This is a genomic window from Winogradskyella ludwigii (assembly GCF_013403985.1).
Lineage (GTDB): Bacteria > Bacteroidota > Bacteroidia > Flavobacteriales > Flavobacteriaceae > Winogradskyella > Winogradskyella ludwigii.
Window position 1 is genome coordinate 173,015 of record NZ_JABFDF010000005.1, and the last position, 57,671, is coordinate 230,685.

Below are 57,671 nucleotides of genomic sequence, written 5' to 3' on the forward strand. Positions count from 1 at the left end.
GAGACTGTAACCGTTACAGGTTTTGGATCTACAGCTACTGCTGTTACTCAAGGTACTCAAACTATTGGAGCATCGACTTCAAACTTTAGCTGGACGTATGCAAATACAGCTGGCGGATTAGGTTTTTAATAACATCATTTAAACATACAAACCCATCGTTTACAAGGTAAGCGATGGGTTATTTAAATTTCAATATGAAAAATACACAAAACGTTTTAACTTTTGTTTTCTTTCTAATTACCTATTTCACATTCTCTCAAGGAAAAGTTACTGGAACAGTAATGGATGGTGAGTTTAATGAACCTATGGCTTTCTCTAATGTCGTAGTTAAAGGAACAACAATAGGTGTTAGCGCTGACTTTGATGGAAAATATGAACTAGAATTAGAAGAAGGAACCTATACCTTAGTCTTTTCATTTGTTGGTTATACCACTCAAGAAATCACAGGTGTGGTTGTTAAATCTAATGACATTACTGTTTTAGATATTGTTTTAGCGACTAACTCATTAGACACTGTTGTTATAACAACTTCTACAAAACGTAACACTGAGAATTCTGTTTTAAATCTTCAGAAAAAATCTGTTGTAGTAATGGATGGTTTATCTGCACAGGCTATAAAAAGCTCTGGTGCTAGTAATGTAGCCAGTGCTGTTAAGAGTGTACCAGGTGTTTCTATTCAAGGAGGAAAATACGTTTACGTACGTGGATTAGGTGACAGATATACCAAATCTATATTAAACGGCATTGATATTCCTGGTTTAGATCCTGATAGAAATACGATTCAGATGGATTTATTTCCTACTAATATTTTAGATAATGTTATTGTATTAAAATCGGCTTCTGCTGAGTATCCTGCAGATTTCACAGGTGGAATTGTAAATATTGTAACTAAAGATTTTCCTACTAAAGCAGAATACACCTTATCATTAGGAGTGGGTTACAATCCCGATATGCATTTTAATAATGACTATTTAACATCTGCCGGAAGTGACACAGATTTATTTGGTTTTGATGATGGTACACGTGATTTGCCTATTCATAGATACCAACAAATTCCTGGAACTTTTGATAACAAATTATTATTATCATCACTTACAAGCAGATTCCAAAGTGAGCTTAGAGCAAAAAAGCAAGCCAGCGGAATGAACTATGATTTTGGTTTCACATTAGGAAATCAGTACGATCTTGGCGATGACAAAATTGGTTACCAAGCTTCTTTTTCTTATAAAAATGAAACTACATTTTATGAAAACAGAGAAGATGGTGCTTATGTAAAAAACAGTTCTAATACTGGTGACAATAATTTAAGTTCTGTTTTAGACTCTAAAGGTTCTGAAGGTATAAATAACATTATACTTAACGGAATGTTAGGTCTTACTTATAAAACGGGAATGTCTAAATTTAAGGCTAACCTATTGCATATTCAAAATGGTGAATCTAGTGCAGGTTTTTACAATCAAGTAATATCACAAGATGGTGTTGGTGGAGGTTTAGAGCCTTTAACTAAAAATGCTATTACTTACACAGAACGTTCAGTAACCAACTTATTACTTTCTGGTAAACACCGTTTAAGTAACGATGAAAATGCTATTAATTTAGAATGGAAATTATCTCCTACTTTTTCTAAAGTGATGGATAAAGATCATAGAATTACACCTTTGCAACAAGCAGATAATGGAGATTCATTTATTAGTCCATCGGCTTCAACATTTCCGATTCAATTATGGAGAAACTTAATTGAAGAAAGCTGGTCTGGTAAAGTAGATTTAGATAAAACAGTAAATATCTTTGGAAGTCCTGGTAAACTTAAATTTGGAGGTGCTTACACTTACAAGTTTAGAGATTTTAGTATTGACGATTACACGTTTAATATACAAGGAGATGATGCCTTTATTGCAAGTGGAGATGTAGATCAGTTATTAAACCCTAACAATATCTGGAATCCGGATACTGATAGTGGCTCTTTCTTAATTTTTGGTGATCAATTTAATGCTAACGATGCTTACGAAGGTGAGCAAGGTATTGCAGCGACTTATTTTTCTGCAGAATTTAATATCACTGAAAACTTTAAATCTGTTTTAGGTATAAGAACTGAATATTTTAGCTCTTATTATACAGGTCAAAATAATACAACTGTTTTTGACAGAGAGTCTATTTTAGATGAATTTGATTTATTTCCATCTGCAAATTTAATTTACTCATTAAGTGATCAATCTAATTTAAGATCTTCTTATTCTAGAACAACAGCGAGACCTTCATTTAAAGAAGCTTCTGTTGCACAGATATTTGATCCTATTACCAACCGATTATTTATTGGTAACATTGACTTAGTACCAACCTACGTGAATAACTTTGATTTAAGGTATGAGCACTTTGGAGATAATGGACAGATGTTTGCGGTTAGTGGTTTTTACAAAGACTTTACAGATCCTATAGAACAATCTTTCTTCTTACAAGCACCAACACAGTTAACCGTAGACAACTTAGGTAATGCAACTGTTTATGGTGTAGAGTTTGAATTAAGACAACGTTTAGGATTTATTTCTGAAGGTTTAAACAATCTTAAATTTAATGCGAATGTTTCTATAATTAAATCTGAATTAACAATGTCTGAAGATGAATTTGAAAGTAGAACTCTTGCTGCAAGAGATGGAGAAACGATAGATCGAGAAAGAGATTTACAAGGTCAAGCTCCTTATCTTATTAATGTTGGTTTAGATTACAACAATTCTGATCTAGGATTTCAAACAGGTTTATTTTACAACGTTCAAGGTTCTACTTTAGAAGTTGTTGGTATTGGTTTAGTACCAGATGTATATACACAGCCTTTTAGTAGCTTAAATTTTACACTTAATAAATCTTTTGGAGAGAAGAAAAATTCTTCTATTGATTTAAAAGTTGCTAATTTATTAAGCAGTACAAGACTTAGTGAATATGAATCTTACGGAACAGACAACCAAACCTTCTCTTTAAGAGAACCTGGTACTGAAATATCTTTAGGCTATTCTTTTAAATTTTAAGACTACTAAATTTTATATAAAATAAAAAGGCTTTCCAATTGGAAAGCCTTTTTTTTGTTGTTGTTTATTTGAGTAATCTAAATTATCTGTTTCTAACGGCAACTTTAGTTTTGTTATCCCATTTGTTAACTGTAACAATTCTAGAATCGATGTAATCTACTTCTTTTAAAGAATCACCTTCCCAGAAGAACCATTTCCCCACCTTTTTACCAGCTTCGTAATTACCTTTAGCAACTTTGTTCCCTTCGGTATCAAAGCTCGTCCATTCGCCTTGTAATTTACCTTCAGCATTAAACATTCCTGTTTGTTGTACTGCTCCATTTTCATGGAAATAGGTGGCTACAGTTACATCTCCTTTTTTCTCTAATTTTGGTTGAACTTTATCTTGAGCGTAAGAAAAACCTACACACAACATTACTAATACTAATACTATCTTTTTCATAACTAATTAAATTTTACTGATACTTACAGTGTAAATATAGTTAATATTTTACATTTAAACAACATTCACATAACATTAGCTTAACATTGGAAATGCAAAACACTGTATTAGTGATAATTAAACCCTCTAAAAAGAAGGTGTTATCCTTAATAATTACATAATATTGGCTTTACAATCACATTATATTAAGTGTTCATATTTGTAAAGTGTTAATATCACACGATTAGTATCTCATATTTTTTATTAGTTTTTGTCGACTTAATAATTATGATTTCTAATAAGGCTGCTTTTTTTAAAGCAGCCTTTTTTATGATAAATAATACTAAGGAAACATTCACGTAACATTAAAGTTAGTTATTTGCAGTCGACAAAAACTAATATGATTACGAATGAATACTAGAATCTTTACGATTGTAATTTTTTTATGTGCATTTATTTCAACTACAGCACAAGAAATTAGCGATACATCTTTTGGTAAAGGCTTAATTAATTTTGTAGCTAAAGACAGTTCTTTTAGCATAAAATTTGCACCACGCTTTCAAGTACGTACTAGTTCTATATGGAACCACGATGGCAATCAGTACGGAAATGCAGAATATGACTTTATTGTCCGTAGAGCACGCTTAAAATTTGATGGTTTTGCCTACTCTCCAAAATTAAAATACAAATTAGAACTTGGTTTATCTAACAGAGATATTGCTGGTGCCAATGATTTTAATAGAAACACACCACGTTATATTTTAGATGCTGTAATCATGTGGAATTTTTCAGGCAACTGGGAACTTTGGGCAGGGCAAACAAAATTACCTGGAAATCTAGAGCGTATTGTATCTTCAGGAAATATGCAATTTATTAATCGCTCGTTATTAAATAGTCGTTTTAATCTCGATAGAGATATAGGCATTCAATTGCACCACAAAACAGATTTAGGTTCTAATTTTCTAATGCGCGAAAAATTTTCGATTTCTCAAGGTGAAGGTCGTAATGTTACCGAAGGCAACGAAGGTGGTTTACAATACACAGCACGTTTAGAATTTTTACCGTTTGGTAACTTTCAATCTAAAGGAGAATATGTTCAATCGGATTTAAAACGAGAAGCCACACCAAAATTAATGATTGGTTTTGCCTATAACTATAATCAAGATGCTGTTAGAGAACGCGGTTTTAGTGGTGATTACATGATTAGAACTGATGAAACTATTTACGAAACTGACCAAACTTCTATTTTCGCAGATGCCATGTTTAAATATAAAGGTTTTTCTTTTATGGGAGAATATGCTAAGCGTTCTGCCGGAAACGAAATAGCCACTGAAGCAGATGGCATAACTCCAACAGGAGATATTGTTTTAACAGGAAACGCAATAAACTTACAAGCGGGCTATTTATTTAAAAGTAATTACGAAATTGCAGCACGTTTTACCACTTTAGATTTTGAGGACGTTACTGAAACATTACCAAGAGAACAATATACTTTAGGAGCCTCTAAATACATTGTTGGGCATAAATTAAAAGTTCAAACCGATATTAGTTATTCTACTGAAAACAGTAATGACGATAGCATTATGTTTAGACTTGGATTCGATATACATTTTTAACAAAAAAAAACATAACAATTAGGTAACGTACTACTTTAATTGTATAAAGATATTTGCAAACTTATTTTAATTAGAATTATGGATAATATTTACTTTTTAATGATCATTGCTTTAGCCATTTTAGCTATTGCAGATCTTGTAGTTGGTGTAAGTAATGATGCTGTTAATTTTTTAAATTCAGCGATTGGTTCTAAAGCCATTACTTTTAAAACCGTAGTCATTATTGCGAGTGTAGGTGTTGCTGTTGGAGCCATTTTCTCTAGCGGAATGATGGAAGTTGCCAGAAAAGGGATCTTTAATCCTAGTCAATTTATGTTTAATGAAATCATGATTATTTTCATGGCAGTAATGATAACAGATATTCTACTCTTGGATTTCTTTAATACTATTGGTATGCCAACGTCTACGACAGTATCTATTGTCTTTGAGCTTCTTGGAGCTTCTGTTGCTATGGCATTGATAAAAATTGGTCATGATGGCGGACAATTTGCAGACGTTGTTAATTACATAAATACGTCTAAAGCCACCGAAATTATTTTAGGAATACTGCTCTCCGTGGTCGTCGCATTTTCCATTGGTGCTGTTGTGCAATGGTTTTCTAGACTCTTGCTCTCATACAACTTTGAAAAGAAGGCGGATTGGGTTGGAGCAATTTTTGGCGGATTAGCATTAACTGCAATCACTTATTTTATTTTCATTAAAGGTTTAAAAGGTACCTCTTATGCAAATAATAACTACGATCTTTTAGGAGGAGTTACCATGAAAGACTTCTTAGAAAATAATGTCTTAGGTATTTTAGCCGTTAGTTCAGTATTCTGGTCGTTATTATCTTATACTATAATTACATTTCTTAAAACTAACATCTATAAACTAATCATTATTGTAGGGACCTTTGCTTTAGCATTAGCGTTTGCTGGTAATGATTTAGTGAACTTTATTGGAGTTCCTGTCGCAGCATTTAATGCGTTTGAAGCTTGGGTAGATTCTGGATTAGCAGCAGAGAATTTCCCAATGACTGTCCTTGCAGAGAAAGTACCAACAAACAACTGGTTATTATTTGGTGCTGGTATGATTATGGTATTAACCTTATGGTTTTCTTCAAAAGCAAAAAAAGTAGTTAAAACATCGTTAGACCTTTCTAGTCAAGGAGAAACGGAAGAACGTTTTCAACCTAACTTTTTATCTAGAGGTTTTGTAAGAACTGCAATGGGTATGTCTCAAATGTCTTCTTATATATTACCAGAGTCTTGGCAGAAAAAAATAGACAAACAATTTATACAGCCAGCAACACCTAAACATGTTAAAGCTGCAGATTTACCTGCTTTTGATATGGTTAGAGCAGCGGTAAACTTAATGGTTGCAGCCGTTTTAATTTCTATTGCTACATCTTACAAATTGCCTTTATCTACAACTTACGTAACGTTTATGGTTGCCATGGGAACCTCTTTAGCAGATAGAGCTTGGGGAGCAGAAAGTGCGGTTTACAGAGTTGCAGGTGTTATTAACGTTATTGGAGGCTGGTTTTTTACAGCATTTAGCGCCTTTACAGCAGCAGCATTAGTGGCTTACTTGCTAAACCTTAATTTACGCATAATGTTTCCTATTTTATTACTTACAGCTTTTGGCTTATTAATAAGAAACTATTTATCTCACAAGAAAAAATCTAAAGCAACACCAGAAGAAGGAAGCTTAACAAAATCTGGAAGTAGTTCTGTACAAGGTGTTATTCTAGAAAGTGCACATAACATTGCTAACGTTGTAAAACGTGGAAACAGAATTTACACGAATGCTATCGAAGGTTTAGCAAAACAAGATTTATCATTACTTAAAAAGAATAAGAAACAGGTTACTAAGCTCTCTGATGAAGTTGATAACCTTAGAGATAATATATTCTACTTCATTAAAAACTTAGACGAAACAAGTTTAAGAGCTAGTAGCTTCTATATTAATATATTGGGTTATTTACAAGATATGACGCAGTCTTTAGAATACATATCAAAGACCAGTCATAAGCACATAAATAACAATCATAAGAAGCTTAAATTTAGCCAAATTAAAGAGCTAAAAGAAATTGACTTAGCACTAGAAGACCTTTTTAACAACACTAAAGTCGCTTTTGACTCGCAATCTTTTGAGCAAATTGGGACTATAATAAAAGGTAAGAAACAAGTATTTGATTTGGTAACTGATAAAATTAACAAACAAGTAGATAGAACTAGAACAGAAGAATCTAGCCCAAAGAACACAACGCTCTACTTTAGTTTACTTTTAGAAACCAAAGATTTACTTACAGCGACAATGAACCTGTTAGAGGAATACTATAACGCTCATGATAGCTCAGTAGAACCTGCAACGATTAGTACAGACGACGAGACTCCTAATTAAGGTTAAATCGTAGCATTACACACCAAAGCCTCAACTCTTATTTAGAGTTGAGGCTTTTTTTTATATAATATTGTAAGCGTCAATCATTCAGAATATTACATGAATATTTAGAATGCTTTATGGTTCTTAGATAAGGTTATTTCCCAAAAAAGACAGGCTTTCAACATCCAAAAGCCACCTTTTAGCGTATATATAACTTTAAAACTAAATGAACCCAAAAATTAAACTATGAAGAAGATTTCAATCCTATTAGTAACAACAATTTTATTAACGGCCTGTGTATCTAAGAAAAAATTCTTAGCATTAGAACAGCAACATGGTGAAACTGTAAGTGAGCTTACTAAAACTAAAGTAGAGAAAGAAGACTTAGAGAATAAGTTTGCTGCCATTGAAGCGCGTGTTAGTTCTTACAATACTAAAATACAATCATTAAATAATGATGTGGAAGGCTTAACCATAGAAAACAAAGCAAAATTTGAAGTTTCTAAAGACGGAACTGTAGCGTCTGGAGCAAGCAAAGAAAAAATGCGTGCGACTTTACAAAATGTAAGTGCAGAAAAATTAGCAGGTGCTAAAACGTTAAAGGATTCTATGAATTTAGCGATTCAGTATAACTTAAGTAAAGCTATGAACACAAGCGATCTTAATGAAGATGGCGATATTGTAGTAGACATTAACGAAACAGTTGTAATGATTTCTATTGATGACGATATGTTATTTAGTACTGCAAGTTACAGAGTTGGAAACAAAGCTGATAAAATCTTAAAGAAATTAGCAGACGTTATTAATTCTGAACCAAGCTTAGATGTTATGGTAGAAGGCCATACAGATTCTAGAAGTATTAATACGGATAAAATCTCTGATAACTGGGAATTAAGTGTTTTACGTGCCACTTCAGTAGTTAAAAAATTACAAAACCAATTTAATGTAGCACCCGAGCAATTAATTGCATCTGGACGTAGTAGCTACCAACCTTTAGTAGAAAATGACACATGGTCTAATAGAGCTAAAAACAGAAGAACACGTATTATTTTAATGCCAAATATTGATAAGTTCTTTGCTTTGATGGAAGCAAAATAAATCACAAATCTATCTAAATTTACCAAAAGCATCCTTCCGTATAATTCGGCACAGGATGCTTTTTTTATTTTGTAATTTGTAGCAAAAATAAATCTGTATGAAATCTATTGTAGTCTTCCTTTTTTTATGCCTTTCAGTTATAGCCAACAGCCAAGATATTTCGGCCAACAAATTATTAGACGAAGCCCTAAAATATCATGATCCAAATAACAACTGGAAACAGTTTAATGATACGTTTACAGTTGTAATGACTAGTCCTAAAGCAGCAAAACGTACCAGTGTTATTTCTATTAACTTACCTGCAGAATATTTTAATGCAACGGCAACAAGAGACACAATAACCTCAACCTATACCTTAGATAAAGGAGTCTGTAAAATGAGTTATAATGGTAAAATAGTAGACAGCATCGCGGCTAAAGCAAAAAATATGACTTGCGAGAGAGGTATATTTTATAAAAACTACTATTCTTATTTATACGGTTTACCAATGAAATTGAAAGATGGTGGCACTAATCTCAGTGATAAAGTTGAAAAGAAAACCTTTAAAGGCAATGACTACTTGGTTTTAAAAGTCACTTATGATGACGCTGTAGGAAGCGATGTTTGGTATTTCTATTTTAACCCAAGCACCTATGCTATGGAAATCTATCAGTTCTTTAAAACAGATGAGCATGGTAAAGAGAAATCAGATACAGGAGAATATATACTACTTTCTGAAGAAGCGCTTGTAAATGTTATTAAAATGCCTAAAGCTAGAGCCTGGTATTATAATAAAGATGATAAGTATTTAGGAACTGATACTTTGGTTGAAGATTAAAACATATATTCTGAATTTAATAAAAATAGCATCTCAAAAATGAGATGCTATTTTTGTTTACATTCAAATTACGCTACATTCCATATTGTTTTAACTTCATCACAAATAATTTCAATATCATTTACTGTATCAGAAAAATTATTTGGAACCGAAATAATTGAATCACCAAATACATCTATAGATAAACAGAGAGAATCAAGAACTTCTTCATCATCTTTTGCAATTATTTCTTTCAAATACTTGAAAAGCAAAGTCGATATGTATCTAGATTGTAAATTATCAAATACATTATTCTTTGATATATGAATTTTAACCGCTCCTAAGTATTTTTTTCCATCTAATTCAAGTCTTATTATAACATCAGGAGAAATAATTATTTCAACTCCATTTAAGAATATCGATTTAAATTTAGGTTTCTTTATTACTTCATGTGGAACATTACAAAGTAGATCTGGTAATTTTAAATTAATAAACCTTTTCATTGCCTCTAATGAGACTACTTTATCATTTATCTGTCTTACTTTTTCAGGTTTCCTGCTCAATAAATCATCCATTCCATTAAGAATAGGCTCTAAATCCCCATGTTTTTCTATGGTCTTCTTCATCCTTGCTTTAGCAAGCTGATAATATGCCATCCTAAATTTATTCGGCTCTTTTTGTTGTCTAATAATTGTTCTCTTTTTAGCATCTGTAGCTTTAGAGAAATCAGCAAGCTGATTAATTGAAATTAAATAATTTTTGTTCATGTTGTATATGTATTTCTATAGGCTTATTTTAATTAAAAAACCCAAAAATGTTCATAAGTCCTAAAACGGTTAATAAAAAAAAGCATACTTAAAGCCCTATTATATATGTGTTTTGAACTCAAAAAATCACTATAGAAATATTTAACTTGGTAGGTAGAAACTAATTTTGTTTCTTTGAAGAAGAAAGTAAGAGATTTTCTAAATCTCATTTTATTTTTTTATTACAAAGTAGGCCTAGGAACCAATTATTGTAAAAAAACAAAAACCAAGAGGGATATTTCACGATGTCCCTTTTTCAGTACTTATCTTCAGCTGATATCATCATCTAATCATAATCTATTTTTTTATATTAAATAATTAACAATCAATATGTTAATTAAAAATTTTTACACTCAATTAAGCGCTAAAAAAAGTACCTTGAGTTGACTTTACCAAGGCACTTCTCTAATTAACACTTGAACTATACTAGCTATTAACCTTCACAACTAGCACATTCTTTCTTTTGCTTAAACTTCTGTGCAGCATTCATACTGTGTTGGTAGTACAATGATTTTACACCTAATTGCCAAGCTGTAACATAGATCTTATTAATATCTTTAACTGGCATATCTGGATGCACCATAATGTTTAAAGATTGTGATTGATCTAAGTGATTCTGTCTGTTTGCCGCTTGATAGATAATGGTCATTTGGTCAATTTCAGAATAGGTTTTAAACACATCTTTTTCATGATCTGTAAGTCCTTCTAAATGTTGTACAGAACCATCATAATCACGGATGCTTTTCCAAACATCACTAGTGTTCATTCCTTTTTCCTTTAAAAGCTCTAATAAATAAGGATTCTTAATCGTTGTTTTTATTTTTGCAATATCCTTTACATAACTGTTAGACCAGATTGGCTCAATACCTTGCGATACTTGTCCTAAAATAAAGGCTGAAGATGTTGTTGGTGCTACAGCATTTAATGTTGTATTACGTCTTCCGTAGCCTTTTAATACTTCTGGCTCGCCAAATAACTTAGCTAATTCTTCTGATGCTTTTACGGACTTATCTTTAATTGTCTTAAAGATTTCACTATTTAAATCGAATGCTTCTTTACTGTCAAAACTTAAACTTTTAGACTGTAATAAAGAATGCCATCCTAAAGCACCTAAACCTAAAGCTCTGTTTTCTTTAGCAAACGTATAGGCCTTTTCCATAAACATAAATGTATGTCTATCGTCACGGTTTTCAGAATCTCTATACACTTCTAATTTTGTAATAAATTCTTCTAATACAGCATCTAAAAAGTACACCATAGTTTCTACAGCATCTGTATCTTTCCACTTATCATAATGTAATAAGTTTATAGAAGATAATACACATACAAAAGACCAACGATCGTTTGTAGGTAACATAATTTCTGAACATAAGTTACTTGCGTAAATCTCATGCTTTTTATCTCTATACACGTCTGGCGCAGTATTGTTAGCGTTGTCTTTAAAGAAAATATAAGGATATCCTATTTCTCCTCTACGCTGTAATACTTTTGCCCAAATAGCACGTTTATCAGAATCACCATCAATCATTTCTTGCATCCACTCGTTACCTACAGTAACACCATGCGTTAATTCTTGAATAGGGTTTCCTTCTGTTCCTATTTCTAAAAACTCATTAATATCTTGGTGATCTATTGGTAAGTATGGAGAAAAACGACCTCTTCTCACAGACCCTTGACTTACAACATCGACCATTTTTTCGAATAACTGCATAATATGTACAGCTCCAGAAGACTCACCATTGTTTTTTACTGGTGCACCTCTATGACGCAGTTTACCAAAGTAACCAGAAGTACCACCTCCTAATTTAGACATCATACCTACTTCTGACTGTGTATACAAGATATCTCCCATATCATCAGAAATATGTGAACCAAAACAACTAATGGGTAAGCCACGTTTTTTTCCAAAGTTTGACCAAACTGGAGATGCTAATGAGTAATACCCTTCGGCCATGTAGCCATAGAACTTATCTGCAAAACCATCGATACCTAATATTTTTTCTGCATTATTAGCAATTTCTCTAATACGTTCTTCTGGAGTGGTATCTCCTGTAAGATAACCAGAGGCTAAAAACTGACGACTATGATCTGTTAACCATTTAATTTCCGGCTCTGCATTGGCCTCTTTTATTGCTTCCTTTCTAGCTTTGATTAATTCTTCTTGGCTAGATGTTTTTGTTGTTTCGTGAATCACTGTGTTTTTGATGTCTTGGTTCATGTGGTCGTTTTATGGTCGTTTGTGGTTTAAAATAAGTCGTCTCCGGTTACACTTTTTTGTCTCTTTGCATAGTTTATTGAACGCTTCACGAAGAAATCTCCATGTTTTGTTCCTATAATTTCGTCATCAAACCATTCGGTTTGTGCTAGTAAGGTTTCATCTACTTCAAATACTTTGTCAATACCAATGCTTTCTAATGAATTATTAAATCTGTTTTTAATAAACTCATTAATCACATTTTTAGGTAAGAACTCTAATTCTCCTGCTTCAAAAATCCAATCTACTAGTTTGCTTTCAGAGTCAAAAGCTTCTTTACATAAGTCTCTTACTAATTCGCTATGTTCTGCATCAAACCAAGTTGGGTTTTCTTTTTTGATGATTTTTATAATATCGATACCAAAATCTCCGTGAATTTGCTCTTCTTTAGACGTTGCTTCAACTACATTAGAAACACCTTTAAGCATGTTTTTATGTTTGTTAAACGCCATGATAATTAAGAACTGAGAGAATAAAGACACATGCTCTATAAATAGAGAGAACAATAAAATTGACTCTGCATATTCTTTATTATCTTCACTTTTAGCATTTTTTAAAGCGGTTTCTAAATAATGAACACGTCTCATTATTACCGGCTTTTTCTTCAGGTTTTTAAATTCGTTGTTAAGACCTAATATTTCCAATAAGTGAGAGTAAGCATCATGGTGACGCACTTCACTTTCTGCAAATGTTGCGCCAACAGATCCTATTTCTGGTTTTGGCATTTTATTGTAAATCTCGCCCCAAAACGATTTTACAGCTACTTCAATTTGCGAAATAGCAAGCATGGTATTTTTAATCGCGTTTTGCTCTACAATAGTCAATCTTGTTTTGAAATCTTGAATATCACTAGTAAAGTTAAATTCAGAATGAATCCAATATGAATGTCTAATCGCATCTACATACTCATTAAGCTCAGGATACTCGTAAGGCTTTAAGTTAATACGCTTTTCAAAAATGTTTGTTTTTCTACTTCTCGCTTGTTCGTCTCTATATAATATGTATGCTTTTGCAACACTAGGAAAAGAACTTGTCATTAATTTTTCTTCAACAAGATCTTGAACCTCTTCTACAGTAGGTAAATAATTATGATCTCTTCCTTTTCTATCTAATAATGTTTGTAAAACACCTACAGAAATTGAATTAGCATCTTCTTTACTTCCGTTTCCAACAGAAAGCATTGCTTTTTCAATAGCATTAGAAATTTTATTTAAAACAAAAGGGCTTGTTTCGTAATCTCTTTTTATAATCTCTGTAATCTCCATGTTTTTTCAATTTTAAAGGCCAAATAGCCGTTAGAGTACTTTTTACAGTATTCTAAAATTTTAATAATTAATGCGTAAATCTTGTTATTGTTCCCCCAAATTAGGAATAAAAGAGGCGATTATTTAACATTTTTTTCTAAATCAAAGCACTAGAAAAAGATATGATGTTTTGCCACATACAAAGATTGAAAAATGTAGAGTAAAATGAAAGACAATGTTATAAACAATGTCAACAAGTTTTTAACAAACCTGTTTAACAGCAGAAAAACAAAGGTTCTTTAAAATTAATACAACTAATTGAATTATAATGATTTAGCACTTAATTGAAACCGCTAAAATTGTAGGTTTTATCCTATTAAAACAAACGTCATCAACCGCTTTTGTTGACCTTAGAACTACAGATTTGAAGATAAAATAAGCGCACAAAAAAGAGCGTTGACATAACGCTCTTTTCCCTAATAACTAACTAAAACTAATAATAAGTAATTAAAAAATTACCTCTTTGTAAATTAATTCAGAAATGAAAAGTTAGAACTTCAACGATTTCTAACTTTTACTTATGAATCGCATTTACCACCAAATAAACTTCAGAACTTCTGATGACATTTATTTGATATAATCAAAAGAATAAATCCCTAGTTTACGCTTTTGATTAATTTCTCACCTCTAATATCTACATATATATTGAAATTATAAAAATACCGTCTTTGGTGCTTCAACCTTTTTTAGAAAATTCTATATAGCATGGGAACTAAAATAATTTTACAAATTCCCGTAAAATTAAAGAATCAAATTATTACTTAACCGCCAAATGCTCCCATCATAGAACCATATTTTGTGGTATCAATTGAAAAATCTGTTTTCTCCAAACTGGTGCATTCCATGGTGATATTATTTTTGGATTTCTTTTTGTCTTCATAAATCATTTCCATCATTAAGCCTTTCTCAGCGTATTTTTTCATCATATCTGCATTAAATCCTTTTGGAAGATTCTTAACATTATCTCCAAACATTTGATTGAAACTCACAGGCACATCATCCGTAATATAATAGATGATTTTTACTTTATCATTTTCACTCAAATAGCCTTCGCAGTCATAACCATTAATAGTTTTTGAATCGATTTGTTTAAAATCATAATCTGACATATCCTCTTGCTTAGAAGTAAAATCTGAGGTTTTTAATTTTGTTTTCTGAACCACTTTTTTACCCATCATTTCCATAAACATGGCTGTAATTTCGAGCTCAGCATCCATGACCATAAATATGTTAGTATCTGCACTTCCTTTAGTCATTTCAGCAGTATCAAAACCAAAGTAGTTAGCATCTTCCTTTAGATAGTAATCCAGGTTTACATCTCCTTTTTTATGGGTTAATTTAAGTTTATAGATGTACTCAAAGTTATAAGACTCTGGAAGCTTAACTTTATTTGCTTTTCCGAATTGCGCAAAAACAGTTTGTAGCATAAAGAAACAAACTATAAATACACTGCTTTTTAAAAAATTTAGAGTTTTCATATTTTATGTTTTTTATTAAAGCATACATAATCAACTAATAACTCAATGATTATGTATACTTAGAGAATTATATGGTGTAATTAGTAACCTTAGAGTTAATTTATAATTAGCTTCTTACTTAAGGTACCACGTTCTGAACTAACTTTTAAGGTATAAGTACCTTCTGCTAATTGAGAAACATCAATGTGCTTGCTTGTGGTTTCTAATACTTTGTTTCCCAAAATAGTATAGACCTCAACATTTTCAATTTGTAATTTTGTTTCTATATTAACTATTGAATGTGCAGGATTCGGATACATTTTAAACTGAGACACCAAGTCCTCATCTTCAATACCTAATGTTTCTATAGTTAAGAAACGTACCTGAATTATATTGGTAATAATCGCAGGGTTTTGATCAAAATAGATGTTAGCGCTATTATTTACAATGGCATCTTCTGCAATACCTTCATCTGCTTTTACCATAAACTTTATATAACCATCATTATTGGCATCATCAAATGGTAAAAAGATATCATTGAAGCTAAATTTTAAAACATTTTCCCCTGCTCCATTTTTAAGAATATCTACATTATAATTATGACTTGCTTCTATCACTTTTACTGAGTTAGGATCTAAATTAGCATCCAACACATCAGTGACAATCACATCTTTTGCTGAGAAATTTCCTGAGTTTTCAAAACGAATAGTATAGGTTAACCATTTGCGTTCAATATGTCTATCATTAACTACTCCAGGAACACCTTCATCTACCAATTTATCATTGGGATCGTATGAACTATAAATTTTAGCACTATAAGGTCCTGGTCCATAAACTTGTTTAGGTTCTAAATATGGTGGATCTATATAAACATCGTTTGGATTTAAATATGGCGAATCGTCTACATCAAAACCACTATTGTTTTCATCACGATTTTCAAGAGGGAATAAAATTATAGGATCTATAAGCGGATTACTGTTAGCGTCTTCAAAATTATCAGAGCTCATCTTTGAAACACCATGATTTATAATCCTACCTGATTCAGAAGGATCATAAAGACCTGTATCTATTTCTATAATGTACGTATTAAGTGGACTTACCGTTGGTATGGTAATTTTAATATCGGTTTGTGCTCCAGTTTCTGAGATGTCTGGCGTAAAGGTTAATTCATTTTGCGTATAAGCACCTGGTAGTAAATCTACGCTCCACTTGTTATTTCTTTGATCAATAGTCACTTTTTCTATAAGTTGAAAGCCTCCATTAGGATCTAACTCATACACTTTTACATCATCTATTGACGGTAAAATATTGTTACTATTTTCATCTTGATTTTTAAAGGTGTAAGTAACTTCGAGATTGTTAAACGTTTTTGTTGGTGATAAATTACCGATTGCAGTGGTATAGGTGTTTTCAAAATTAGCTCTTACAAATCCCCAAGCTCCTAATTTAGAACTGCTTTTTACAAGTAAAGAATTCACAAACTTAGGTTTTAACTGAAAATCATTTCCATCGTAATTTTGATCACTGCTACCAACAACAACTTCTAACTGCCTATTTGAAGCTGTAACAAATTGTCCAATAGTTGGCAATGTAATTTCATAAGTTGAATTTTCATCATACATATAAAATGCATAAACGCCATTGGCATTGGTAAATGTAGAATATACATTCCCATTTAGTTTTAAAGCTACTAATTGACCTGCATACTCTTCACCTGCATCAAAAACATTGTTTTCATTAAGATCGTTATATATTAAACCAGAAACATTATAAGTTTCACCTTCAGTTCTGTATTCCGTAGCCATATCTGCATCTGTAAGCTTAAATGTGCTTAGAGAAGCATGTGTCCACATGGCACCTTGACTATCAATAGACAAATCATCTGGTCTATAGTGACCCAAAGCTGGCAAAATAGAATTGATACCTTCTAAAAAAGTGGTACTAAATGATACGTTAGAGGTTCCTGCATTTTCAATTTTTACAATGGCAGTATTATCATTTAATAATACATGAGCAACATTATTAGTATCTACTATTAATGATACTATTTTAGAAAGCTCAGGATAATTAGCCCCTGGATAAGTTGTAAATGTGCTGCCATCGTAATAAATAAGCCCATTGGATCTCACAAACCACATCGCACCATTTGGTGCTGCAACAGTTCGTTTTAATGTTCCTAAATTTTCAGTAAATGTATAATCCGTTGTCGTTGCAGTACTGGTTTCAAACTTTTTAATGATAGAACCATTACTTGCATTTTTAGAAAACCAGGCATCACCATTAGAGTCTACCTGAAAATTATAAATATTTTCATAGCTAGCATCTAAATCGAACGTCGCTATAACTTGATTATATTTTAAAATCTTAACCTGTAAGGTACTTTCGTTATACCACCAAACCTCATCTTTATGACGTACTAATCCATTTGCGTTTTGATTTGTATCGTTTAATAAACCGTAAAAAAGAGGTGTATCTATTTTGGTGATTTTAGTGCCACTTATACTTAATGGTATAATAGGTTTATCATCTATATCGATCGCTGCATAACTACCGAGATTGGATACATCTGTAAATACAAACTGCTCGTCATTAGCCATACGATGTACAATAACATCGTCATACCAATTAAACCACCACATACCACCATTATCATCTGGTAAATTATAATTAAACCGCTTGCTAGATAAGTAAGAAATATTTCCTGTTTCATTATCTGTTATGGAAGACCAATTACCGTTATCATTTATTAAAATTTGATCAACACTACTAGAACCCGAAGAAGCTGAAAACGTTGTGAAATAAAATTTATCGTTTTTATAAAAGATATTATCTGGCACATATGGTGATTCTAAACCTAATTGTGGTAAATCTGCTAATGGTATTTGTTCCCATTGCGGCACACCTTGATCAAATTCTAACTTTATTAAACCATTATAGTTAAGTGCTGTACACCAAATTGTGCCAGCATTATCTAGAGCTATATTACTAAACTTATACGTATAGGCAGGATTAGTAGCTCTTGGTAATTCATATTGCTCAAAGGTTTCATTTGCGATATTAAATTTAAGAATACTACCATCGTTAGTTTCATTTAAAGCTAACCATAAATCACCGTTATTATCAAACTTAAGATCATTTACATTATCGCTTGGTAAACTTGGCGTTGTAGTACTATTATAAATTGTAGTTGTATAATCTAGCACACTTACTTTAAATAAACCCGATTGAATACCAAAATACAAATGATTATCTCGATAGGTGAACGTTGGCGAAATCAGTGCACCAGCTGATAATTGCGCAACATTGATAGACAAAGACAATGCACTAATATGTACTAACCCAATAGTCTCATTGTAACTGTACAGATGAGGACCACTGCCATCACGTGCAATAATCCAAGCTACATCACGATCTTCATCGTATGTCATAGTTACAGGACTACGAAAATCAGAAAATTCTATTGTAGATATCGTCTTTTGAGTACGGTTGTAGGTATATAAATAATAGTCACCACCAGAAAAAATAACATTGTTATTAGGCATAATTAAAGCACCTCTAAAAATATTATCATTTTGCCAATCTCCAGCTGTGGTAAAATCTGGAATGGCAATGTTTGGTACATTTTCATATGTACCATCTGCTAGTTTAATAGATAAGCCATCATTAGTTACAAATGCTTCATCTGCATTCGCTCTATTCTCTACCATATACCTTATATTTCTGTTATTAAGCCCATAACTTTCTTCTACAACTCCTAAATTTCCGTTGCCATCGCAAAAGGTTAATTTACCAGCCGCTTCTGGTATGGTGTTACCGCATTCATTAGCATAAAACACTAATTTAGTTCCTGGAATATAAGCTTCAGATTTTGTAATTTGAGCACTAATCGCTATTGAAAATAACAATGCTAAAGTGAGTAATTTTGTTTTCATGATTGGTTGTTTACGTCTATAATTAATTTTTGCTACCTAATTCACTTAAAGAACTATACTGACTTACGTCTAATGTATAATCCACTTTCTTAAGCTCGGTACATGTGGTTTTAAAATTGTTATTGCTGTTTTTATCACTAGTAAATTCGGCCTCTAACATAAGACCATCTTTTAAACCCGTTAGAAGTTCTTTATTAAAGCCTTTAGGCATGCTTTGATTTTTACCAAAGGCAGAATGCAAACTAATTGGTGCATTATTAGCCATATAAAAATGCATGGTTCCGTCGTTTATTTGGGTTTTATAACCTTGACAACTATATCCTAAAATCTCTTTAGTATCTGTTTTTTCTAATGTGAAATTATTGGTGTTTTCTTCTAAAGGATCTGCTTCAGGAAGCTCCATCGCTCTATATATTTTTTGACCATTTACATCCATAAATGTGATAAACGCTCCTCTGTCACTATCCATTATAGTTTTGCTATTTTTTGAAGTATCAAACTCATCTAAAATCACAATTATACCAATGTATGCTGCTTCTTTTTTTAGCATATAACACATGTTAATCTCTTTATCTTGAGTTTCCGTTTTCATGCTATATTTCCATTCAAAATGATAGCTATCAGGAAGTTTTACATCTACTTTTTCTGTTTTTAGATCTATATTATCTATGCCGTCTTCTGCTTCGTCAAATACTTTGTCTATATTTTTATTAACGCGTTTTTCCGCGCGATTTTCTGCTTCTCTTTCAATTTTTTTCTCTGCTTTTTTTGCTAATTTCTTCCAAAACTGCGCTTGAACAGCATTACTCATTAATAGAAAAACAAGTGTAAGAAATAGTGGTTTTAGTGCTTTCATATGTAGTGTGTTAACGTTTTAACAACTCGGTATTTTCTATTTAGTGTCTGTTTTAAAAAAAGGTAAACACAATTCTTTATTTTTTTTTAGTAATAATTTGAAATCTTCCTTTTAGTACGTCTAAATACTAGGGCATAAAAAACTCAGGATTTTATTTTATCCTGAGTTTTTAAAAATTTTAATAGCCTTAAAGGACTAAAAAAGTTGATTGCTTATAAATTATATTTTACACCAGCAGCTATAACTAACTGTCCTCCATCTATGATAACATATTTTAACTCTGCAAAAGGTTCAATTTTACTACCAATATTAAAGTTAGCACCTGCACCTAAGTTTAGACCTATTCTACCATCACTTGATGAGTAATTTTCTCCTAAAAACGCATTACTACCATCATAAGAGACTTTAACACTAGAGTAATTTAAACCACCAATACCATAAACAGAAATGTTCTCTTCATCCATAAAATAGTAATTGGCATTGGCATTAAACTCAAACCAATTCACTTTAATAAAGCTCTCTTCTTTTGGTAAATAGTAAATAAAGGAAGGCGCAATAGTAAGTTTATCCATAATAGGAAATTCTGCATTGACACCAATCCCTATATTTTCTATTTCTGTGCCATAGGCTAAAAAGCCACCTATTTTAGTCTCTGTTTGTGCGTTAACGGCAAATACACCTAAGACACTAATGATTACAAATGCTGTTATTAATTTAAAGTTTTTCATTGGTTAAAATTTTGTTTGTTTAGTATATAAAATATGGTTGTATAAATTATTTGGAATTAGAAATAGAGGACATCAATATTAAATTCTCCTTCGGTAAACTCGTAAACCTGTGGCTCATCGTCTCTAGAATAGGTAAAGAAAAAAGTTCCTTTTACATTACGCAAAACAGAGCTGATTTGCTCGCTACTTGTAATGGTTACACTGCCTTGCATTGCGGTATATGTACTTAAAGCTGGATTTGTATCATTGAGTCTATATGTAGAAATAACCTGAGTATCGGTATCTCCTGTTGCCGTATAAGTACCTAACTCTACACTTGGTATCGTAATGTCTACATTTTCGCCATTATCTTTTGTAGCCGTTATACTAAAAAAATTAACTCCTACTGAGCCTATTGCTATAACATCGTCTGGGGTAAATTGCCCATCATTAACTCTGGCGAAAAATTCTACATCGCTTCCTCCGTCATCATCTGGTGAATCTGAATCATCAGAAGAACATGCCGTCAATGTCATTGAAATGAAAATCGCCATAAAAAAGGCTTTTGACAAGTTTAAAAATTGTGTTTTCATAATTTTAAAAGTTTTTAATTGGTTAGCATTCTTAATCCGAAGTTCTATGAGGTATACTTCATTATTTAAAACACTAACACTTAATATTTATAATTCATTTCTCTTTAGTGTTCTTATTATCAAAAAGGTAAACATGTCTTGGTTCTTTTTTATATTTTTAATTTATGTTGTTTACTTTTGAAAACTTAATGACACTAATATGGTAGATAAGGTTCTTGTTGAAGCTTTAAAAAAACGAAATTCAGAAGCACTGAAATCCGTTTATTTAGATTACAAGGCAGCTTTTATTGGATTTGCAAAAAAATATCCTTTAGATGAAGCAACGATTATTGATATTTATCAAGATGCTATTATTGCGTTGCATGATAACGCTGTTGATGGAAAATTAGACGATTTAAAAAGTGAACTAAAAACCTATCTCTTTAGTATTGGAAAATACATGATTTACAAAAGGTTAAGACAACAAAAAAAGATATATTCAATTGATGAGGATACAACTTTAGAGAGCTTAAAAATAGATACTGATTACACTATAGATTTAATAGAAGATCTGTCTGAAGATCAGCAAAAATTACAAATGGCCTTTAAAAGTTTAGGTGAAAAATGTAAAACCATATTAACGCTATTCTATTACAGAGGTTTTACTATTGATGAAATTACAAATGAATTAAACTATTCTAATAAAGATGTAGCAAAAAGCCAAAAATCGCGTTGTATAAAATCCCTTAAAGACCTGATTTTTAAACCCTAATTATGACTAAAGACAAACTCATAGCGCACTATTTTTCTAAAACGCTTTCCCCTGAAGCGCAAAAGGAATTTGACCATTTATTGGCCACAGATCCTGAATTTAAAAAAACGTTTAAATTTCAAGAGAATCTTAAAACGGTTATCAAAAAAGATACACAAACACAACTAAAAGAAGAACTACAGTCTTTTGAAAATTCTACAAAAACATCGTCAAAAACATATATAAAATGGCTAGCTGCAGCTTCTATTATTATACTATTAGCACTGCCTAGTTTCTGGTATTTTGGACCATCTAATTTAAATAACGACGTACTTTTCGCAACCAATTTTACACCTTTTGAAAATGTAGTACATCCAATTGTGCGTGGAGAAGATTCTAACGATTTAAAAACTAAAGCTTTTATTTCTTATGAAGCTAAAGAGTATGAATTAGCACTCAATTATTTTGATGCTATTTTAAAGGAAGGTGACAATGCTACGATTGCATTTTACAAAGCCAATGTTTTATTACAATTGAATAAGAATAACGAAGCTATAAAAATATTGGAACAGAATAATGAGCTACCACAACAACTAAAAGCCCAACAGCAATGGTACTTAGCACTAGCTTATACTAAAACCAATAACACTAATAAAGCTATAGCGCGTTTAAACACAGTGATAGAAAATGGTACTTATAAGAAAAATGCCGCTGAGCAGTTATTAAAGCAATTAGATTAGACGTTATCACAACACTTCGTTTTTATTTTTAAAAAGACTTACTTAAACATTCTTTAATTTCTTTCTTTTAGCTTTTAAGAAGCAAAAGTCAGATGGGCTAAAATTTATCGTTTCAACTAAACTTTATACTGAAATTGCTGAATTTGTACTTGGAAGCCTCTATTTATAAAAAAGCAGAATTTTTACTTTTATAAAACAGAATATGCTAATAGTCTGTATATTACGATTCCTAACAGAAAAATTATGCACAAATTATTAACGTTACTACTTATATTTTACACTTTTCTATCACTTTCCGGACAAACTAAAGAGCGTGATAGTATTTTAGGCGTTTTAGAAAAGTATGATGATGCTTATGATTTTAAAAGCACACTTACACTTAGTAAAGCCTCTCAAAAAGATGTTGTTCCACAAACTGCAACCGATAGTTTATATCTGGCAAGTCTAATCTACTATGAAGCAAATGGCATCTCTCAATCTGGTAACATTCCTGCTATGAGAAAAGCTTATAACAGCGCAATTACCATGTGCCCAAATACAGATGATGGCAACGTATTAAAAGCGATTACAATATCTAGTAGTTGTGTAATTGAGCATATATCAGGTCTAAATATTATTGCTTACAAAAAAACAGAAGAAGCATTAGCCATATTAGAACGCGTAGAAAAACCTGTTTTTTTTGAGATTCTTACTAGTTTAAATACTGTAATGGCTCAAAACACTCTAGATTTTGAAGAAATGGAAAAACATAAAACCTATCTTTCTAAAGCCAATAATGTATTTTACGCACATGAAAACGACTATAAAACCTCGGCGAAAATGAAGTTTTATATATCAATGTTACGCTTTTTAAAAGCTAAAGATGGTGAAGAAAAAGACATTTTAAAATTGCTTCATAAAATTAAAAACATTGATGACAAGGCTTCTGACCCTACGTATGAATTCAAATTGGACCTTGTACAAATTACCATTGCAGAGTTTTATCTACAACAATTTAATAACGGAAATAAATTTGCTGCAAAAAAAGCATATAGAATTTTAGAGAATGTACTAAATGATAAAAGCAGTGATAGGATGACTGAATATTACAAAAAGTATGCTTGGTATATTAAAAACGAATTGTTATTAGCTGAAAATAAATTAGAGCTAGCATTAATAAGCAATACAGAGCTTATTTCTATTTGTAAACCTAAAGAGTCTCGATTACGACATAATGTGTACCAACGTATCAAAATACTATTAGCGTTAGGAAGGTATGAAGAAGCACAAAAGGAACTATATGAAATGGTAGTTCTTTTTCACTCAGGAAAAGATATACTAAACAAGGATTATTTAAACTTTGAATCGTCCCAAAAAATAGAATATGTATCTATTTTTTTAGAATTATCTCATGCTTTTGAAACACATATTAGCAAAAAAAATACAATTAATGAAACGGTACTAAAATTAAACAAATTAGCCTTATTACAATTAACCAATAGTGTAGAAAATAAACTAACAACACCCAAAACAAGAAGACTTTTTGACCAAATCATTTCTAATATAATAAAATCTAAAAAATATGGCTTAGGCAAAGTAATACCTAACTCTAAACTCATAGAGCTTATTGAAAACACCAATAACACTCTAAACTGGCAAGAGTTTTTACAAAATAGAGCTTATGCAGAATTACCTTTTATTAATAATTACAAATACGAAGAAGTTGCTCTTAGAAATCAATTAGTAGAAGTCAGAAAAAAGAAACAAGACAGTACTGTTCTAAAATTAGAATTACAATTAGAGCAATTACAACAGAATTTTGAAGAAGCTCACCCTGGTTATTCAAAATTTGCATTTTCAGACTTTAAGATTTTAGACTTTCAAAACGAAATGCAAAATGATGAAGTCGTTTTACGCTATAAAAATATTAACGATTCGTTATACACTTTTGTTATCAGTAAAACTGACGTTAACCTTGTAAATCTTGGATTATCAAATACTATTTCACAATCTGTTAAAACTTATTTATCATCTATTTCTAAAAGAACCGATGCAAATGCCCTTTCTAAAAAACTATATAACCAATTACTTCCTCAAGACATTTCAGTCTATAACCACATTAACCTTATACCAGACACCTATTTATTTAAATTACCTTTTGAAACCCTAAAAAGCACATCTGGTAATTATTTAATTGAAGAAAAAAGTGTTTTATACGCTCCTTACCTTTCCCTACTACAACATAATAGTGTATCAAACACGAATCAAGATCAAACGAGCCTTATGATTTTTACACCAACATATAATTCCGTTGTTGCTAAATCTACAGAAGTCGTTGTAAGAGGTAATGCTTACCGATTAAACGGTGCTAAAAAAGAATCCCAACTACTTGCTGACTTATTTGAAAACACATCATTTTCTAATTATTCTGCCACTAAAGAGAACTTTAAACAGCACGCACCAGATGGCCAACTGTTACATTTGTCTATGCACGCCAATATAAATGCTGATACGCCAGAATTAAGTTACCTTTTATTTACAGAAGGAAATACGGACAACAAACTATACTTAGAGGAATTATATGGTATGAATTTAAAAGCAGACATGGCGGTTTTAAGTGCCTGCAAAACAGGTGTTGGAGAATTAGATTTGGATAAAGGTATCATTTCTCTACACAGGGCTTTTACGCAAGCTGGAGTACCTACAACCGTTTCTAGCTTATGGAGTGCACCAGATAATGCTACCCAAAAAATCATGGTTCAATTTTATAAAGAACTAAAATTAGGAAAAACTAAAGCAGAAGCCCTTCAACAAGCAAAACTTAATTATTTAAAAACCACCGATAATGCCATGCTTAAAGCTCCGTTTTATTGGGCTGGTTTTGTAATAAATGGGGACAATAAGGCTATACTGCTTCCTAGTTCAGAAACAAATTATTTGCTCTGGTTGGGTTTAGGAGCAGGTGTAATTATGTTACTTATCATATTATATTTTCGTAAGAAATAAATTTAAGAAGAAAACCATCTAAACCTTCATTAGGTAAGAATTAATAATTTTAAAAAGTCCTTATAAATGTTAAGGTAATGTAATTGACTCACACGTTTTAAGCCTAAGTGTTAACGATTCATTTTCTCAGCCACCTTCTCCAACTCAGCATACCAATCTTCTCCAAACTTTCTAATCAATGCTTCTTTTACAAATTTATAAACAGGCACTTGCAATTCTTTACCTAAAGAACAGGCATCATCACAAATTTCCCACTTATCGTAATTTACACCAGAGAACTCAGTGTATTCTCGCACTCGTATAGGATATAAGTGACAAGACACAGGTTTTTTCCATTTAATCTCTCCTTGATTATAAGCTTCTTCAATAGCACAAAGCGCTGTTTTTTTCTCATCAAAAATAACATATGCACAATCTGCTCCATTGATTAATGGTGTTTCAAAATCGCCAAAATCAGTCGTTATTGAAGTTCCTTGAGCTTCGATAGCGTCAATACCTTCTTGTCGAAGAAAAGGTTTTACTAATGGGTAGATATCTTCTAAGATTTTAACCTCATCTTTTTCTAAAGGTGCGCCTGCATCGCCATCAATGCAACACGCTCCTTTACATGCCGAAAGGTTACAAACAAAATCTTTTTCAATTATGTCTTCTGATACTATAGTTTTTCCAAGTTGGAACATACATCACTATTTCTTATACAATGCGAAAATACTTAAACTAATACTATTTCAAAGTTCAAATAGTATTAATCGTAATTTAATATTGAAAATATTGAATAATATCGCACCTTTGCAAAAAATTTGAGATTCTAAACAAGAATTAAACATATAAAAACCTGTAAATTAATATTTTACATATAAAACTATACAGAAATGGAATTTGATTTTAAACAAATATTTACCGCCTTTATGATTCTCTTTGCTGTAATTGATATTATAGGAAATATTCCAATAATCATCGATCTCAGAAAGAAAGTGGGACATATACAAAGTGGAAAAGCGTCAATAATAGCTGGTATTATAATGATTATTTTTCTATTTGTAGGAAAAAGTCTTCTTAGTCTTATTGGAATAGATGTCAACTCATTTGCCGTTGCTGGTGCTTTTGTCATCTTTTTTATTGCCTTAGAAATGGTTTTAGGCATCACACTTTATAAAGATGATGAGCACAGTGCTGTTACTGCTTCGGTATTTCCATTGGCTTTTCCGCTTATGGCTGGACCAGGAACTTTAACAACGTTATTATCTCTACGTGCAGAATTTGCAATTGAAAATATTATTGTTGCAGTGATTAGTAATGTTATCATCATTTATGTGGTTTTAAAAACATCTTCAAAGATTGAACGCATTATAGGAACCAACGGAATTAACATAATAAGAAAAATATTTGGTGTAATTTTGTTAGCGATCGCAGTGAAATTGTTTGCTCATAACATTAAAGCACTATTGGCTTAATTTTTTTTAAACATGAAAATATTTACACTTATTCTATCGGTTATTGCTATAGCTCTTATTATTTTTAATGCTAGAGAGTTAAATTTTAATGCCCTCTTTGAAGGTGAAAGTCAGACGGCTTTAATTACAATTATAGCATCGTTATGCTCTATATTATTATTGCAAATTCTTAGAATTTCTAAGAAGATTGAAAAACTAAGTAAAAAACGCTAATGACTTTTGATGCTTTAATTATTGGTGGTGGAGCCGCAGGTTTATCTTGTGCTTTGGTCTTAGGCTCTGCTCAACACAAACCATTTGCTAAAGAAAAAAACATCGGCATTATTACGCATCAAAAAACATCGCATCTTCAAAATGCATTGTTCAATAATGTTTTAGGATTACAGCCTGGTACTTTAGGTGCAGACTTATTAAATGATGGCTTAAAACAACTTAACGATTTATATCCTCAAGTTAATCAATTAGATAACGAGAAAGTTTTATCAATAACAAAGAATTCTAATGGATTTACAATTGAAACTAACAAAAATAACTATCATTCTAAAATTGTGGTTATAGCTGTGGGTTACACCAATTTAATGACTATAGAAGGTCTTGAAAACTATATTGAACCACATCCAAGAGCTGCCATTGAAAAAGATAGAATTTGGCTAAAAAACACAGATCACCTCATTGAAAAAAACTTGTATGTTGCTGGAACTTTAGCAGGATGGCGAAGTCAGTTTGCTATCGCTTGTGGTAGTGGCTCACATGTTGCTACAGATATTTTAACGCTTTGGAATGGTGGAAAACACACCAAAATTCATGATAAAATATAACTAGCTATTCTTGTTTGATATTAGGATATTCTGTACTTAGTAGAATAACTTCCTGTACCATAATATCCTCTTTATTAATAATTTCTTCGAATGCATTATCATCAAACAACTGTCGTGCTAATGTTGCCTTAATAAGACGTCTAATTTCATCATTGTAAGCTACAAAAACAATATTAGTACGTTCTCGCTTATTAACGAAGTCTTCAAAACTCACAACAACATCATCACTTACCTCAAAATTATTTATAAAATCGTATTTAGAAATGTCTTTGTATAAATTACGATCCTTATCTAATTTTTCAAATACAAAGTAGCCAAAATGACCTCTTCGTCTTAAATAATTAATGGTTTCATTATCAAACAGACGATCTACTGGCACAAATACATCTGGAATAATACCTCCACCACCATACACTATTTTCCCTTTTGGAGTTGTAAATTTTAAAGAATCGTCTACTTCAATATTTTCTTCATCTACTAATTCTCCCGTTCTTAAACGTTTATTATAATCATTATAATAACTCTCACTGTCTCCGTTTGTATATGGTTTTTGAATAGAACGGCCTGTTGGTGTATAATACCGAGATACTGTTAAGCGTACCGCACTGCCATCTCCTAAAGCCATTTCTCGCTGCACTAAACCTTTCCCGTAGGAACGGCGTCCAACAATAATACCTTTATCATTATCTTGAAGAGCACCAGCTATAACTTCACTTGCAGATGCAGAGTTTTCATTGATTAGAATATAAATTTCACCATCTTCAAAATCTCCTCGTCCTGTAGCATAAATATGTTCTTCTTTTCCTCTTTTATCTTTTGTAAAAAGAATAAGCTTATCGTCTTCTAAAAACTCGTCTGCAATTTGTTCTGCAATACCCAAAAAACCACCTGGATTATCTCTTAGATCTAGTGCCAATTCTGTAGCACCAAGATCTTTTAATTCCTCTAACGCTGCCTTAAACTCATCAAAAGTAGATTCAGCGAAGCGATTCATTTTTATATAACCTAAATTATCAGTAAGCATATAAGCAGACTCGACACTTTTAATAGGAATTGCTTTTCGTTTTACTTCAAACTCCAACAACTCATCTTCACCTTTTCTAAAAATAGTGAGTTTTACATTCGTGTTTTTATCACCTTTTAATTTTTCGCTAATAAAATCACTAGGCACATCAGGACCATAAAGTGTATCTCCATCTGCTAGAAGAATACGATCACCACCCATAATTCCTGCGCGCTCACTTGGTCCACCTTCAGTAGGTTTTACAACGGCAATACTATCTTTGTAAGGATAAAAATTAATACCAATACCAACAAAATCACCTTTCATATTTTCGGTGATGCGTTCTAAGTCTTCTTTGGGAATATATGTAGAATGCGGATCTAGATTATTTAAAATACCATTGACTGTAACGTCTACAATACTGTCTGTATTAACATCCTCTACATATTCATAGTCAATATAATCTATTAACCGATTGAGTTTGTTTTTTTTACTATTTGTTGTGAAGAGGTTGTCTGATGTGTCAGAGAAATTCAACTTTCCTCCAATAATAACTCCGGCTGCAATTGCAACACCGACAATAAGTGGTATGTATTTATTTTTTGTTGTCATACTATTTCCCATCAAAACGGGAATCTGCATTTAAATCTTCAATATGTTCCAATTCAATTCCTGCTTTTCTTAGAAAATCAATTCCAGAACAATCTTTATAACCTTGACGATAAACCACTCTTACAATACCTGCTTGATGAATTAGTTTACTACACTCTTTACATGGAGATAACGTAATATACAATGTAGCTCCTTGGCAAGATTGCGTAGACGATGCTACTTTTAATATCGCATTTGCTTCAGCATGCAAAACATACCATTTGGTGTAACCTTCATCATCTTCACAATAGTTTTCAAAACCTGTAGGTGTACCATTGTAACCGTCAGAAATGATCATTCTATCCTTAACAATTATGGCGCCAACTTGTTTACGCTTACAATGCGAAAGTTTTCCCCATTCTGTGGCCATGCGCAAATAGGCTTTGTCGTAACGTAATTGTTTTTTATCTGGCATTAAAAATTTGTTGTTGAATAATAGACACTTGCAGGTAACGAATATAAACGCTTAGTATTTTATATACAATTTACTTGTCGTTAAAGTTTTACCAAACTTATGGACTTAACCTAATAAATCACTGTGAATTATCATAGGAATAACGAGTCCAACGGTTATTGAAGAAAGTACCATAATCCAATCTCTACGTGAAAATCTAAAAATAGTCTGACATAAAAATCCAAGAAATAAGACGATGAATACAATAATAACTTGTGCGATTTCAATTCCTAAAGCGAACTCAACAAGCAATTCTAATTTATTTTCAGACTGACCTGAAAACATTTTAAACTCTCTTGCAAACCCTAAACCGTGTATAATTCCAAAAAATAAGGTGGTAAAAAACAACAAGCCTATCTTATTATTTTTAGATTTCTTGCCTGCCGTAAAGACGTTGTAAAGTGCCATGATTAAAATGGTGACAGGAATAAGAAATTCTACCAATTTACCATTAACACTAACAATACCATAAGCTGCTAAAACCAATGATAGCGTGTGACCAACTGTAAATGTAGTTACTAAAAGAAGTACGCGTTTCCAATCATTCAATAGATAAGGAACAGCTAATACCATTAAAAAAAGAATGTGGTCGTAACCATTGATGTCTAAGACGTGGTTCATGCCATATTGAACATTAAACCAAAAATTTTCTAGCATATGTAATATTTTAGGGAAAACCAAAGTTACAATTAAAAGCCTTAGGACGTGGTTAAAATAAAGTGAATAAAATTTGTTTAATCCTATTTTCTTTCGGAATATTGTAATTCATTAAGTTCAAACAACTTTTGAAATGTTATCAAGAAAGGTGGAGGGATTAGACCCTTTGATACCTTAGCAACCCTTAAACTTATTAAGAAGGTGCTAACTTCTACGTAATTGTCGATTCATTTATCGTACAATTGGATAGATAACCAAACATAATTACACATCTGTAATTAAATTTCTATATAACATTTTCTGTACATACGTCTCTGACGTTTTAAGTTTTTTGAGTAATTTAAAAAGATAGAAAATGAGCTCTAAGCATATTGAAACACAAGCCATACGCACACAAATAGAACGTTCGCAATATTTAGAGCATTCTAGTCCTATGTATCTAACATCGAGTTATGTTTTTGAAGATGCTGAAGATATGCGTGCGTCTTTTGCAGATGAAAAAGAAAGAAATATATACAGTCGGTATTCTAATCCAAACACATCAGAGTTTGTAGAAAAGGTGTGTCTAATGGAAGGTGCAGAACGCGGTTACGCCTTTGCATCTGGCATGTCTGCCGTATTTTCAACATTTGCCGCTTTATTAAATTCAGATGATCATGTGGTTTCATGCCGCAGTATTTTTGGTTCAACTCAAACCTTATTTAATAACATATTACCTAAGTGGAATATTTCAACAAGCTATTTTAAAATTGATGAATTAGATACTATTGAAAGTCTAATTCAACCCAACACCAAGGTTATTTATGCTGAGAGCCCTACAAATCCTGCTGTAGACATTTTAGATTTACAACGTTTAGGCGACATTGCAAAAAAGCACAATCTTATATTTATAATAGACAATTGTTTTGCAACACCATACTTGCAGCAGCCTATAAAATTTGGCGCTAATTTAGTAATTCATTCTGCTACAAAATTAATGGATGGACAAGGCAGAGTTTTAGGAGGTGTTACTGTTGGTAGTGCCGATTTAATCCAAAAAATATATTTATTTTCAAGAAATACAGGTCCTGCTTTATCACCATTTAATGCCTGGGTTTTATCTAAAAGTTTAGAAACTTTACCTGTTAGAGTAGACAGACATTGCGATAATGCATTAAAAGTTGCGACTTTTTTAGAGTCTAACGCTAATGTAAATTTTGTAAAATATCCATTTTTAAAATCGCATCCACAATACGAATTAGCAAAAAAACAAATGAAACTAGGAGGCAATGTTGTGGCTTTTGAAATAAAAGGAGGCATTGAAGCAGGCAGAAAGTTCCTTAATGCTATTAAGTTGTTATCACTTTCTGCAAATTTAGGAGACACCAGAACAATTGTAACGCATCCTGCATCTACAACACACGCCAAAATACCAGAAGATGTCCGTTTAGAAACAGGTATAACTTCAGGATTAATCAGAGTATCTGTTGGTTTAGAACATCCAGAAGATATTATTAACGATTTAAAACAAGCTTTAGAAAACTAAGGTTAGTTCGAGTGATTTTATGCCATCGGAATAAAGTTGTATCGAGAACAAAAAAATATTATGAGCACAATAAAAGACGAATTACAAAAGCGAATCTTGGTTTTAGATGGAGCTATGGGAACTATGCTTCAACAATACAATTTTCAAGAAGAAGATTTTAGAGGCGAACGTTTTAAAGATTACCCATCACCTTTACAAGGAAATAACGATTTACTATCACTTACACAACCTGAAGCTATTGCAGAAATTCATGCAAAATATTTTGAAGCTGGCGCAGACATCGTAGAAACTAATACGTTTTCTGGAACTACAATCGCTATGGCAGATTATGACATGGAAGATTTGGTTTATGAACTGAATTATGAATCGGCTAAAATCGCAAAACAAGTTGCTGACAAATTCTCAAAAGAAAATCCTGATAAACCTCGTTTTGTTGCAGGTAGTATTGGTCCAACTAACAAAACCGCAAGTTTATCACCAGATGTGAATCGACCAGAATACAGAGCGATTACATTTAATGAATTACGCATCGCCTACAAACAACAAGTAGAAGCCTTAATTGATGGAGGCGTTGATTTGCTTTTAGTCGAAACTATTTTTGATACGTTGAATGCAAAAGCAGCTTTATTCGCCATTGAAGAAGTAAAAGAAGAACGCCATATTGATATTCCGATTATGGTTTCTGGTACTATAACTGATGCTTCAGGTAGAACATTATCCGGACAAACGGTTGAAGCATTTTTAGCTTCAATATCACATATTCCATTATTGAGTGTTGGTTTTAATTGTGCCCTTGGTGCGCAACAATTAAAACCTTATTTGCAAAGACTTTCTAACGAAACGGAATTTTTCACCTCAGCACATCCTAACGCAGGTTTACCAAATGCCTTTGGAGAATATGAAGAAACACCGAAGCAAATGCAACAATATATTGAAGACTATTTAAAAGATGGTTTAATAAATATAATTGGTGGTTGCTGCGGTACAAGTCCTGCTCATATTAAAGCAATTGCCGAAGCTGCCAAGAACTACGAACCAAGAAAAATTGTCATTCCTGCGTAGGCAGGAATCCACTTTGAAAAGACTAACATGACTCAAAATAAAAATTATCTTACGCTCTCTGGTTTAGAACCTTTAATAGTTACACCTGAAAGTAATTTTATAAATATTGGCGAACGAACCAATGTTACTGGTTCTCGAAAATTTCTTCGACTCATAAAAGAAGAAAAATATGATGAAGCATTAGAAGTAGCAAGGGATCAGGTTGATGGTGGTGCGCAAATTCTAGACGTTAACATGGATGAAGGGATGTTGGATGGTGTTTATGCCATGACGACCTTTTTAAATTTGATTGCTTCAGAACCCGATATTTCTCGAATCCCTTTAATGATAGACAGTTCTAAATGGGAAATCATAGAAGCTGGCTTACAAGTAGCTCAAGGAAAATGTGTAGTAAATTCTATCAGTTTAAAGGAAGGTGAAGCCCAATTTAAACACCATGCAAAACTCATTAAACGATATGGAGCTGCTGTAGTCGTGATGGCTTTTGACGAAGATGGTCAAGCCGATAATTACAATAGACGGATCGAAATTTGTAAACGTTCGTATCATATTTTGGTAAACGAACTTAAATTTCCGGCTCAAGATATCATCTTTGATCCCAATATTTTCCCGGTGGCTACAGGTATGGACGAGCATCGCAGAAATGCACTCGACTTTTTTGAAGCGACCAAATGGATTCGTGAAAATTTACCATATGCTAACGTTTCTGGAGGGGTAAGTAATGTCTCTTTTTCTTTTAGAGGAAATAATATTGTGCGAGAAGCAATGCATTCTGCCTTTTTATATCATGCGATTAAAAACGGAATGAATATGGGAATCGTCAACCCAACAATGTTAGAAATTTATGATGAAATTGACAAAGATTTATTAGAGCGCGTAGAAGATGTTTTGTTTGACAAACGTGATGATGCAACAGAACGCTTATTAGATTTTGCTGAATCCTTAAAAGGACAGAAAAAAGAACATGAAGAAAAGGTATTAGAATGGAGAAGTAATCCTTTACAGGAACGAATTACACATGCCTTAGTTAAAGGTATTGATGCATTTATTCTTGAAGATGTGGAAGAAGCACGTGTAGCTTCAGAAAAACCAATTCATGTTATAGAAGGTCATTTAATGATTGGCATGAACGTGGTTGGTGATTTATTTGGAAGCGGTAAAATGTTTTTACCTCAAGTGGTAAAATCGGCACGAGTAATGAAAAAAGCGGTGGCTTACCTTCAACCCTTTATTGAAGCCGAAAAAGATGGAAAACAAGAATTTGCAGGTAAAATATTAATGGCAACCGTTAAAGGTGATGTGCATGATATTGGAAAGAATATAGTAAGCGTTGTTTTGGGCTGTAATAACTACGAAATTGTAGATCTAGGAGTTATGGTTCCTCCAGAAAAAATAATTGAAACGGCCATAAGAGAAAAGGTAGATATTATTGGGTTGAGCGGTTTAATTACACCATCCCTTGATGAAATGGTTTATGTTTCTAAAGAACTCGAAAAGCAAAATGTGAAAATCCCTCTTATTATTGGAGGAGCAACAACCTCTAGAGCACATTCGGCTGTTAAAATTGCACCACATTACACAAATACTGTTGTTCATATCAATGATGCATCGAGAGCAGTAACTGTCGTTGGAGATTTACTCAAAAAAGATAGCAAAATATATAAAAATCAGATTCGTGAGGAGTACGATTTGTTTCGAGAACAATTCTTAAAACGAACTCGAAAAAAAGAATACTTAACGATAAAAGACGCTAGAAAAAACAAATTTAAAATTGATTGGAATACCTCTGAAATCGTAAAACCAAAACAACTAGGGATTCAAATTATTGAAGATTTTGATATTACAAAACTTGAAGATTTCATTGATTGGTCACCATTTTTTAGAAGTTGGGATTTACATGGAAAATATCCAGCGATTTTAACGGATAATGTCGTTGGAGAACAAGCCACAGAATTATTTGCCGATGCAAAAGTATTATTGAAACGTATTTTTGATGAAAAGCTTTTAAAGGCAAAAGCCATTTTTGGTTTGTTTGAAGCCAATACAATTAACGATGATGATATTGAGATTAAGGATACTTCTGGTAAAATAGTAGATACATTTTTAACGCTACGTCAACAATCCAAAAAATCAGAAGGGAAGCCAAACATTGCTTTATCCGATTTTATTGCGCCAAAAGCCACAGGAAAAAAAGATTATATGGGTTGTTTTTGTGTGTCAACCGGTTTTGGAACCGCAGAATTAGCTGCTCAATTTGAAGCAGAGCACGATGATTATAATTCGATTATGATTAAAGCATTAGCCGATCGATTAGCTGAAGCTTTTGCAGAATACTTACACAAAGAAGTTAGAATTAACCACTGGAATTACACCAATGACAACAACCTAACTAACGATGATTTAATTAAAGAAAACTACAAAGGAATTAGACCAGCACCTGGTTATCCTGCTTGTCCTGATCATTTAGAAAAGAAAACTATTTGGAACCTTTTAAAGGTTAAAGAAAATATTGGAGTTGAACTCACAGATAGTTTAGCGATGTGGCCAGCCGCCAGTGTAAGTGGTTATTATTTCGCAAACCCTGAAGCGCGTTATTTTGGATTAGGAAAAATAAAAGAAGATCAGGTTGAAGATTATAGTAAACGTAGAAATATTTCAAATGAAGAAGCAACGAAATGGTTGAGTCCTAATATTGCGGATTAACAGTAATTCCTGCACAAGCAGGAATCTATTTTATAATATAATTAGTAATTAAAAAGATTCCCACTTTCGTGGGAAGTGCGTATGAAAGTAACAGATCACATAAAAAACGCCAATGGAAAAACCTTATTTTCCTTTGAAATTATTCCACCTAAAAAAGGAAATAGCATTCAGCAACTCTATAATAATATTGAGCCTTTAATGGAATTTAACCCACCTTTTATAGATGTTACAACCTCTAGAGAAGAATACCTCTATATTGAAAAAGAGGGGCTTCTAGATCGTAAGATTACACGTATGCGACCAGGAACTGTTGGTATTTGTGCTGCTATTAAACACAAATATGACGTTGATACGGTTCCGCATGTATTGTGTGGTGGATTTACAAAAGAAGAAACAGAGTATTTGCTTGTAGATTGTCATTATCTAGGTATAAATAATGTGATGGCCTTACGAGGAGATGCTATGAAGCATCAACAATATTTTGAGGCTTGTGATGGAGGACACCAATTTGCAAAAGGTTTGGTGAGTCAGATTCAAAATCTTAATAAAGGGCAGTATTTACATGATGTTCTTGAGGCTGATGACAAATCTGATTTTTGCATTGGAGTTGCTGGTTATCCTGAAAAACATATTGAATCACCATCTTTAAAGACGGATTTAAAACGTCTAAAAGAAAAAGTAGATGCAGGAGCTGATTACGTAGTTACGCAAATGTTTTTTGACAATAAAAAGTATTTTGAATTTGTTTCAGCTGCTAAAGCAGAAGGGATTAATGTACCTATAATTCCTGGTATTAAACCTATTGCCGTAAAGCGCCATTTACAGTTATTACCACAAGTTTTTAAAATTGATTTACCTGAAGATTTAATAGAAGCTGTAGATGGTTGTAAAAGCAATGAACAAGTGCGGCAAGTTGGCGTAGAATGGGCTATTCAACAATCTAAGGAATTACAACAAGCAGGTGTTCCTGTTTTGCACTACTATTCTATGGGAAAAAGTGACAATATAAAAGCGATTGCTTCTGAGTTGTTTTAGTATTCTATTTTTTCTTTGTCACAACGTTCAACGTTAAGCCCAAGACAATAAGTAAAATTCCGAAAACAGTCCAAATGGTATAAATTTCGCCAAACCAGAATAAGCCGATGATCATGGTGAAAATAACCTCTAGATATTTAAGTGGTGCTATTTGATTGGTCTCGCCTACTTGCATGGCTTTGGTCATGTACAATTGCGCAAAATAGCCAAAAACACCTAAACTTAATAATACTAGCCATTCTTTACCAACAGGATTTACCCAATTACTTATAGATAAAAGTCCACCAATAACTGCAGAAATAAACATAAAGTAATTAACGATAACTACAGGATGATCTGCATCTCCAATTTTTCGTATTGTGATATAAACTAAACCAGCAAACACAGCAGATGTTAATGCCAAAACAACACCTGTGATTTGTATTTCTGTGTCATCAAATCCTTTTAAGATTAAAACACCTGCGAATGCAATTCCAAAGAATAACCATTGTATAGGTTTTATCTTTTCCTTTAGAATAAATAGCGCAAAAATAGTAGCAAAAATGGGTGCTATGTATCGTAAAGAAACTGCGGTTCCCATGGCTATATATTTTATAGACATAAAGAATAATACCATTGAAATAAGACCAACGACACTTCGCATTATCATTAAACCTTTCTTATTTCCTAATAATGAAATCTTATTTTTTAATAAAAATGGAATGGTAAAAAACAAAGAACCTAGCGCTCTAAAAAACACGATTTGATAAACACTAAAATTGTTTAACGACTTTACAAATACATTTAAAAACGTAAATGCTAATGCGCTAATGATCATGTATTGTATGGCCTTCTTCAGAATATTAGTATTTTGAAATTATTAAGTGATAAAAAGATCTAATATAAAGGAATATAGAAACTAAACCTTTAGGCATTAAGCAAATTAATTAAACTATCATAAGAGAGTTGTTTAATCTCATCTACAGATTGACTCCCTTTAATCTGAAGTAATTCTATTGGAAATGAATTACCTGTGTATTCTGATTTTTCCTTATGTTCTGATGAGACAACTATAATTCCATCAATGGAACCATCGCTTAGACTTTTTATATAATCTAACTCTTTAGTTGAAGAGTTAAAAGACTGATAAAACAGAATTCTATAGCCTAACTTTTCTGCAGATTTTTGCAAATAGCAAAGTGAATAACCATAACATGTTTCAGTAACCTTTGGTAATATTACAGCGATAGAACCCGTTTTTTGAATTCTAAGTGAAACAGCATAATTATTTGGAACGTAATTATGCTGTTTTGCTATAGTTTTAATTGATTCTCGTGTGGCTTTACTAATCTCAAGCTTATTATTTAAAGCCTTAGATACCGTAGATATAGAATATCCTGATAAAAATGAAATTTGTTTTATGGTTATAGCCGACGATTTCAATAGTTATGATTTTAAGTCACTAATTATACTTAATGCATTTCTTGTATCTGATTCAATTTTTGCTAAATCATAGTTTCCATCTGCACCTTTAGCTATAAGTTTAGAGCCCATACCTACACAAGTTACACCAGCTTTAAACCATCCTTCTAAATTCTCTCTAGTTGGAGAAACACCACCTGTAGGCATAACGCTTGTCCATGGTTGAGGACCTTTAATAGCCTTAACAAAATCAGGACCATAAATACCACCTGGAAAAAGTTTTACAACCTCACAACCTAATTCTTCTGCTCTACAGATTTCAGTTAAAGAACCACATCCAGGAGACCATGCCACTTTACGTCTATTACAAACAATAGCGATATCTTCTCTTAAAACAGGTGTTACTATAAAGTTGGCACCTAAAGCCATAAAACGTGAAGCTGAAGCTGCATCTGTAACAGAACCAACACCCATAATCATTCCTGGTAACTCTTTAAGAACCCATTTGTTAAGCTCTCCAAAAACTTCGTGAGCAAAATCTCCTCTTGCTGTAAACTCTAATAAACGCGCACCACCATCGTAAGTCGCTTTTATTACTTGTTTACCTATTTCTAAATCTGCATTATAAAACAAAGGCACCATTCCTGTTTCCTTCATTACGTTTGCAACTTCTATTCTTGTATAATTTGCCATAATATTATCTTTTATTTAATTCCAGTTTAATATTTTCTTGAAATCATATGCCTCTGGATTCGGTAAATATGTTTTCGCTTTGTCGTAATCTTTTTCTTTTAAAAAGAATAAATTATCTATAAACAGTTGTGCCATATCTGAATTGATATCTACCAACCTTGGTGGAATTTTCCCATTTTCATCTTCAAAATCTTTAAGATATAATGGTTTTATATCTCCACTTGAATTTGCACTAACGATACAACCTGTAATTCCTTGGTCGAATAATTTTTTAACACCAATACCTAATAACGTACAAAGTGTTAAATCGAAGGCTATTGGATTACAACATCTTAATTCGTAACCTAATTCTACAGGTCTCGATTTTATTTCCAAGCCAATTTCTTTAAGTTTAACTTGTAATAAATAATTAAAAATATGTGATTTACTTACATTACCTAATTCAGGATGTCCATGATCATCATACGTAAAATTAATGCCTGAGTTTATAATTTCGTCTTCATCCATAAAATGAAATACACCTTCACTAACTAATGCAACACCATATTCTACACCCATGATTTTACATTTTACAATTGATGAGATAATCATGTTGATTAACTTCTCAAAAGTAATGTTGGTTTTGTCGAACATTTCAGGAATAATCATCATTTGAAAATGACATGCCGAAGCAATACCAAAAGCTAAATGACCTGCTGAACGTCCCATTGCAGACATTACAAACCAGTTTTCACTAGTCCGTGCATCTTCATAAACTGTATTCCCAATTCTTACGCCTTCGTCTTTTGCAGTATGAAAACCAAATGTTGGATTTCTGTCTGGTAAAGGCAAATCGTTGTCAATGGTTTTAGGAACATGGATATGTGCAACCTCTAAACGCTGTGTATTAAGATATTTGGTTAGTCTATTGGCAGTAGATGCTGTATCATCACCACCAATAGTAACCAATAATTTTACATTATTCTTTTCAAAAAAATCAGCTTTAAAATCGCTGTCTTTGGGTTTAAATCTACTCATTATAAGCGTAGAACCACCACGACTAAAAATACGATCTGCATGATGAAAATCAAACATCTTCACTTCAGGATTATCAGAGCACAAACCTTGATATCCATGGTGGACACCAATAACCTCATAACCGTCTTTTAGAAACGTTTTGGCTAAAGTGCTTATTACTGTATTAATTCCTGGAGCAGGACCTCCACCGCAAATTATTGCTATTGATTTTTTCAAAACTTTAAAAGGTTTTAGATTTATCTAGCAACACGTCCAGATGCATCACCACCCATTAATTTTTCTACTTCCTCAACAGTTGCTAAGTTAGCATCTCCTTTGATTGTATGTTTTAAACATGACGCTGCAACAGCAAAATCTAATGCATTTTGATCATCTTCAGGATACTTTAATAAACCGTAGATTAATCCACCCATAAATGAATCTCCTCCACCTACTCTATCAACGATATCAGTAATTTGGTATTGACGCGTTTCGAACATTTTAGTACCATCGTATAAAACTCCAGCCCAAGTATTATGGGATGCAGAGATAGATCCTCTTAATGTTGTAATTACCTTTTTAGCTCTTGGGAATTTTTCCATCATTTGCTTACAAACAGATAAGAAAGCTTCTGCTTTTACATCATGTCCTTGTGTTGTAATATCTAATCCTTCTGGCTTAATATTAAAGTGCTTTTCAGCATCTTCTTCATTTCCTAAAACAACATCACAATACGATGTTAATTCAGTCATTATTTTTTCTCTATGTGCATCATCACAGAACGTCCAAAGTTTAGCTCTATAGTTTAAATCTGTAGAAATAGTAACACCCATTTCACTAGCGATTTGTACAGCTTCTAAACATGCATCTGCTGCACCTTGAGAAATTGCTGGTGTAATACCTGTCCAATGAAACCAAGCGACATCTTTAAATACAGCTTTCCAATCTACCATACCTGGTGTTATTTCAGAAATAGCAGAATGTGCTCTATCATATACCACTTTAGATCCTCTACTTACTGCACCTGTTTCTAAAAAATAAATCCCTAAACGGTCTCCACCATAAATAATTTTATCTACACCAACACCTCTTTTGCGCATTTCCATCATAGCACAAGCACCAATATCATTTTTAGGTAAACGTGTTACAAAATCTACAGGCACACCATAGTTTGCTAATGATACTGCTACGTTAGATTCTCCACCACCATAAATAGCGTCAAAACTATTAGCTTGTGAAAATCTTAAAAATTGTTGAGGTGCTAATCTTAGCATAATTTCTCCAAAAGTGACTACTTTTTTCATTCTGAATGTTGTTTATTTAGTTATAAAATGATTATTTGCTTAATCGATTAACCAACATGATTAAAAATAAATCAAAACGAATTGGCTTTGATTTTTATCATTAAAAAATATTATATTTGCTTAATCGATTAAGCAAATATAGAAAAACTTGGCGAATAAAAAAAGAACAACACTAAAAGACATTGCTAACAAGCTAAATATTTCTCCTGCAGCTGTTTCTAAGGCTATGCACGACGATTCTCGTATTAGTATTAAGACTAAAGAAGCTGTTAAACGTGTTGCTAAAGAATTAAATTACCAACCTAATCATTTGGCCAGTGCTTTACGTAAAGGTAAAAGTCATTTAGTTGGTGTTATTGTTCCAAGAACTAATAGTAATTTCTTCTCTTCCGTACTAGAAAATATGGAATCTGTGCTCAACAAAGCGGGTTACAATATTATTATCACCCAATCTAACGAGTCGTTTGAAAAAGAATGTAAAAATATAGACACCCTTTTATTTACTCAAGTTGATGGTATAATTGCATCTATGGCAAATGAAACGGTTGATTTATCTCATTATGAAAAAATAAAATCAAACGGTATTCCTTTAATCATGTTTGATAGAGGTGAAAATGATCTAAATGTGGACTATATTGGTATTAACGATTATGAGAGCAGTCATATAATTGTTGAGCATTTAGTTGAAAAAGGCTGTAAACGTATCGCTCATATTGGTGGCTATAGACGTACTCGTATTTTTAACAATAGAATTAGAGGTTATGTTGATGCTTTAAAGAAAAACAACCTCCCTATTGATGATAGTCTTATTATTGAAAGTTCATTAACGCTTGAAGATGGAAGACGTGAAATGGAAAGACTTCTAGAATTAAAAGATAGACCAGACGCCGTTTATGTAGCTAGTGATTATGCTGCTCTTGGTGCATTGCAAGTTTTAAATGAAAATAAAGTAAATGTACCAAAAGACATCAGGTTAGTAGGTTTTGGAAATGAACCTTTTACCTCTTTGGTTAGTCCATCCATAACTACTGTAGCTCAACACAGTAAGGATATAGGCCGTATTACTGCTGAAACATTTTTAAATCATGCCTCTAAAGACGACATAAAACAAAGTTTGAATAAAATAATCCTTGATGCTGAATTGATTGTTCGGGATTCTTCAAAATAAGCATAACGACTTTATTCAAGATAAATGACATAGTAACATTGTATAGAATAAAACGCTTTTTAAACTCGATAATTTACAGAAGATAACAAGCCATAAAAAAAGTGATTAAACATATGTTTAATCACTTTTTTTTAAATATAAAACCAAATTCAAAATTTAGCTCAAAGCTAACCTGAAATTGCTATTAAATACCTAATGCTTGTCCACCACCAATTTGTATAGTTTCTGCTGTAATAAAAGCAGCATCTTTACTTGCTAAGAATGAAATTACACCAGCAACATCTTCTGGCTGACCTAATCTACCTAACATAATATTGTTTGCCCAAGAAGCAAAAACTTCTGGTTTAGTTGCTTTAATTTGTGCATGAAAAGGAGTGTCAATAGTACCAGGAGATACTGCGTTTACTCTAATTCCGTATTCTGCTAAATCTTTTGCTAACGCTCTAGTAATTGCATGAACACCTGCTTTAGACGTACCGTATATTCCTGCTCCAGGTCCACCAGCTGTCCATCCTGCGTTAGATGTATAGTTAATAATTGAAGGATGCTCTCCTTTTTTCAAGAACTGTATTGCAGCTCTAGAAGCAAAAAATACAGAATCCAAGTTTAATGCCATTACAAATCTGTAAAAATCAGTAGTCATTTCTTCAAAACGAGAACGACCACCTAATCCACCTGCATTGTTTACAAGTACATCAATTCTACCATATTTCTCACCAATTTTAGTGATGTTTGAAGTTACTTCTTCTTCTTTAGTTACATCAAAACCTAAATATTCAGCAGTGATTCCTTGATCTGTAAGTTCTTTTAATTTTTCAGCACCTGCAGCATCATCTATTCCGTTTAATACTACTGTATAACCATCTTTACCTAATCTTTTTGCTACTTCAAAACCTATTCCTCCTGTAGCTCCTGTTACAACAGCTACTTTTCCTGTATTACTCATAATATTTTTAATTTATTCTATTATACTTTTTTTATTTGTTTTCTACTGGTTCTATCTTTTTAATCAAGGTGAAAATCGATAACACAGCTAATGGAGCCAATACTGCAATTACAATAAATGCTGGTGTATATGAGACTGCAGCTATTTTAGGGATTAGAGTATTCATAATTATTACAGATACAGCAGCAACAGTTCCGGCTAATCCTGCTAATGTTCCAACAGAAGGCCCTTTTAATAAATCACTTGATATCGTTTGAATATTTCCAATAGCAAACTGAAAACCGAAAAGAACGACAGCAACGATATATATAAACGTCATTGGGTTGTTTTCATTAACTAAGAAAATAATACCTAATAAACCTAAGAAGATTAATGATCCTCCAATTGTTATAGTTATTTTTCTAGATGCATCAACAGATTTAGTTTCCATTAATTTACCACTATACCATCCACCTACTATACTTCCGGCCATACCTCCTAAATAAGATATCCAAATTGTAGCTCCAATTTCCTCTATACTAAATCCAAATTCAGAATTTAAATATAAAGGCATCCAACCTACAAACAACCACCATATTGGCTCAATAAAAAATCGAGAGGCTAAAACTCCCCAAGATTCTTTAAAGCTCAAAATTTGCAATACACTAAGACCTTTTTCTTTTTTAACTTCAGTAGATTTAACCGCTTCGATTCTACTGTTTAAAATAAGATTTCTTTCTTCGTCTGTAATCCAAGGGTGAGACTCAGGCGTTGTTTTATTAATAAACAACCAAGGAATTACCCATAATAAACCAATTGCACCTATTATAATAAATGTTGTTCTCCAACCAAAATGACCATATAGATAAGCAATTAAAATTGGTGCAATAACACTTCCTAAAGAAGCACCTGCATTAAAAATACCTTGTGCAATAGCACGCTGTTTAACAGGGAACCATTCTCCATTACTTTTTACAGCTCCAGGCCAATTTCCCGCTTCTCCAAATCCTAGAAGACCTCTAAAAAGCGTTAGCGAAAATAATCCTCGTGAGACTGCGTGAAGTATTGATGCAACGGACCAAACTACAATAGATACCGTGAAACCCATTCGAGTTCCAATGATATCATATAATTTTCCTGACAAAAACTTACCTAATGCATAGGTAATCATGAAGACATTAAGCATTACTGCATAATCAGACTCATCCATCCCTAAGTCTTTCCCCATTTCTGGCCACATAACGCCAAATGCCGTTCTATCAATATAGTTAATAACTGTCGCTAAACATATTAATGTTATTATCCACCAACGTAAACCTTTAATTTTCATATTTTCTTAGTATAATTAGGATGACTTCTTAATATTATAACAGTATTGATATAAAGCATTAAAGTGATCTTTCATTTTTTGTTTTGCCAGTTTTGGATTTTGCATCTTTATGGCATTATAAATAGCATTATGTTCTTCTATACCTTGATTACTAAGGTTTTTATCACATACATGATACCTTTCAAAATTAGTAATGATTTCTGGTGTTATAATTAACATAAAATTATTCAATGAACTATTTCCACTAGCTTTGGCTATTGCTAAATGAAATAATAAATCTTCTTGTACTGCATCTTCACCACTTTGTACCTTCTTAGCATAAGCGTCTAAAGCTGCTTTTATTTTCTCTAAATCATCTTCCGACCTTCTTAAAGCTGCTAATCTAACTGTTTTTAATTCTAGTAAAATTCTTGTTTCTACTAAAGCTTTAAAGTCTGGATCTTCTAGCTTTAAAATATCTTCAATCATTCCGTTCATAGCAATAACACCAATGTTAGCTACGAAGGTTCCGCTTTGTGGAATAGATTCTAACAATCCATATAACTCTAGTTTCTGGATCGCTTCTCTTACATTACTTCTTGTGACTCCAAATTTTTCGGATAATGTACGTTCTGAAGGTAATTTATCTCCTGGCTCAAGATTCTTTAAATTAATAAGATCACCTATTTTAGAAATGATTGCCTTCTGTGTATCAAGACTATCTATTTTAGCTAATATTTTTAATTTCATATCTTAAACTTTAAAAATTGGTTACCCAGTTATACGAGCGGAAGTTATATAAATAATATACAAATATTTTAAAATTAATAAATTTTTAATAGTGCTTAAAGAATCCTACTTATAACGACTAAACAACAGTAGAATTCAATAAGCGACTAACTCAAATATGTTTATAATCCCTAAGTTATAATTGCAAAAATTCTCTTTTAGAAAAAGGCTTTTAGACTTTTTAAAAAAAAGTTAATTTCTACTTTAATAGTTTCTTTCTTTGTAAAATCATCATGCAAGCATTAGGCTGCATAAGATGACTTACAAAGAAAGAAATCTAATAAATATTAATATCCTGAATTTTGAGTAATAACTCCATTAGTTGCAAGAACTTCTGATACAGGAATAGGGAACAGATAATAATCGCTGTTTATCGATACTCCCATTTCTGCACTTGCAGTACCTGTTCTAACTAAATCAAACCATCTTTGTCCTTCAAAGGCCATTTCCAATCTTCTTTCATCAGCAATCACTTGTCTTACATCAGCCTGCGAGCTTACAGTCCCTGTTAAACTATTAAGACCTGCTCTTGTTCTAATATCATCTAACAACGGAAGTACCGTTCCTGCAGAAGAACCATTTTCATTTAATGTTTCTGCATATAACAAAATAACATCTGCTAATCTAATTTCTATCCAATTGTGCTCAGTACCATTTTCTCCTTCTTTAGGAAATTTTACAGCTGTGAAACCATCAGCAGAAAGTGTTACCGCTCTTCTTAAGTCAGTACCTCCACCTGAAGCATCACTAGCATCAAAAGCAGCAACTAAATCTTGGTCTACTGGTAAATCTGCTTTTGAGTCATCACCAACATACCAATTCCAAAAATCAGAAGATTCGTCATATTCATCTGTTATAGATCCAGATATATTATTTGAAAAAATAATTTCAGAATTCGCAATTTCATTTACAAAACCAAATATTTCATTATAATTAGTTTTTAAACTAATACCTGCACCAGGAGCTTCACTAATAACAGCAGACAAATATGTTTCAGCATTAGGAAAATCTCCCATGACAACATAAACTTTTCCTAATAAAGCTTGTGCTGCAAGTTTTGTTGCTCTTCCTTCAAAAATTAAACTATTATTTAAACCAGTGATTGCATCTGTAAAATCAGGTATAATAACATCATTATAAATATCTGCAGCAGGTTGCCTAACCAAAATTGAAGTATCAGTTAAACTTGGAGTAGCTGATAAATTAACAGGAACATCACCAAAAACTTGCACTAATTTAAAATAAGATAAAGCTCTTAAAAATTTTGCCTCTGCAACTTCTGTAGCATCTTCAGAGTTTTCGACAATATTGTTTGCACTAAGTATAGATTTATATGCAGCCGTGTAAAATGGCCCGAAGAATTGATCTTCCATAGCTGTTAAACCACTATCATATTCATCAAACTCCGTATATGGAGATTCGTCCATTAACGCATTGTCTGATCTAAACTCACCCATAATAGCCAATGGAGTAACAGTACCAAGTTGATAATAGTATGCTGCGTTTAAAACTTCACCATAGCTTGTTAAAGTATCTGATTCTGCCTGATTAGGTGGGGTCTGATCCAAATCTGTAGAACATGCTGTTATAAAAAACAGCGATCCTAGTAATATATATATTTTTTTCATTTTATTTTTTATTAAAAATTAACATTTAAACCAAAAGTGAAACTTCTTACCACTGGACTAGCACCTACCTGTGCACCATAAGTTGTTGGTCCTAAATAATCACTACCTGTTGTAGCTACACCTTCTGGGTTGTAAGATGTATAGTTATCTGCCATTATGTACAATAGATTAGAAGCGGCTAGATAAGCTCTAACAGAACCTAAGCCTATTTTACTAGTTAAATCTTGATCGAATGTGTAACCAATAGTAATATTTCTTAATGCTATAAAAGAAGCATCTTGTACCACAGCATCTGTTTGATTTCTATTCGCAGTATAAAACCTACCATTGTGATCAGCAATACCATCACCACTAAGCTCTCCAGAAACTACATCTACAACATTATTATCAAAACTATCTGCTAATAATCCTCCCCATTGAGAACCATAATAAAGTGGATCTACATTATAAACCTCTGCTCCATGAGATCCTTGGAATTGTAAAGACATATCAAAAGACTTATAGCTAAAGTTATGTGACATTCCCCAATAGAAATCTGGAGTATTTTGACCTATCTTAACATAATCCTCACTATCTATCACTCCATCTCCATTTTGATCTACTACATAAGACTCACCTACCTGACCATTAATGTATCTTGTCGCATCTGCGATATAAGAATCCTCAACAGCTCCGTCTGTTTCTAATCCCCACATTTCACCAATACCACCACCTACATAATTTCTAAATACTGGACCTCTACCACTTTGTCCATAAATTGCTGAAGGTAATTCATCTAAACCACCTAAATCTGTAATTTCTGTAGTAACCGTAGATAAATTAGCCGCCATACTCCATTTGAAATCATCGTTGCTAATTAGCCTTCCATTAAATTCAAACTCCCAACCAGAACTTCTTACATCTCCAGAATTAAGTACAATGGACGGTGTACCTAATACTTCAGAAACACTTTGATTAATCAAGATATCTTCAATATCAGAAGTATAATAATCTACACCAAATGTAAAACGGTTATTTAAAACTCCGAAATCAATACCATAGTTCGTTTCTGTATTTGTTTGCCATGTTAAATCTTCGTTTGCTACATTTTCTGGGATTAAATAGCCAGTCCCAAAGTATGTTGCTGAAGGATCTAATAGACTTAATGCATCATACGACCCTAAGAAAGACGTTGTTCCTAAAGACCCTGTACTAAATCTTAATTTTAATTTACTAATTGTATTATTATCTTCTAAAAAAGATTCATTATGCACATTCCATCCTAAAGAAAGCGCTGGAAACGTTGCATATTGTTCATTAGCTCCAAAACGAGAATCACCATCTCTTCTTAAGGATACAGATGCTAAGAAACGATCGTCATAAGCATAATTAACTCTTCCAAAAACACTTTCTCTTATTCTTGTCTCTTTTCTTTCAGTAACAGTAATATCTGCAGGATCAAATAATTCGAAACTAAGAACTGCTTGATCTGGCACATTTACAGCATCCAAAGCGGTTCCAATAAACTTAGTCGTTTGATATTCTACACCAGCAACAGCAGAAATATCATGCTTTCCAATCTGTTTTGCATAGCTTAACGTTGTTTCACTTAATATAGACCACACTTTTAAATCTGTTTGATCCATAAATGTTTGGTTTATTCTTGCTCTAGAATCATACCCAATTAATCTATGTTCATATTCTTGAGTATCTTTTAAATCTCCACCTAAAACAGTTTTTATATTTAAACCATCTATGATGCTATATTGTAAATAAGAATTTACATTACCAAAAAACGTTTTCTCCCAAGACTCAGAATTATCTAACTTTGCAGCAGGACCAGCATCACCAGAACCTCCAATACCATTATTACTTCTTCCATAATGCCAATCGTTCGCCGCCATACCTGGTTCTAAAGCATAAATACTATTAGCTTCATAACCTGAACCTCTATACCCAGCATCAAATGCATCTAATCCTAAGCTCTGTGCTTGAGCATCCAATGCTTGAACGAATGCAATAGATTCTTCCGTATGATAAATAGGACTAATTGCTGCTGACCTTAATAAATCTCTCATTTCAGGACCTAATATATCTCTCTGAGATGTAAATCCATTAAAACTTACACCTGCTTTAAATTTGTCTCCTAATTTAGCATCAATATTTAAACGTGCATTTAATTTTTCGAAACCTTCAACTATTATAACTCCTTCAGCTTTTTGGTAACCTACAGAAGCAAAATAATTAACACTATCCGTACCTCCACTCATGCTAAAATCATGACTCGTTGTAGTACCATTTCTAAAAAGCCAATCTTCTGGACTAATTGCACCAGGCGAGTTTTCAAAAGCACTTAATCTATACTCTAAAAAATCTGAATCTATATCATTAACCGTACTTGTCCAATTACCAGCAGCAATTTCAGATCTAGCATAAGACGCCCATTCTGAAGCATTCTTTAATATATTGTCACGGTACTTACTTGATGTACTTACATAAGTATTATAACTAAAACTAGTTTTACCAGACTTTCCTTTTTTAGTTGTAACTAAAACAACACCATTTGCACCTCTAGAACCATAAATAGCAGAAGAAGCTGCATCTTTTAATATTTCTAAGCTTTCAATATCGTTTGGATTAACAGTTTCTAAACCTCCTGAAATTGGAAATCCATCAACTACAATAAGAGGGCTTGACGCACCTGAAATTGAAGAAGCTGCTCTAATCTGAATTTTTGGAGCTGCACCAGGTGATCCATCTTGATTCTGGATTAACACACCAGATAACTTACCTGCTAATGCTTCATCTACACGAGTAACTTGTACAGCTGCAACATCTTTACCACCAATACTAGATACAGATCCTGTAAGGTGTGATTTTTTACGTGTACCATACCCTACAACCACAACCTCTTCTAATGCGCTAGTATCTTCTACTAGTTGTACATTAATTGTTGTCTGAGCATCAATAATTACGTCTTGAGTAACATATCCTACATATGAGAATTTTACAACATCTCCCTTCTTGACTTGTAATTGATAATTCCCGTCGAAATCTGTTGTTGCTCCCGTAGTTGTTTCAGCAATGATAATGTTTGCTCCAGGAATGGGCATATTATCTGCTGCTGAAGTCACTGTACCTTTTATGGTATAGCTATCCTGAGCAAAAATCATTACACTAAAGAGAAGTGTAACCATTGTAATGAGTTTAATTTTTAAATTCATAATTCATTGTTTAGATTAATTTTTTCGTTGTTTATTTTAGTTTAATTATACTATAACTATAGGTCCGTTATAAAAATAGAATTAGGACTAATTCTTAGTATTATTATTTGGTAAACCAAACTGGTTTACCAAATTGGTTTACCAAATATATATAAATATTTGTTAATTACAACGTTTTCGTAATTATTATATGTTAAAAGAGCACATATTAAAGTTAAAACAGCATAGATTAATTAATCTGTAAGAATTATACGACTAATCCGTAACGTCTTCACGCATAGGACTAATCGCTTTTTGGGTATAATTATTTATCTCCAAAGTAAGAAACTGCACCACCACTTAAGAAATCTTCTCTTACCGGACTGAATGTATCAATAAGCTCTCCTTCTTCTAAACAAACTGCACTATGTATTAAATTAGGTTCTATATAAACACCATCACCTGCTTCTACAATTTGCTTTACTCCATCAATTTCAAATTCAAATTTACCAGCAACACAAAATGTAGCTTGGGTATGAAAATGTTGATGTGGAGTACCTAAAGCTCCTTTATCAAATTTTACTCTCACCATCATAATTTGGTTATCGTAACCTAAAAATTTTCTTGATACTCCTCCACCAAGTACTTCCCATTCGATATCTTTTGTAATAATGTACTTTTCGCTTAATCTTTTCATAATTGTAATTTTTATTTGTGTTTAGTTAAAATAATAAGAACCTGACCACTCATAATTCTTATCGTTAATTTTGATATTATGTTTTACTTCCTTAGAAGCATTTGTATTTGCCGTGATAAATAGTTTTGTACGACCATTTATGTTTGTGATTGAAACAGCTGTATAAGCTTCAGTATCCAAAACTACTTTTAATACAGCAATATTACTATTAGAATTAACTGCAGATTCTGAAATAGGACTATAATTACCATGTGCTTCAATTGCAGAAACAAAAAGCGTGTTTTTTGTGTTTTTCCTCCTTAACATTATTGCCGCTTCTCTACGTAAATTAAATTCAGGATCATTTGCTCCGATTCTTGTAAATAAAATATCATCATTACTATCAGAAACCGTTGTTAAGCTATAAAACTTCCCTTTATTTAACCAAGAAAATTTAGTGTTTTCTTCTTTAGATTTCCCAATTCCTTCAACATATAAATGTTGGTATCCGTTTTTGCTTCCTAAAGCTTTTAAAGTCTCTGGTACTTTATAATCGAAATTTGTATTTAGCACTTGTCCTAAAAAGTAATATGGAAAGTCGTACTTATTCGCTTTATTAGATACCACTTTCATAATATCTAGCACATAAGGTTTTTCAAAATCCTTATCATAAATGATTGCCATTGTACGAAGCATTTCAGTTCCTGGATAAGCATTGGTTTCGGTTGCACTTACCACTTGAACATTTTCATTGTCTGAAGAAAAATAATGTAAATCAGAATGGTATTTAGATCCAATATCATATTTCCCCGTAAAATGAGACGTTTCATTTTGTGTTACGGTATTATGAGCAATCGTTTGTTTTGCCCATGATTTGTTTTCCTTCAAATAATTACCACCACCTTTTTGTTCAATATTTACAAAACGTGCTAAACCATAATCCTGAATAACTTCTTCTCCATTTTCGAATAAAGAATACGACAACTTATCATAGTGACCATGACTAGATCCTTGTGCTGCATATTTAAAAACAAGCTCTATGTCTTTATTTCTTAAAATACCAACACCGCCTTGTGTTCCATTTGGCCCATCAGATAAATTAATAGATTTTTTCTCGAACGGTTTTGCTTTCCCATTTTTAATACCAAGCGCAACTGCCAAACCAGAATCGTCTAGCAATACTTTATTTTGTTCTGTTGCTATACTTAGTAAACCAGGATCTTGTGTTCCAAAATGGTATGAGATATCTACTGCAGTTACTAAAGCATCATTATAATATGACATGCCTTTTTGCCCATCATTAAGTGGAAAAAACTCACCATCTGCATCAGATAAATTTAAAAGTGCGTTTATAGATTTTAAAAGCACTCCTTCTTTATATTCAAAAATCTTCAATTCTGGTTTTACATTATGTAAACCTTCAGCAAAAACTAAAAAAGGATACATGGCGTAGCGTTGATAATAAGGCCCTTCATTATAATAACCATCAGGTGAAAAAGGCTCTTCAATATTCGCTAAAAAACCTGCTTTTCCATCTTTATTTAAAAATCCACCATCATCATCTTTAGCCTTTGTATCTAAAGCCACTCCTTTTATTCCGTATAAGGCACGATCAATTAATTCTTCATCGTCCATAACCAAACCAATCATACCAACAGCTGCATTTCCCCATGTACTATGATTATGAACTCTTTGGTAAAATTGTGGACTATCTACAGAAATATGATCTGCAAACGGTCTAAATAAATTGGTCTCTAATTTGTTGCGTTCTTCTTCTGATAAATAATTATAAACACAATCATAAGCCTGACTTACATAAACCAACCAATTAGAGTCATTTAAACATTGCCAAAATAACTTCCCTCTTGCATACGATCTAGTTTTGGGATGCAATGGCAACATTTTATACATGTCTTCATATTGCATTAGCATGTCTTTTACATACTTTGCATATTTTTCATCGTCTAAAATTTGATACAAAACACCTGCTTTTTGTAATACTACCATATTACGTTTATGGCGCACATGTGTATAACCTCCAGAATAATCTAAAGGTATTGGTGTGTCTATTCCTAATGCAATTTCTGCATCTATTTCTTCTTTCACTTTTTGTAAAGTGTTATCAAAAATAGGAACATTACCTAATTGCGCTCTAATATCTTGAACGCCTTGAGCTGTAAGAATTAAATTAGGGTGCTCTTGATTTGTAGTGGTTTCATTTTCATTAATCACATTAACTTCGGTTTCTTTTTTACAGGAAAACGTAGTTAATACAATTGCGATTAAAGTAATTTTGATGCTGATTTTACTAGTAAAGTTCATAGCTAGTTTTTAGAAATAGTTCCTATATCTTTAAGGTCTGTTGCTTTTCCTTTTAATGAAGAATCATCTGACAATTCAAAGGTTCCTTCTTTAAATATTGGTTCTGTATTATAAAGGTTTTTAACGTTGTATTTTTGATCACCTGTCACTTCAATTTTACCTGATTTGTAATAGTTATTATTAACCACGTTAACTATTGGCTCACCTACTACTAAGTGCATATTTAAACCTTTTGTGTTAGTGAAATTATTGTTTTGGATATCGTTAACCTGAACTCCATATAAAGACATAGCTACTCCATATTTATTCTTCTTACCAAAACCTACATTATTAAATACATTATGGTCTACTTCTAGGAATGGACCAAATGTACTTTCATCTTTTCCTCCTCTATATAAACGTAAAGCTGCACCTTGTAAATCGGTAACTGTATTGTTTTTCATTATTAAGTACTCTACATTATAAGCTCCAATATCATCCGTTTCTTTATCCAATGCCGCAATATGTCCTGAGATATTTTTAAATGTTGAATTTTGAATACTAATAGTATCTGCAAATGTTCCTTTTGAAACTCGTAACACATCAAAAGAATGATTAACCACCATGTCTTTAAACTCACAGTTATCTATAAATAATTTATAGTTATCTAACATTGAGTTTTTACTTGTGCTTATTACAGAATTCCCAGCATAATCTGGTGATTTTGTACCATCGAAAGTTACATTTTCTAGAGCGAGACTTCCACCATTTTGAATTTCGAAAGCCATCATTCTTTCAAATAGAATAGTCGCTTTTTCTGCTCCTGAAGTTTTAAACGTTAAGGGATGATTAATTTGAACGGCTTTAGTTAGTAAGTAGATTCCACCTGTTTCCAATTCTATAATATCTCCTGGTTTAGATTCCTTTACAATATTATACAACGTATTAATTCCGGCTTTTACTTTTATCGTTTTACCTGAACTTAAAGCTATTGTTTTATCTGCTTTAGAATACCAAGAAATACCAGTGTTGTCTTTTGTAGCAACCTTAGGACTGATGGCTATTTTGTTTTTAATTTTTTTAGAGGTGGGAATTAAAAATCCTTGTTCATTTTTTACTAATGTAATATCTTCATTTTTAAAACCTTCTTTAATGCTAGTCTCGCCATTTTTATCTAAAAGGTTATTTTTAAAAGTAATGCCACTAATATCTGCATCAATACTAAAAATATCTTTCTTTTTTGTGTTATAAATAATATTATTAGCAAACTGAGATGTTCTTGGTGCTTGACTTCTTTCTGAATCATTACCTGCTCCAAACAGAATATGATCGCAATCTATAAACGTATTATTATTTGCTTTTGAATCGATTACTGGAACATAACGATTTGGTGGTGAATTTGGCACTCCATTCATCATTACAAAAGCACCTCTAAATCTATATCCTGTTAAACCAATATGATAATTATTAATAACGGTTTGTGTTTCGTTAATAATACGAACACCACCTGTACTTGGTTTTCCGTTTCCTATAAATACATTTCCATCGACCAATGTTTCATTTCCATGACGCATTGTTAATGTTCCTGTACATTCAAAAAACGTATTATATTTAAATGTGTTTTGGCAAGATTTGTTTGAAATAATTTCGTGCTCTCCGTTAGTTCTATCAAAATAATTAGATTCTACTAAAGTGTTTGAGTTTTCTAAGGCATGATGACTTGTTCCTATTCTTAATGTTTCGCCTCCATTATTTCCAAAAGTTGGACGAGGACCAAAATAGTTGTGATCTATTTTATGATTATTAGCCAGACTTTCTTTGGTATCTAAACCAACAATCATAGTAACACCTAGATTCTTTTTACCTACAATATGATTATGATCAATACGATTATTTTTTCCGTAGATAGTAATCCAATAATCTTGTACTTGACGTTCTGGATTATTAAAATTATCAATAACACATTCCGTTAATCTTGTATTATTGGCCATTTCTTCTCTATTCTTTCTGAAAGAAATAACAGCATTTGTTGGTGTGTACCCATTTTTAAAAACAAGACCTTCTACAATTAAATGCTCTCCTGCTAATTGTAAATTTGAAGCCCCTTCTAAAGTTACTTTTCCTTTTTCCTCAACGGTTAATTTAATTGGATTTTCAACAGTTCCTTTACCTTCGAAAACTAATTCTGCATCTTTCCATATTCCATTTGCTAATGTAATAACATCGCCTGGATTTGCATTTTTAACTGCTTTATTAAATTCAGATATATTATTAACTAACAATACATTAGGATCAATACTTTTGAATGAAAATGCTATTAAGGAAACAATAATTACTAATAAAAAACTGAGGAATCGATTGATTTTCATAGGACTTAAAATTGGTTTACCAAATTGGTTTACCAATATACACGATTTTAGGTATTAACCCAAAATTATATAGCTATTTAACTCAAATCTGTTCTATTTTGATAGAAGCATAAAAAACCTCTGACTAAAAATATTCCATTAATGCTAAGACACCATTATAAGAAATAATGCATGCAAAAAGAAGCGACGCAAACAATCCTATGTTTACAAAGAGACTTGTTTTGTAACCTTTCATAATCTTCTTACTGTTAACAATCATGATAATTCCAAGAATAACAATAGGCAAAACAAATACATTAAATACCTGAGATAGAATCTGAATTTCAATTGGGTTAGCACCAAAAGCAGGACCAATTAAAGCTACTAAACAAGCAACAGCTGTTATAATTCTAAACTGACGAGAATTTGTATCTAACTCACCTGACTGGTAATCTGCAATCAATAATGGTGCGATTAATAAACAAGGAAAAATAGATGATAAACCAGCACTTAATGCTCCAAAGAAGAAAATAGAAACGGCCCATTTACCAGCAACTGGCTCTAAAGTATTTGCCATATCTAAAACCTGAGTAACTTCTTTACCTTGATAATACAAAGCTCCTGCAGCTACTGCCATAATAACTCCACTTATCACAAATATTAAAATAGCTGCTGTTATAGAATCTCGTTTTTGCTGATCTAAATTTTTAATGGTCCAACCTTTTCCTTTTACAAACAGAGGCCTTGACAAGAATGTAGCAGAAGCCATCGTAGTCCCAACAAAAGCAGCAACCAACATTTTACCACCTGGAACATCTGGAATTGTTGGTATTAATCCTTTAATAACATCTACAGAAAGTGGCTGTACAAAACATAATGATAATACAAATGACATTCCCATTAGAGTCACAAATATGACTAGTATTTTCTCAAAGAACGTATACTTACCGACTAACATTAAAAGGTAAAAAACAACTATAATTACAATCGCTGTAACCAAAACAGTTTCATACTTATAAGCACTTAACCCTTCAAAATTAAGAACTAATATTTCAAAAATAATGTTGGATGAAATCCCTAAAATTCCCATTAGTGAGTTCCATTGCCCAAACGTAATACCAATAATAATAGCAATGGCTAGAATCTTACCAAATTTAAAGTGTTTTTTAAATCCAAAAAGCGCTGTTTCGCCAGTAATTAAGGCATAATTTCCGTAGGCAAACATTAAAATTCCAGAAAAGAGGCAACTCACTAAAAGCACCCATAACAACTGCATATTAAATTTACTTCCCGCTACAATCATTGCAGTAACACTACCTGTACCAATAGTATAACCAATAGCAAAAATACCTGGTCCAAAGCCTAATATGATAGCTATTATTTTTTGTAAAAATGATTTTTTAGGCTTAGTTAATTCCATTATAGTAGTTATTTGTTGTTTAGTAGTTATTGGGCTTTATATCCAGTTTGTATGATAACTTTTTCCGGAAGCATCATCTAATCTTTGATACGTATGCGCTCCAAAATAATCGCGTTGTGCTTGAATAATATTTGCCGAAGCATATTTTGTTGTAATTCCGTTAAAAAACTGAACAGCTTCTCCTAAAGCAGGTATCGTTATTTCATTAAGAACACATTGAGAAACCACTTTTTTAGATGATGGCTTGTAGTGATTAATAAGAGTTATTAAATGAGAATCCGTTAGAATATTAGATGTTGTTTTAAACACCTCAACCAATTCTTCCATTAAAGTAGATCTAATAATGCAACCGTTTGTCCAGATTCTAGCAATTTCACTTAGATTTAAATCCCAAGAAAATTTATTAGATGCTTCAGCAATTAATTTAAAACCCTGATAATGGTTTATAATCCTTGCAAATTGATACGCTTCTAAAATTTCAGTTGTA

General features: G+C 32.3%; 45 protein-coding genes and 1 riboswitch (2 of these 46 running past the window's edge). Of the genes, 17 read left to right on the forward strand and 28 right to left on the reverse strand.

Annotated elements, in window-relative coordinates:
* Both HM981_RS13175 and HM981_RS13180 read left to right on the forward strand, forming a co-directional pair.
* Nucleotides 1-129, forward strand: partial view of a hypothetical protein gene (locus HM981_RS13175; RefSeq protein ID WP_179339273.1) — the 3' end only. 1,143 nt of this gene lie to the left of the window's left edge; only the last 129 of its 1,272 coding nucleotides appear in the window; its start codon lies beyond the left edge, outside the window; the stop codon is at nt 127-129.
* 65 nt (nt 130-194) lie between these two features.
* Nucleotides 195-3,020, forward strand: a complete 2,826-nt coding sequence (locus HM981_RS13180; RefSeq protein WP_179339274.1) for a TonB-dependent receptor — start codon at nt 195-197, stop codon at nt 3,018-3,020.
* An 82-nt stretch (nt 3,021-3,102) separates the two neighbouring features.
* Here HM981_RS13180 and HM981_RS13185 read toward each other — a convergent pair whose 3' ends face one another.
* Complete coding sequence (locus HM981_RS13185) at nt 3,103-3,462, reverse strand: toxin-antitoxin system YwqK family antitoxin (protein WP_179339275.1); 360 nt, start codon at nt 3,460-3,462, stop codon at nt 3,103-3,105.
* 389 nt (nt 3,463-3,851) lie between these two features.
* On the opposite strand from HM981_RS13185, the gene HM981_RS13190 reads away from it, so the two are divergent.
* The 4 genes from HM981_RS13190 (at nt 3,852) to HM981_RS13205 (ending at nt 9,339) form a co-directional block, all read left to right on the forward strand.
* On the forward strand, nt 3,852-5,057 hold the full coding sequence (locus tag HM981_RS13190; protein WP_179339276.1) for a porin: 1,206 nt from the start codon (nt 3,852-3,854) through the stop codon (nt 5,055-5,057).
* A gap of 78 nt (nt 5,058-5,135) precedes the next feature.
* Nucleotides 5,136-7,442 carry an inorganic phosphate transporter gene (locus tag HM981_RS13195; RefSeq protein WP_179339277.1) on the forward strand — a complete coding sequence of 769 codons (2,307 nt, stop codon included), beginning with the start codon at nt 5,136-5,138 and terminating at the stop codon, nt 7,440-7,442.
* A gap of 228 nt (nt 7,443-7,670) precedes the next feature.
* Nucleotides 7,671-8,522, forward strand: coding sequence for an OmpA/MotB family protein (locus HM981_RS13200; protein ID WP_179339278.1), 852 nt, complete (start codon nt 7,671-7,673; stop codon nt 8,520-8,522).
* 97 nt (nt 8,523-8,619) lie between these two features.
* Complete coding sequence (locus HM981_RS13205; RefSeq protein ID WP_179339279.1) at nt 8,620-9,339, forward strand: DUF6503 family protein; 720 nt, start codon at nt 8,620-8,622, stop codon at nt 9,337-9,339.
* Between the two features lie 68 nt (nt 9,340-9,407).
* Here the strand turns inward: HM981_RS13205 and HM981_RS13210 are convergent, their stop codons facing one another.
* From HM981_RS13210 to HM981_RS13245, 8 genes are all read right to left on the reverse strand, one after another.
* Entirely contained in the window at nt 9,408-10,085 is a 678-nt protein-coding gene (locus HM981_RS13210) for a hypothetical protein (protein ID WP_179339280.1), read from the reverse strand.
* Between the two features lie 472 nt (nt 10,086-10,557).
* Entirely contained in the window at nt 10,558-12,342 is a 1,785-nt protein-coding gene (locus tag HM981_RS13215; RefSeq protein WP_179339281.1) for a ribonucleoside-diphosphate reductase subunit alpha, read from the reverse strand.
* A gap of 26 nt (nt 12,343-12,368) precedes the next feature.
* Nucleotides 12,369-13,643, reverse strand: coding sequence for a ribonucleotide-diphosphate reductase subunit beta (locus HM981_RS13220; RefSeq protein WP_179339282.1), 1,275 nt, complete (start codon nt 13,641-13,643; stop codon nt 12,369-12,371).
* A gap of 800 nt (nt 13,644-14,443) precedes the next feature.
* On the reverse strand, nt 14,444-15,160 hold the full coding sequence (locus HM981_RS13225) for a DUF4412 domain-containing protein (RefSeq protein ID WP_179339283.1): 717 nt from the start codon (nt 15,158-15,160) through the stop codon (nt 14,444-14,446).
* A gap of 95 nt (nt 15,161-15,255) precedes the next feature.
* Complete coding sequence (locus HM981_RS13230) at nt 15,256-19,071, reverse strand: T9SS type A sorting domain-containing protein (RefSeq protein WP_179339284.1); 3,816 nt, start codon at nt 19,069-19,071, stop codon at nt 15,256-15,258.
* Nucleotides 19,072-19,093: 22 nt separating this feature from the next.
* Nucleotides 19,094-19,927, reverse strand: a complete 834-nt coding sequence (locus HM981_RS13235) for a DUF4412 domain-containing protein (protein WP_179339285.1) — start codon at nt 19,925-19,927, stop codon at nt 19,094-19,096.
* Between the two features lie 212 nt (nt 19,928-20,139).
* The gene (locus tag HM981_RS13240; RefSeq protein WP_179339286.1) at nt 20,140-20,655 is read right to left on the reverse strand and encodes an outer membrane protein; all 516 of its coding nucleotides are present in this window, start codon (nt 20,653-20,655) and stop codon (nt 20,140-20,142) included.
* Nucleotides 20,656-20,711: 56 nt separating this feature from the next.
* Nucleotides 20,712-21,227, reverse strand: coding sequence for a DUF6252 family protein (locus tag HM981_RS13245; RefSeq protein ID WP_179339287.1), 516 nt, complete (start codon nt 21,225-21,227; stop codon nt 20,712-20,714).
* A gap of 199 nt (nt 21,228-21,426) precedes the next feature.
* Between HM981_RS13245 and HM981_RS13250 the strand changes: the two genes are divergently transcribed.
* The 3 genes from HM981_RS13250 to HM981_RS13260 all read left to right on the forward strand — a co-directional run bounded on the left by HM981_RS13250 (nt 21,427) and on the right by HM981_RS13260 (nt 25,682).
* Entirely contained in the window at nt 21,427-21,978 is a 552-nt protein-coding gene (locus HM981_RS13250; protein WP_179339288.1) for an RNA polymerase sigma factor, read from the forward strand.
* Between the two features lie 2 nt (nt 21,979-21,980).
* On the forward strand, nt 21,981-22,697 hold the full coding sequence (locus tag HM981_RS13255) for a tetratricopeptide repeat protein (protein ID WP_179339289.1): 717 nt from the start codon (nt 21,981-21,983) through the stop codon (nt 22,695-22,697).
* Nucleotides 22,698-22,940: 243 nt separating this feature from the next.
* On the forward strand, nt 22,941-25,682 hold the full coding sequence (locus HM981_RS13260; protein WP_179339290.1) for a CHAT domain-containing protein: 2,742 nt from the start codon (nt 22,941-22,943) through the stop codon (nt 25,680-25,682).
* A gap of 110 nt (nt 25,683-25,792) precedes the next feature.
* Here the strand turns inward: HM981_RS13260 and HM981_RS13265 are convergent, their stop codons facing one another.
* Nucleotides 25,793-26,362: a DUF3109 family protein gene (locus tag HM981_RS13265; protein WP_179339291.1), complete on the reverse strand. Its 570-nt coding sequence runs from the start codon at nt 26,360-26,362 to the stop codon at nt 25,793-25,795.
* A gap of 192 nt (nt 26,363-26,554) precedes the next feature.
* Here HM981_RS13265 and HM981_RS13270 point away from each other — a divergent pair, with 192 nt between their 5' ends.
* Genes HM981_RS13270 through HM981_RS13280 form a run of 3 tightly spaced genes read left to right on the forward strand, consistent with a single transcriptional unit; the run spans nt 26,555 to nt 27,954 of the window.
* Nucleotides 26,555-27,136, forward strand: coding sequence for a MarC family protein (locus tag HM981_RS13270; RefSeq protein WP_179339292.1), 582 nt, complete (start codon nt 26,555-26,557; stop codon nt 27,134-27,136).
* Nucleotides 27,137-27,148: 12 nt separating this feature from the next.
* On the forward strand, nt 27,149-27,349 hold the full coding sequence (locus HM981_RS13275) for a hypothetical protein (RefSeq protein WP_179339293.1): 201 nt from the start codon (nt 27,149-27,151) through the stop codon (nt 27,347-27,349).
* On the forward strand, nt 27,349-27,954 hold the full coding sequence (locus HM981_RS13280) for an NAD(P)-binding domain-containing protein (RefSeq protein ID WP_179339294.1): 606 nt from the start codon (nt 27,349-27,351) through the stop codon (nt 27,952-27,954). The genes HM981_RS13275 and HM981_RS13280 overlap by 1 nt, the downstream gene beginning before the upstream one ends.
* A 4-nt stretch (nt 27,955-27,958) precedes the next feature.
* Here HM981_RS13280 and HM981_RS13285 read toward each other — a convergent pair whose 3' ends face one another.
* The 3 genes from HM981_RS13285 to HM981_RS13295 all read right to left on the reverse strand — a co-directional run bounded on the left by HM981_RS13285 (nt 27,959) and on the right by HM981_RS13295 (nt 30,719).
* Nucleotides 27,959-29,569 carry a S41 family peptidase gene (locus tag HM981_RS13285; protein ID WP_179339295.1) on the reverse strand — a complete coding sequence of 537 codons (1,611 nt, stop codon included), beginning with the start codon at nt 29,567-29,569 and terminating at the stop codon, nt 27,959-27,961.
* A gap of 1 nt (nt 29,570) precedes the next feature.
* A complete protein-coding gene (locus HM981_RS13290) occupies nt 29,571-30,023 on the reverse strand; it encodes a deoxycytidylate deaminase (protein WP_179339296.1) in 453 nt (150 codons plus the stop codon).
* A gap of 105 nt (nt 30,024-30,128) precedes the next feature.
* Nucleotides 30,129-30,719 carry a HupE/UreJ family protein gene (locus HM981_RS13295; protein WP_179339297.1) on the reverse strand — a complete coding sequence of 197 codons (591 nt, stop codon included), beginning with the start codon at nt 30,717-30,719 and terminating at the stop codon, nt 30,129-30,131.
* 133 nt (nt 30,720-30,852) lie between these two features.
* Nucleotides 30,853-30,976: riboswitch (SAM riboswitch) on the forward strand.
* Between the two features lie 98 nt (nt 30,977-31,074).
* Between HM981_RS13295 and HM981_RS13300 the strand changes: the two genes are divergently transcribed.
* The 4 genes from HM981_RS13300 (at nt 31,075) to metF (ending at nt 37,044) form a co-directional block, all read left to right on the forward strand.
* Nucleotides 31,075-32,244: a trans-sulfuration enzyme family protein gene (locus tag HM981_RS13300; RefSeq protein WP_179339298.1), complete on the forward strand. Its 1,170-nt coding sequence runs from the start codon at nt 31,075-31,077 to the stop codon at nt 32,242-32,244.
* A gap of 60 nt (nt 32,245-32,304) precedes the next feature.
* Nucleotides 32,305-33,306 carry a homocysteine S-methyltransferase family protein gene (locus tag HM981_RS13305; RefSeq protein WP_179339299.1) on the forward strand — a complete coding sequence of 334 codons (1,002 nt, stop codon included), beginning with the start codon at nt 32,305-32,307 and terminating at the stop codon, nt 33,304-33,306.
* Between the two features lie 27 nt (nt 33,307-33,333).
* Nucleotides 33,334-36,009, forward strand: a complete 2,676-nt coding sequence (gene metH, locus HM981_RS13310; RefSeq protein WP_179339300.1) for a methionine synthase — start codon at nt 33,334-33,336, stop codon at nt 36,007-36,009.
* An 81-nt stretch (nt 36,010-36,090) separates the two neighbouring features.
* Nucleotides 36,091-37,044 (forward strand): methylenetetrahydrofolate reductase [NAD(P)H], encoded by a 954-nt coding sequence (metF, locus tag HM981_RS13315; protein ID WP_179318923.1) that lies wholly within the window; start codon nt 36,091-36,093, stop codon nt 37,042-37,044.
* Nucleotides 37,045-37,048: 4 nt separating this feature from the next.
* Here metF and HM981_RS13320 read toward each other — a convergent pair whose 3' ends face one another.
* The 5 genes from HM981_RS13320 to HM981_RS13340 all read right to left on the reverse strand — a co-directional run bounded on the left by HM981_RS13320 (nt 37,049) and on the right by HM981_RS13340 (nt 41,438).
* Complete coding sequence (locus HM981_RS13320; protein ID WP_394351711.1) at nt 37,049-37,885, reverse strand: DMT family transporter; 837 nt, start codon at nt 37,883-37,885, stop codon at nt 37,049-37,051.
* 65 nt (nt 37,886-37,950) lie between these two features.
* Nucleotides 37,951-38,466 (reverse strand): LacI family DNA-binding transcriptional regulator, encoded by a 516-nt coding sequence (locus tag HM981_RS13325; RefSeq protein WP_179339302.1) that lies wholly within the window; start codon nt 38,464-38,466, stop codon nt 37,951-37,953.
* Between the two features lie 3 nt (nt 38,467-38,469).
* Nucleotides 38,470-39,138 (reverse strand): bifunctional 4-hydroxy-2-oxoglutarate aldolase/2-dehydro-3-deoxy-phosphogluconate aldolase, encoded by a 669-nt coding sequence (locus tag HM981_RS13330; protein WP_179339303.1) that lies wholly within the window; start codon nt 39,136-39,138, stop codon nt 38,470-38,472.
* A gap of 15 nt (nt 39,139-39,153) precedes the next feature.
* Nucleotides 39,154-40,371 (reverse strand): 6-phosphofructokinase, encoded by a 1,218-nt coding sequence (locus tag HM981_RS13335; protein WP_179339304.1) that lies wholly within the window; start codon nt 40,369-40,371, stop codon nt 39,154-39,156.
* Between the two features lie 20 nt (nt 40,372-40,391).
* Entirely contained in the window at nt 40,392-41,438 is a 1,047-nt protein-coding gene (locus tag HM981_RS13340) for a sugar kinase (RefSeq protein ID WP_179339305.1), read from the reverse strand.
* Between the two features lie 148 nt (nt 41,439-41,586).
* Here HM981_RS13340 and HM981_RS13345 point away from each other — a divergent pair, with 148 nt between their 5' ends.
* Nucleotides 41,587-42,606 (forward strand): LacI family DNA-binding transcriptional regulator, encoded by a 1,020-nt coding sequence (locus tag HM981_RS13345; RefSeq protein ID WP_179339306.1) that lies wholly within the window; start codon nt 41,587-41,589, stop codon nt 42,604-42,606.
* Nucleotides 42,607-42,790: 184 nt separating this feature from the next.
* On the opposite strand, the gene HM981_RS13350 is transcribed toward HM981_RS13345, so the two are convergent.
* From HM981_RS13350 to gndA, 10 genes are all read right to left on the reverse strand, one after another.
* A complete protein-coding gene (locus tag HM981_RS13350; RefSeq protein ID WP_179339307.1) occupies nt 42,791-43,552 on the reverse strand; it encodes an SDR family NAD(P)-dependent oxidoreductase in 762 nt (253 codons plus the stop codon).
* A gap of 31 nt (nt 43,553-43,583) precedes the next feature.
* The gene (locus HM981_RS13355) at nt 43,584-44,861 is read right to left on the reverse strand and encodes an MFS transporter (protein WP_179339308.1); all 1,278 of its coding nucleotides are present in this window, start codon (nt 44,859-44,861) and stop codon (nt 43,584-43,586) included.
* 15 nt (nt 44,862-44,876) lie between these two features.
* Nucleotides 44,877-45,590 (reverse strand): FadR/GntR family transcriptional regulator, encoded by a 714-nt coding sequence (locus HM981_RS13360; protein ID WP_179339309.1) that lies wholly within the window; start codon nt 45,588-45,590, stop codon nt 44,877-44,879.
* A gap of 326 nt (nt 45,591-45,916) precedes the next feature.
* Nucleotides 45,917-47,257, reverse strand: coding sequence for a RagB/SusD family nutrient uptake outer membrane protein (locus HM981_RS13365; protein ID WP_179339310.1), 1,341 nt, complete (start codon nt 47,255-47,257; stop codon nt 45,917-45,919).
* 11 nt (nt 47,258-47,268) lie between these two features.
* On the reverse strand, nt 47,269-50,460 hold the full coding sequence (locus HM981_RS13370) for a SusC/RagA family TonB-linked outer membrane protein (protein ID WP_179339311.1): 3,192 nt from the start codon (nt 50,458-50,460) through the stop codon (nt 47,269-47,271).
* Nucleotides 50,461-50,764: 304 nt separating this feature from the next.
* A complete protein-coding gene (locus HM981_RS13375) occupies nt 50,765-51,136 on the reverse strand; it encodes a cupin domain-containing protein (RefSeq protein WP_179339312.1) in 372 nt (123 codons plus the stop codon).
* Nucleotides 51,137-51,157: 21 nt separating this feature from the next.
* The gene (locus HM981_RS13380; RefSeq protein WP_179339313.1) at nt 51,158-53,437 is read right to left on the reverse strand and encodes an alginate lyase family protein; all 2,280 of its coding nucleotides are present in this window, start codon (nt 53,435-53,437) and stop codon (nt 51,158-51,160) included.
* A gap of 2 nt (nt 53,438-53,439) precedes the next feature.
* A complete protein-coding gene (locus tag HM981_RS13385; protein ID WP_179339314.1) occupies nt 53,440-55,785 on the reverse strand; it encodes a polysaccharide lyase 6 family protein in 2,346 nt (781 codons plus the stop codon).
* A 124-nt stretch (nt 55,786-55,909) separates the two neighbouring features.
* A complete protein-coding gene (locus HM981_RS13390; RefSeq protein ID WP_179339315.1) occupies nt 55,910-57,184 on the reverse strand; it encodes an Nramp family divalent metal transporter in 1,275 nt (424 codons plus the stop codon).
* 36 nt (nt 57,185-57,220) lie between these two features.
* Nucleotides 57,221-57,671 carry the end of an NADP-dependent phosphogluconate dehydrogenase gene (gndA, locus tag HM981_RS13395; RefSeq protein ID WP_246286258.1) on the reverse strand. It continues 1,433 nt past the right edge of the window, so the window shows 451 of its 1,884 coding nt (coding positions 1,434-1,884); its start codon lies off the right edge, out of view; it ends in the stop codon at nt 57,221-57,223.

Coding starts and splice junctions, on each gene's coding strand:
- HM981_RS13180 (WP_179339274.1), top strand. CDS start 195: ATGAAAAATACACAAAACGTTTTAACTTTTGTTTTCTTTCTAATTACC.
- HM981_RS13185 (WP_179339275.1), bottom strand. CDS start 3,462: ATGAAAAAGATAGTATTAGTATTAGTAATGTTGTGTGTAGGTTTTTCT.
- HM981_RS13190 (WP_179339276.1), top strand. CDS start 3,852: ATGAATACTAGAATCTTTACGATTGTAATTTTTTTATGTGCATTTATT.
- HM981_RS13195 (WP_179339277.1), top strand. CDS start 5,136: ATGGATAATATTTACTTTTTAATGATCATTGCTTTAGCCATTTTAGCT.
- HM981_RS13200 (WP_179339278.1), top strand. CDS start 7,671: ATGAAGAAGATTTCAATCCTATTAGTAACAACAATTTTATTAACGGCC.
- HM981_RS13205 (WP_179339279.1), top strand. CDS start 8,620: ATGAAATCTATTGTAGTCTTCCTTTTTTTATGCCTTTCAGTTATAGCC.
- HM981_RS13210 (WP_179339280.1), bottom strand. CDS start 10,085: ATGAACAAAAATTATTTAATTTCAATTAATCAGCTTGCTGATTTCTCT.
- HM981_RS13215 (WP_179339281.1), bottom strand. CDS start 12,342: ATGAACCAAGACATCAAAAACACAGTGATTCACGAAACAACAAAAACA.
- HM981_RS13220 (WP_179339282.1), bottom strand. CDS start 13,643: ATGGAGATTACAGAGATTATAAAAAGAGATTACGAAACAAGCCCTTTT.
- HM981_RS13225 (WP_179339283.1), bottom strand. CDS start 15,160: ATGAAAACTCTAAATTTTTTAAAAAGCAGTGTATTTATAGTTTGTTTC.
- HM981_RS13230 (WP_179339284.1), bottom strand. CDS start 19,071: ATGAAAACAAAATTACTCACTTTAGCATTGTTATTTTCAATAGCGATT.
- HM981_RS13235 (WP_179339285.1), bottom strand. CDS start 19,927: ATGAAAGCACTAAAACCACTATTTCTTACACTTGTTTTTCTATTAATG.
- HM981_RS13240 (WP_179339286.1), bottom strand. CDS start 20,655: ATGAAAAACTTTAAATTAATAACAGCATTTGTAATCATTAGTGTCTTA.
- HM981_RS13245 (WP_179339287.1), bottom strand. CDS start 21,227: ATGAAAACACAATTTTTAAACTTGTCAAAAGCCTTTTTTATGGCGATT.
- HM981_RS13250 (WP_179339288.1), top strand. CDS start 21,427: ATGGTAGATAAGGTTCTTGTTGAAGCTTTAAAAAAACGAAATTCAGAA.
- HM981_RS13255 (WP_179339289.1), top strand. CDS start 21,981: ATGACTAAAGACAAACTCATAGCGCACTATTTTTCTAAAACGCTTTCC.
- HM981_RS13260 (WP_179339290.1), top strand. CDS start 22,941: ATGCACAAATTATTAACGTTACTACTTATATTTTACACTTTTCTATCA.
- HM981_RS13265 (WP_179339291.1), bottom strand. CDS start 26,362: ATGTTCCAACTTGGAAAAACTATAGTATCAGAAGACATAATTGAAAAA.
- HM981_RS13270 (WP_179339292.1), top strand. CDS start 26,555: ATGGAATTTGATTTTAAACAAATATTTACCGCCTTTATGATTCTCTTT.
- HM981_RS13275 (WP_179339293.1), top strand. CDS start 27,149: ATGAAAATATTTACACTTATTCTATCGGTTATTGCTATAGCTCTTATT.
- HM981_RS13280 (WP_179339294.1), top strand. CDS start 27,349: ATGACTTTTGATGCTTTAATTATTGGTGGTGGAGCCGCAGGTTTATCT.
- HM981_RS13285 (WP_179339295.1), bottom strand. CDS start 29,569: ATGACAACAAAAAATAAATACATACCACTTATTGTCGGTGTTGCAATT.
- HM981_RS13290 (WP_179339296.1), bottom strand. CDS start 30,023: ATGCCAGATAAAAAACAATTACGTTACGACAAAGCCTATTTGCGCATG.
- HM981_RS13295 (WP_179339297.1), bottom strand. CDS start 30,719: ATGCTAGAAAATTTTTGGTTTAATGTTCAATATGGCATGAACCACGTC.
- HM981_RS13300 (WP_179339298.1), top strand. CDS start 31,075: ATGAGCTCTAAGCATATTGAAACACAAGCCATACGCACACAAATAGAA.
- HM981_RS13305 (WP_179339299.1), top strand. CDS start 32,305: ATGAGCACAATAAAAGACGAATTACAAAAGCGAATCTTGGTTTTAGAT.
- metH (WP_179339300.1), top strand. CDS start 33,334: ATGACTCAAAATAAAAATTATCTTACGCTCTCTGGTTTAGAACCTTTA.
- metF (WP_179318923.1), top strand. CDS start 36,091: ATGAAAGTAACAGATCACATAAAAAACGCCAATGGAAAAACCTTATTT.
- HM981_RS13330 (WP_179339303.1), bottom strand. CDS start 39,138: ATGGCAAATTATACAAGAATAGAAGTTGCAAACGTAATGAAGGAAACA.
- HM981_RS13340 (WP_179339305.1), bottom strand. CDS start 41,438: ATGAAAAAAGTAGTCACTTTTGGAGAAATTATGCTAAGATTAGCACCT.
- HM981_RS13350 (WP_179339307.1), bottom strand. CDS start 43,552: ATGAGTAATACAGGAAAAGTAGCTGTTGTAACAGGAGCTACAGGAGGA.
- HM981_RS13355 (WP_179339308.1), bottom strand. CDS start 44,861: ATGAAAATTAAAGGTTTACGTTGGTGGATAATAACATTAATATGTTTA.
- HM981_RS13360 (WP_179339309.1), bottom strand. CDS start 45,590: ATGAAATTAAAAATATTAGCTAAAATAGATAGTCTTGATACACAGAAG.
- HM981_RS13365 (WP_179339310.1), bottom strand. CDS start 47,257: ATGAAAAAAATATATATATTACTAGGATCGCTGTTTTTTATAACAGCA.
- HM981_RS13370 (WP_179339311.1), bottom strand. CDS start 50,460: ATGAATTTAAAAATTAAACTCATTACAATGGTTACACTTCTCTTTAGT.
- HM981_RS13375 (WP_179339312.1), bottom strand. CDS start 51,136: ATGAAAAGATTAAGCGAAAAGTACATTATTACAAAAGATATCGAATGG.
- HM981_RS13380 (WP_179339313.1), bottom strand. CDS start 53,437: ATGAACTTTACTAGTAAAATCAGCATCAAAATTACTTTAATCGCAATT.
- HM981_RS13385 (WP_179339314.1), bottom strand. CDS start 55,785: ATGAAAATCAATCGATTCCTCAGTTTTTTATTAGTAATTATTGTTTCC.
- HM981_RS13390 (WP_179339315.1), bottom strand. CDS start 57,184: ATGGAATTAACTAAGCCTAAAAAATCATTTTTACAAAAAATAATAGCT.